At 44.5% G+C, this 49,795-nt stretch carries 46 protein-coding genes and 1 riboswitch; of the genes, 41 read left to right on the top strand and 5 right to left on the bottom strand.

What is annotated here, in order from left to right; all coding sequences use genetic code 11:
• Positions 1–313: 313 nt before the first annotated feature.
• The 11 genes from AAC978_RS14700 to AAC978_RS14650 all read left to right on the top strand — a co-directional run bounded on the left by AAC978_RS14700 (position 314) and on the right by AAC978_RS14650 (position 12,813).
• Entirely contained in the window at positions 314–1,147 is an 834-nt protein-coding gene (locus AAC978_RS14700; RefSeq protein WP_341548818.1) for an electron transfer flavoprotein subunit beta/FixA family protein, read from the top strand.
• Positions 1,147–2,451, top strand: coding sequence for an electron transfer flavoprotein subunit alpha (locus AAC978_RS14695; protein ID WP_341548817.1), 1,305 nt, complete (start codon positions 1,147–1,149; stop codon positions 2,449–2,451). The genes AAC978_RS14700 and AAC978_RS14695 overlap by 1 nt, the downstream gene beginning before the upstream one ends.
• A gap of 12 nt (positions 2,452–2,463) precedes the next feature.
• Positions 2,464–3,759 (top strand): FAD-dependent oxidoreductase, encoded by a 1,296-nt coding sequence (locus AAC978_RS14690; protein ID WP_341548816.1) that lies wholly within the window; start codon positions 2,464–2,466, stop codon positions 3,757–3,759.
• The gene (locus AAC978_RS14685; RefSeq protein WP_341548815.1) at positions 3,756–4,034 is read left to right on the top strand and encodes a ferredoxin family protein; all 279 of its coding nucleotides are present in this window, start codon (positions 3,756–3,758) and stop codon (positions 4,032–4,034) included. The genes AAC978_RS14690 and AAC978_RS14685 overlap by 4 nt, the downstream gene beginning before the upstream one ends.
• Positions 4,035–4,204: 170 nt before the next feature.
• Positions 4,205–5,209 (top strand): rhomboid family intramembrane serine protease, encoded by a 1,005-nt coding sequence (locus AAC978_RS14680; RefSeq protein ID WP_341548814.1) that lies wholly within the window; start codon positions 4,205–4,207, stop codon positions 5,207–5,209.
• Positions 5,210–5,404: 195 nt separating this feature from the next.
• Positions 5,405–7,417: a penicillin-binding protein gene (locus AAC978_RS14675; protein ID WP_341548813.1), complete on the top strand. Its 2,013-nt coding sequence runs from the start codon at positions 5,405–5,407 to the stop codon at positions 7,415–7,417.
• An 82-nt stretch (positions 7,418–7,499) separates the two neighbouring features.
• On the top strand, positions 7,500–8,900 hold the full coding sequence (gene pepV / locus AAC978_RS14670) for a dipeptidase PepV (RefSeq protein ID WP_341548812.1): 1,401 nt from the start codon (positions 7,500–7,502) through the stop codon (positions 8,898–8,900).
• Between the two features lie 35 nt (positions 8,901–8,935).
• On the top strand, positions 8,936–9,997 hold the full coding sequence (locus tag AAC978_RS14665) for a M42 family metallopeptidase (RefSeq protein ID WP_341548811.1): 1,062 nt from the start codon (positions 8,936–8,938) through the stop codon (positions 9,995–9,997).
• Positions 9,988–11,004, top strand: coding sequence for a M42 family metallopeptidase (locus AAC978_RS14660; RefSeq protein WP_341548810.1), 1,017 nt, complete (start codon positions 9,988–9,990; stop codon positions 11,002–11,004). The genes AAC978_RS14665 and AAC978_RS14660 overlap by 10 nt, the downstream gene beginning before the upstream one ends.
• Before the next feature lie 15 nt (positions 11,005–11,019).
• Positions 11,020–12,039: a M42 family metallopeptidase gene (locus tag AAC978_RS14655; protein WP_341548809.1), complete on the top strand. Its 1,020-nt coding sequence runs from the start codon at positions 11,020–11,022 to the stop codon at positions 12,037–12,039.
• A 180-nt stretch (positions 12,040–12,219) separates the two neighbouring features.
• Entirely contained in the window at positions 12,220–12,813 is a 594-nt protein-coding gene (locus AAC978_RS14650) for a 4Fe-4S dicluster domain-containing protein (RefSeq protein WP_341548808.1), read from the top strand.
• 4 nt (positions 12,814–12,817) lie between these two features.
• Here the strand turns inward: AAC978_RS14650 and AAC978_RS14645 are convergent, their stop codons facing one another.
• Entirely contained in the window at positions 12,818–13,522 is a 705-nt protein-coding gene (locus AAC978_RS14645; protein WP_341548807.1) for a Crp/Fnr family transcriptional regulator, read from the bottom strand.
• Between the two features lie 194 nt (positions 13,523–13,716).
• Positions 13,717–13,851, top strand: a riboswitch (molybdenum cofactor riboswitch).
• On the opposite strand from AAC978_RS14645, the gene AAC978_RS14640 reads away from it, so the two are divergent.
• The 6 genes from AAC978_RS14640 to pyk all read left to right on the top strand — a co-directional run bounded on the left by AAC978_RS14640 (position 13,845) and on the right by pyk (position 19,799).
• Positions 13,845–14,867 (top strand): molybdopterin-binding protein, encoded by a 1,023-nt coding sequence (locus AAC978_RS14640; RefSeq protein ID WP_341548806.1) that lies wholly within the window; start codon positions 13,845–13,847, stop codon positions 14,865–14,867. It overlaps the preceding riboswitch by 7 nt.
• A gap of 64 nt (positions 14,868–14,931) precedes the next feature.
• Positions 14,932–15,321, top strand: coding sequence for a NifB/NifX family molybdenum-iron cluster-binding protein (locus AAC978_RS14635; RefSeq protein WP_341548820.1), 390 nt, complete (start codon positions 14,932–14,934; stop codon positions 15,319–15,321).
• Between the two features lie 111 nt (positions 15,322–15,432).
• Complete coding sequence (locus AAC978_RS14630) at positions 15,433–15,558, top strand: hypothetical protein (protein ID WP_015262322.1); 126 nt, start codon at positions 15,433–15,435, stop codon at positions 15,556–15,558.
• 132 nt (positions 15,559–15,690) lie between these two features.
• Positions 15,691–16,791: a PRK06851 family protein gene (locus AAC978_RS14625; protein WP_341548805.1), complete on the top strand. Its 1,101-nt coding sequence runs from the start codon at positions 15,691–15,693 to the stop codon at positions 16,789–16,791.
• A gap of 135 nt (positions 16,792–16,926) precedes the next feature.
• Positions 16,927–17,937, top strand: a complete 1,011-nt coding sequence (gene gap / locus AAC978_RS14620) for a type I glyceraldehyde-3-phosphate dehydrogenase (RefSeq protein ID WP_341548804.1) — start codon at positions 16,927–16,929, stop codon at positions 17,935–17,937.
• A 128-nt stretch (positions 17,938–18,065) separates the two neighbouring features.
• On the top strand, positions 18,066–19,799 hold the full coding sequence (gene pyk, locus AAC978_RS14615) for a pyruvate kinase (protein WP_341548803.1): 1,734 nt from the start codon (positions 18,066–18,068) through the stop codon (positions 19,797–19,799).
• Between the two features lie 246 nt (positions 19,800–20,045).
• Here the strand turns inward: pyk and AAC978_RS14610 are convergent, their stop codons facing one another.
• Positions 20,046–20,297, bottom strand: a complete 252-nt coding sequence (locus AAC978_RS14610) for a hypothetical protein (RefSeq protein ID WP_341548802.1) — start codon at positions 20,295–20,297, stop codon at positions 20,046–20,048.
• A 180-nt stretch (positions 20,298–20,477) separates the two neighbouring features.
• The gene (locus AAC978_RS14605; RefSeq protein WP_341548801.1) at positions 20,478–20,645 is read right to left on the bottom strand and encodes a DUF896 domain-containing protein; all 168 of its coding nucleotides are present in this window, start codon (positions 20,643–20,645) and stop codon (positions 20,478–20,480) included.
• Between the two features lie 186 nt (positions 20,646–20,831).
• Between AAC978_RS14605 and AAC978_RS14600 the strand changes: the two genes are divergently transcribed.
• The 9 genes from AAC978_RS14600 to AAC978_RS14560 all read left to right on the top strand — a co-directional run bounded on the left by AAC978_RS14600 (position 20,832) and on the right by AAC978_RS14560 (position 29,442).
• Positions 20,832–22,211: a peptidoglycan DD-metalloendopeptidase family protein gene (locus AAC978_RS14600; RefSeq protein WP_341548800.1), complete on the top strand. Its 1,380-nt coding sequence runs from the start codon at positions 20,832–20,834 to the stop codon at positions 22,209–22,211.
• 159 nt (positions 22,212–22,370) lie between these two features.
• A complete protein-coding gene (locus AAC978_RS14595) occupies positions 22,371–22,793 on the top strand; it encodes an acyl-CoA thioesterase (RefSeq protein ID WP_341548799.1) in 423 nt (140 codons plus the stop codon).
• A 132-nt stretch (positions 22,794–22,925) separates the two neighbouring features.
• A complete protein-coding gene (locus AAC978_RS14590) occupies positions 22,926–23,081 on the top strand; it encodes a hypothetical protein (protein WP_341548798.1) in 156 nt (51 codons plus the stop codon).
• A 147-nt stretch (positions 23,082–23,228) separates the two neighbouring features.
• Entirely contained in the window at positions 23,229–24,074 is an 846-nt protein-coding gene (locus AAC978_RS14585) for a DegV family protein (protein ID WP_341548797.1), read from the top strand.
• Positions 24,075–24,088: 14 nt separating this feature from the next.
• Positions 24,089–25,333, top strand: coding sequence for a D-alanyl-D-alanine carboxypeptidase family protein (locus AAC978_RS14580; protein ID WP_341548796.1), 1,245 nt, complete (start codon positions 24,089–24,091; stop codon positions 25,331–25,333).
• Positions 25,334–25,557: 224 nt separating this feature from the next.
• Complete coding sequence (locus tag AAC978_RS14575) at positions 25,558–26,646, top strand: hydrogenase small subunit (RefSeq protein WP_341548795.1); 1,089 nt, start codon at positions 25,558–25,560, stop codon at positions 26,644–26,646.
• 3 nt (positions 26,647–26,649) lie between these two features.
• Positions 26,650–28,206, top strand: a complete 1,557-nt coding sequence (locus AAC978_RS14570) for a nickel-dependent hydrogenase large subunit (RefSeq protein ID WP_341548794.1) — start codon at positions 26,650–26,652, stop codon at positions 28,204–28,206.
• 39 nt (positions 28,207–28,245) lie between these two features.
• Positions 28,246–28,869: a Ni/Fe-hydrogenase, b-type cytochrome subunit gene (gene cybH, locus AAC978_RS14565; protein WP_341548793.1), complete on the top strand. Its 624-nt coding sequence runs from the start codon at positions 28,246–28,248 to the stop codon at positions 28,867–28,869.
• A 78-nt stretch (positions 28,870–28,947) separates the two neighbouring features.
• The gene (locus AAC978_RS14560) at positions 28,948–29,442 is read left to right on the top strand and encodes a HyaD/HybD family hydrogenase maturation endopeptidase (protein ID WP_341548792.1); all 495 of its coding nucleotides are present in this window, start codon (positions 28,948–28,950) and stop codon (positions 29,440–29,442) included.
• Positions 29,443–29,528: 86 nt separating this feature from the next.
• On the opposite strand, the gene AAC978_RS14555 is transcribed toward AAC978_RS14560, so the two are convergent.
• Positions 29,529–29,699 carry a DUF1540 domain-containing protein gene (locus tag AAC978_RS14555; protein WP_341548819.1) on the bottom strand — a complete coding sequence of 57 codons (171 nt, stop codon included), beginning with the start codon at positions 29,697–29,699 and terminating at the stop codon, positions 29,529–29,531.
• Positions 29,700–29,926: 227 nt separating this feature from the next.
• Between AAC978_RS14555 and miaB the strand changes: the two genes are divergently transcribed.
• From miaB to AAC978_RS14480, 15 genes are all read left to right on the top strand, one after another.
• Positions 29,927–31,258, top strand: a complete 1,332-nt coding sequence (gene miaB / locus AAC978_RS14550) for a tRNA (N6-isopentenyl adenosine(37)-C2)-methylthiotransferase MiaB (RefSeq protein WP_341548791.1) — start codon at positions 29,927–29,929, stop codon at positions 31,256–31,258.
• Between the two features lie 79 nt (positions 31,259–31,337).
• Positions 31,338–31,733: a YlbF family regulator gene (locus tag AAC978_RS14545; RefSeq protein WP_341548790.1), complete on the top strand. Its 396-nt coding sequence runs from the start codon at positions 31,338–31,340 to the stop codon at positions 31,731–31,733.
• A gap of 147 nt (positions 31,734–31,880) precedes the next feature.
• Complete coding sequence (gene mutS, locus AAC978_RS14540; RefSeq protein ID WP_341548789.1) at positions 31,881–34,433, top strand: DNA mismatch repair protein MutS; 2,553 nt, start codon at positions 31,881–31,883, stop codon at positions 34,431–34,433.
• A gap of 13 nt (positions 34,434–34,446) precedes the next feature.
• The gene (locus AAC978_RS14535; RefSeq protein ID WP_341548788.1) at positions 34,447–36,126 is read left to right on the top strand and encodes a hydantoinase/oxoprolinase family protein; all 1,680 of its coding nucleotides are present in this window, start codon (positions 34,447–34,449) and stop codon (positions 36,124–36,126) included.
• A complete protein-coding gene (locus tag AAC978_RS14530; RefSeq protein WP_341548787.1) occupies positions 36,123–37,448 on the top strand; it encodes a histone deacetylase family protein in 1,326 nt (441 codons plus the stop codon). Before AAC978_RS14535 ends, AAC978_RS14530 begins: the two co-directional genes overlap by 4 nt.
• On the top strand, positions 37,445–39,454 hold the full coding sequence (mutL, locus tag AAC978_RS14525) for a DNA mismatch repair endonuclease MutL (protein ID WP_341548786.1): 2,010 nt from the start codon (positions 37,445–37,447) through the stop codon (positions 39,452–39,454). Before AAC978_RS14530 ends, mutL begins: the two co-directional genes overlap by 4 nt.
• Before the next feature lie 129 nt (positions 39,455–39,583).
• Positions 39,584–40,420, top strand: coding sequence for a class I SAM-dependent methyltransferase (locus tag AAC978_RS14520; protein ID WP_341548785.1), 837 nt, complete (start codon positions 39,584–39,586; stop codon positions 40,418–40,420).
• On the top strand, positions 40,417–41,361 hold the full coding sequence (gene miaA, locus AAC978_RS14515) for a tRNA (adenosine(37)-N6)-dimethylallyltransferase MiaA (protein WP_341548784.1): 945 nt from the start codon (positions 40,417–40,419) through the stop codon (positions 41,359–41,361). The genes AAC978_RS14520 and miaA overlap by 4 nt, the downstream gene beginning before the upstream one ends.
• Positions 41,362–41,395: 34 nt before the next feature.
• Positions 41,396–41,647 carry an RNA chaperone Hfq gene (hfq, locus tag AAC978_RS14510; RefSeq protein WP_341548783.1) on the top strand — a complete coding sequence of 84 codons (252 nt, stop codon included), beginning with the start codon at positions 41,396–41,398 and terminating at the stop codon, positions 41,645–41,647.
• A gap of 205 nt (positions 41,648–41,852) precedes the next feature.
• On the top strand, positions 41,853–43,685 hold the full coding sequence (typA, locus tag AAC978_RS14505; protein WP_341548782.1) for a translational GTPase TypA: 1,833 nt from the start codon (positions 41,853–41,855) through the stop codon (positions 43,683–43,685).
• 69 nt (positions 43,686–43,754) lie between these two features.
• A complete protein-coding gene (locus AAC978_RS14500) occupies positions 43,755–44,720 on the top strand; it encodes an AAA family ATPase (protein WP_341548781.1) in 966 nt (321 codons plus the stop codon).
• Positions 44,721–44,754: 34 nt separating this feature from the next.
• A complete protein-coding gene (gene hflX / locus AAC978_RS14495) occupies positions 44,755–46,371 on the top strand; it encodes a GTPase HflX (RefSeq protein ID WP_341548780.1) in 1,617 nt (538 codons plus the stop codon).
• A gap of 12 nt (positions 46,372–46,383) precedes the next feature.
• Positions 46,384–47,646 carry a methionine gamma-lyase family protein gene (locus AAC978_RS14490; RefSeq protein ID WP_341548779.1) on the top strand — a complete coding sequence of 421 codons (1,263 nt, stop codon included), beginning with the start codon at positions 46,384–46,386 and terminating at the stop codon, positions 47,644–47,646.
• Between the two features lie 10 nt (positions 47,647–47,656).
• Positions 47,657–48,223: a signal peptidase I gene (gene lepB / locus AAC978_RS14485; RefSeq protein ID WP_341548778.1), complete on the top strand. Its 567-nt coding sequence runs from the start codon at positions 47,657–47,659 to the stop codon at positions 48,221–48,223.
• Positions 48,224–48,338: 115 nt separating this feature from the next.
• On the top strand, positions 48,339–49,424 hold the full coding sequence (locus tag AAC978_RS14480) for a D-alanine--D-alanine ligase (RefSeq protein WP_341548777.1): 1,086 nt from the start codon (positions 48,339–48,341) through the stop codon (positions 49,422–49,424).
• A 127-nt stretch (positions 49,425–49,551) separates the two neighbouring features.
• On the opposite strand, the gene AAC978_RS14475 is transcribed toward AAC978_RS14480, so the two are convergent.
• Positions 49,552–49,795, bottom strand: a 244-nt coding sequence (locus AAC978_RS14475) for a LexA family protein (protein ID WP_341548776.1), incomplete at its 5' end; no start/stop codon positions are given.

The following is a 49,795-nucleotide window of genomic DNA, read 5'->3' as shown; positions in this document are numbered from 1 at the left end:
GTAATAGGCGAAAAATTCGTCTCAATCCCATCCCTCCTTCGCATATGCTATTATTTGACATGTAACACTATTTTGCCCAATAACAAGAAAACCCAGAACTTATTCTTATAAATATATTAATGATTACAAAATATATATGAACATTATTAAATTTGTGATATAATTATTTTTGTTTTTAAGCTCGACTTACCATTAACAGAATATTTAATATATTTTGTTAATCTAAAAACTTGTCTTTTTTCTCCTATTGTACTATGCTGTACATGTGAGATTATGTTTCTTTATTATAAAAGGGATAGAGGAGGGAGTTTTTTTGCATTTTGTTGTCTGTCTAAAACAGGTACCGGACTCGTCAGAAGTTCGGATTGATCCCAAAACGAATACACTTATGCGTGAAGGGGTCCCATCAATCATTAACCCATATGATGCACATGCTCTTGAAGAGGCAATTCGCCTCAAAGAGAAAGTTGGCGGAAAAGTTACAATCGTAACAATGGGTCCACCTCAGGCTAAGGAAGCGCTACGCAAAGCCATGTCTTTCGGTGCAGATCGAGCTATTCTTTTAACTGATAGGGCATTTGGTGGCTCGGATTCTTTAGCAACAGCTTATATCATTACCCAAGCTATCTTAAAAATTCACGAAACCGATCCCGTAGATCTAGTTTTGGCTGGTAAAGAAGCAATTGACGGTGATACTGCTCAGACAGGGCCTGGAATTGCTACTCGTTTAGGCTTCCCACAACTTACTTATGTCATTAAAGTAACTGATATTACTAATGACACAATAACAGTTCATCGCAAACTTGAAACAGGGCGCGAAGTGGTACAAGCCAAATTACCTGCTCTGCTTACAGTAGAAAAGGAGCTCAATGAGTTGCGTTACGCTTCACTACCAAACATGATGAACGCTGCCGCTTATGAGCCTGAAATTATCACTGCTAATTCCTTTGAATTTGATGTTACTCAAATGGGACTCAAGGGTTCACCCACAAGTGTAAATAAAATTTTTGCGCCCCCGGCTCGTTCGGGCGGAGAAAAACTCGACGGGACAAAAGATCCAAAAGGAGTAGCTGCTCAGTTAGTTGAGAAAGTATTCCAAGAAAATATTATCATGGTTAGTCCCGATGGTAAGGGAGGTAAGCGCTAATGGCTGTTATCATCGGTCCTGGTTGTATCAGTTGTGGAATTTGTGTGGGTGAATGCCCATCAGAAGCCTTAGAATTAGGGGGTAGTGGCGTAGTCGTTGATGCCGCAAAATGTACAGAGTGTGGCGATTGCGTGGACGCTTGCCCGAGCAATATTCTCTCCTTACCGGAAGGCGCTGGCAAGAAAGCCGAAGCAAAAGTGGAGACTCCAGTGTCCGCTGATGCTGATGCTGCTCCTGCAGTAAGTGTTGCTAAACCCAAAACAGAGAAGAAATCAGCTCCTGTTGCTGGCGGAGATGTTTGGAGCGGAGTATGGGTCGTTATCGAATACAATCGTGGCGAAATTGCGCCTGTATCTTGGGAACTCTTAGGTGAAGGGCGCAAGCTTGCCAATGATATCGGTTGTGAATTGGCTGGTGTTCTTGTAGGCCACGATGTAGAGAAAGTTATTCCCGAGGCCTTTGCCTATGGAGCTGAGAAAGTCTATGTGGTGGATGATCCAGTTCTTAAAGATTATCGTTCCCAGCCTTATGCTCATGCAATTACGGATCTCATTCGTCAATATCAGCCTGAGATCATTCTCATGGGTGCTACCGCGATGGGTCGTGACGTTTTCCCGGTTATCGCTACCACGATGCAAACAGGATTAACTGCCGATTGCACAGTTTTGGGAATCGATCCGACATCCAAACACCTTCTACAAACACGTCCTGCCTTTGGCGGAAACATTATGGCTACCATTCTTTGTAAGACTCGTCGTCCCCAAATGGCTACGGTACGTCCCAGAGTTATGGCTATGCCTGAACGAGTGGAAGGTAGAACAGGTGAAATCATTCGCGAAGAGTTAGGTCTCGCTGAAGAAGAAGTTTTAACTAAAGTAGTGGACTTTATCAAAGGTGATGCCAAGAGCATTTTCTTGGATAAAGCTGAAGTCCTCGTGGCAGTTGGTCTTGGCCTTGGCTCTAAGAAAAACTTAGCCTTGGCAGAAGAATTAGCCGATGTGCTCGGCGCTACTATTGCTGGGACCCGTGGTGCTGTAGAGGCTGGTTGGATTACCCATGATCGTCAAGTCGGTCAAACGGGTATTACGGTTCGACCTAAGCTTTATATTTCGATTGGTATTTCCGGAGCAATCCAGCATCTCGTCGGTATGGAAACCTCTGATTTTATCATTGCTGTCAATAATGATCCCGATGCATCTATTTTCCGTGTCGCTAATTACGGAATTGTCGGGGATCTTAACGAAGTTGTACCGGCATTAACAGCTGAATTCAAAAAGCGCCTACAGCACGGCGTAGCAAAGTAAGGAGGGGCCAACATGGAAAATTTTGATGTAATCGTCGTTGGAGGCGGTCCAGCCGGCCTATCTGCCGCGATTAGTGCTGCTAAGGCTGGAATGAAAACTGCTGTCATTGAACGGGGAGATTATCCTGGTACTAAAAACGTCATGGGAGGGGTACTTTATACCCAAGCAACGAATGAAGTTGCCCCAGACTTTTGGAAGGAAGCTCCTTTGGAAAGACCCGTTATTGAGCAACGCTATGCTTTTCTGAGCAAAGATGAAATCCTGACTGCGGGTTATCGTGATCCGGCTTGGGGTCAAGCACCTAATTATAATGCCCACACAGTACTCCGGGTGAAATTTGACCGTTGGTTGGCTGATCAAGCTATTAAAGCCGGGGCAATGATTATAACCGAAACTCTTGTTGAAGATCTCCTCTATCATGGTGATGATGTAGTAGGTGTTCGCACCGGACGTAGTGAAGGAGACCTGGGAGCAAAGGTTGTTATCATCGCTGAAGGAGCTAATAATTTCTTAGCCTGTAAGGCTGGACTTGCTAAGCCTCTGCGCCCTGAGAATATGGCCGTCGTAGTTAAAGAAATTATTGAACTTCCTCCTGAGAAAATCGAAGATCGCTTTTGCTTAGAGCCCCATGAAGGAGCAACCATCGAACTCTTTGGCGATTCTACTGCTGGAATGATGGGAACATCCTTTATCTATACCAACAAAAACTCCATTTCCGTTGGGGTTGGGGCAATGGTTAACTCCATGTCTGAAAAGGGATGGTCACCTAATGATCTCTTGGAGCACTTAAAAGCTAAACCTTATGTTAAAAGATTGCTGCAAGGTGGAGAAACAAAGGAATACTTGGCTCACCTGATCCCAGAAGGCGGTTATAACACTATTCCGAAGCTTTATCGTCAAGGAGTTATGGTCGTTGGGGACACAGCGATGTTTGTCAACGGTTTGAACCGTGAAGGCTCCAACTTGGCTATGATCTCCGGGAAAATTGCCGGAAATGTAGCCGCTGAAGCTATTAAATCTGGGGATATCAGCGCCCAAGGTATGAGCGTCTATGAAACTCGACTCCGTGATTCTTTTGTCATCAAGGACCTTTACAAGTTTAGAAAGCTTATGCCTTTCATCGAGGCCAATCCTCATTTACTGGGCGAGTATCCTGAAATTCTTAACCAAGCAGCCCGTATGTACTTTACAGCAGATGGTACTCCAAAAGCAAAAGTCTTCAGTAATATTATGGATATGGCATTTAAGAAACGGACAAAGAGTGGACTTGTTAAAGATATGTTTAATGCATGGAGGGCACTAAAATGAAATTAGATGATAAATTGTATTTGGTGCGCTTTAATACAGACAAACTCAATCACATTAAAATTGCTAATGGGGAACTTTGTTTAAAGTGCAAGGATAAGGTATGTACTTTTATCTGTCCTGCTCATGTTTATGACTGGGATGAAGAAGAGAATCGTATCTCCGTTGGCTACGAAGGTTGTCTTGAATGTGGCACCTGTCGAGTTGCCTGCCCCTCCGGGAATATAAAATGGGACTACCCTCGAGGCGGTTTTGGAGTCTCCTGGAAGAACGGCTGAGCCATTCATTGTGTTCAGTGATGATTATGAGTTACTTAAAGGCAGTGGAGAATTCCACTGCCTTTTCTAACTCTAAGGATAGATTCTAGCTATGCTGTGATCACTTTTTTGACAATAACGGGCTTAACACTTTAGAATATATATGATGACAGTGATTATTAAGACCAGAGGTGTTAAAAAAAGGAGGGCTTACTATCCTCGAGCGTATTTTACGCGGGCTTCAAGAGGATCAATGGTCTATAGAAAAGGATTTGAATCAGTGGGTTTTAGCTCATAAAGAGGAAGAGGGCTTTCTTTTCTCCGTCTTAAAGAGGGGAGAACTTTTAGCTACACCACAAAATGTTTCCCAGATCGATTCTCCCGTAAGATATTGGGAAGCAATAATCTTTTGTCCTGAAGGACTCTCCTCTCAGGATTTAAAACAACCCGCTTTGCAAAAGATTCAAGCTTGGTTTATAGATTTACAAACAGGTTCTATATTTGCAGCCCCGGCGACGGAAAAAAGAGATCGCTTAAACCAAATTCTTTCCTATCTTGAACCAACTCCTTCTAGAGGGGCTACTCAAGGCAATTCGACAGATGTTCCGCTTAATTCAAGATTTGCTCCTGCTTCTAATGGGGTAATCTTCCGACCCTATCTTACCTATAGTCTTGTTTTCATCAACTTGTTTATATTTGCCCTGATGACTTTGGCTGGCGGTTCCACTAATACAGGTGTCCTTATCATGTTTGGGGCAAAGGTTAATGCCCTGATTATTCAAGGAGAGTATTGGCGCCTTTTCACAAGCATGTTCCTCCATATCGGAGTAATCCATTTAGCCTTTAACCTTTATGCTTTATGGATTTTAGGGCCGATTTTGGAAGAGCTGTTTGGTCGTATTCGCTATCTCTTCATCTATATCCTGAGCGGAGTTATGGGTTCTCTCGCCAGTTTTCTTAGCACGGAGGCAATTTCGGCAGGGGCATCGGGAGCAATTTTTGGAATTCTTGGGGCTTTAGTAGTTTACTCTCGCCGCAGACCCTCCCTTTGGAAATCCGGTTTTGGTAAAAATCTGGTGATTATTGTTCTGATTAACCTAAGCATCGGTTTTTTTCAACCGGGAATTGATGTTTACGCCCATATAGGCGGACTCCTTGGTGGCATGCTTCTTGCATCCATTCTTTCCATGAAATAACATTAATTTACTCGCATTCAATTTTCAATCCAGGACAAAATAATTACAAAGCTCATGGTTTCTTAGCAAGGTGGCCCAAAAGACCATCGATAGTTAAGAAAACATGGGCTTTTTCGGATTATTAATCTCACCGGAAAAAAAGAATGGTATAATACTATTATTCTAGATTATTTCTATAGACTGCGAGGAAAACATGTGAAACGAGGCTATTTTGTTCGAGAAAATGTTCTCTACGGTCTGCTCATCTTTATGGTGGTGGCGGTCGTGGGACGATTATTTATGCTTCAAGTGATTGATGCTTCCGAACTAAAAGCAAAAGGGATTGAGAGGAGAACCAGTAGTGCAAGCTTACTTCCTGAAAGAGGTAAAATTCTTGATGCTCAAGGCAGTGTTTTAGCCCAAAGCATACCTGTCAAAGAGATCTATGCGGATCCCCGTGCGATTAATGAGTTAATAGCTAAGAAGCAGACCTCTTGGACCAAAGAAGCTATGGCGGATAAGATCGGTGAACTCTTGGACTTAGATCGGGATAAGCTACTAGAAAAACTAAACAAAGATTTATCCTGGGTCAATATTGCTAATCAAGTAGATTTGGAAAAAGCAGAAGCAATCAAGGCCCTTAAGCTTCCTGGCATCGGTTATAGTGACCAACAAAGGCGCGTCTATCCTATGGATAATTTAGCTTCTGCTGTTCTTGGTATTGTTAATTTGGCAGGCCATGGTGCGGAAGGTATTGAATCTTACTATGATGAGGAGCTCTACGGTACCCCTGGTTATACTTCACAACAATTCATGCTCAAGGACTCAAAACTCAATGAACCGGCTTTAAAGGGATCAGATATTCAACTTACCTTGGATTCAACGATTCAATACCTTATTGAACAACAATTAGACCAACTCGTGGAGAGAACTCAAGGGAAGCGGATTGCTATTTTGGCCATGGATCCTATGACAGGTAAAATTCTTGGCATGGGCTCCCGACCTACCTTTAACCCCAATGATTACACATCCACAACCCCGGAAGAACGACGCAATTTGAATATCAGCATGTCCTATGAGCCGGGCTCCACCTTTAAAATCATTACTGGTGCAGCGGCCCTAGAGGAAGGCATCTTAAAGCCTGACGATGTTTTTGATGATCCAGGCTATATACGGATTGGACCGCGCTACATAACGAACTGGGATTCTGACTTTAGACCCCATGGAGAAATCACTTTTCAAGAAGGGATGATGATCTCTTCAAATGTGGTACTGGCCCAAGTAGGAATGGAATTGCGCAAAGAAGCCTTCTATACATATCTGAGAGCTTTTGGCTTCGGCGGAAGGACGGGTATCGATCTCACCGGGGAAGAAACCGGATTACTTATACCTCAAGATAAGGCCCGAGATATTGACATGGCAACCATGTCCTTTGGCCAAGCTAATCTAGTAACACCAGTTCAATTGCTTACGGCAATTTCCAGCATTGCTAATGGTGGGACCCTCTATAAGCCCTATATTCTTGAGAAAATCACCTATCCAGATGGTACCACGAAAACAATTAATCCAACCCCTGTCCGTCAAGTGGTCTCTAAATCAACATCCGAACAGATGACTGCCATCTTAGAGGCAGTAGTCAACGAAGGAACGGGTGCTGCCGCTCACATACCGGGAATTCGGGTAGCTGGAAAGACAGGGACAGCTCAAAAAGTGGACCCGGAAACTGGTGGCTATTCTTCAACCGATTTCGTGGCCTCCTTCGCCGCTTATGCTCCGGCGAATGATCCTAAGATTGCTCTCATCATTCTTATCGATACCCCCCAAGGCGAAAGCCACCAAGGGGGGACTTTAGCCGGGCCTGTTGCTAAAGCTATTATCGAAGGCGCCCTTCAATATTACGGAATTCCCGTAGCTCATGAGACTCCGAGTGAAGTAAGTAAGCTTCCTGAGACGAATTTTGAACGGCCAACCCCAGCTTCAGTAGCACCTGAACGGACACCGTTGAAGGGTGAAACAGTAGTTCCTGATCTTACAGGCTTAACAATGCGACAAGCCGGTGAAAAACTAGCTCAGGCGGAACTTCACGTGAATTTTTCCGGAACCGGACTCGTGAGTTCTCAAAGCATTCAGCCTGGAACGGTTGTCAACACGGGTACCATGATTGATGTACAATTTACTCCCCTTGAGGAAATATTAAAGCAAACGGAAGACCCACCACCGACGCCATAAGAGAATTGCAGATTTCTTACCAAAAAGGGTATCCTAGCAAAGGAATAGTCAATTGAATCAAACAGAATAGGGAGGAAACACAATGGATATTGAGAACCTTAACCAAAGAATTGATGGACTTAAAGATGAGATGATAAATGCTGTCCAAAGCTGTATCCAAATTAAGAGTGTCAGAGATATGGATTCTGCCTTGCCCGGAGCCCCTTTTGGACTGGGGATAAGAGAATGCCTAGAATGGACATTAAACTTAGGGCAAAGCCTGGGCTTTACGGTAAAGAATATTGATGGTTACGCCGGACAGATTGAGATGGGCACAGGGGAGCTCCTAGGGATCTTAGGACATTTAGATGTGGTCCCTGAAGGAGATGGATGGTCTTTTCCACCTTATAGTGGTGAGATAGCTGACGGAAAAATCTATGGCCGAGGGGCAGTGGACGATAAAGGCCCCACTTTAGCTGCCCTTTTTGCTATGAAAGCCATTAAAGATGCGGGAATACCTCTCCATAAGAAAGTGCGTCTGATTCTGGGTACCGATGAAGAGTCCGGCTGGGCAGATATGGATTATTACAAACAAAAAGAAGAAATTCCCGTGCAGGGATTTGCCCCGGATGCGGAATTTCCTCTAATTCATGCCGAAAAGGGCATTTTTCATCTCGAGCTGACTAAACAATTAAGTTTACCTCACCTTAAACAAATCCAAGGTGGGGATCGTGCCAATGTGGTTCCTGACACCTGTCGGGTCGTTCTCAATGGTCTGGCTCAGGACGTAGTTTCTCAAAAATTAACCGACTATTCCTTCCCTGAAGGGGTATCAGGTGACCTGGAAAATGAAGGTTCAGGTACAGGTGAGACTCTTATCCTTATCTTTAAAGGGGTGGGAGCTCATGGAAGCCTACCTCAGAATGGGAAAAATGCTGTCCTGCACGCCCTGCAGTTTCTTCAGACATTGGCGATCAACGAGGAGGAAGCCCAATTAATTCAATGGCTCACTACAAAAGTCGGTGGAGGGTTTTATGGAGAAGGCTTGAACATTGCCTTTGCTGATGAGCCTTCAGGAAGATTATCCTTGAATTTAGGCATTATGGATTGGTCTGAAGATCACCTTCGTTTCGTTTTAGATATACGTTACCCGGTTACTATTAATCAGGATCAGGTTTTAATCCCTTTGCAGGAACAAGCCGAAGCAATGGGTCTCCAGCTAAAAACCCTCAGTCATCAAAAGGCACACCATGTACCCAAAGACAGTCCTTTAGTTGGCGCTTTATTAAAAGCCTATGCCGACGTGACAGGCCTTGAGGCTTATGCCTTTGCTATTGGGGGCGGGACCTACGCAAAAGTTTTACCCCAAGGGGTTGCTTTTGGTCCGCTTCTTCCTGGTGAGCCTGAAGTCATCCATTGCGCCGACGAATACATAGCAATCGATAGTCTAGTCTTAGCCTGCAAGGTCTATGCTCAAGCTATTTTGAATCTAGCACGAGCTTAAAACAGAAAATATTTGTGATGAGGAGGCTGAATGTATTGAATAACGCGCAACAATCCAGCGCGAAGGATTTCTTAAAAAGGCTTTCTGAAAACTCAGGTGTATCTGGGTACGAAGAGAGCCTGACTCCTCTGGTGCAAGCTGAATTTCATCCCCTAGCTGACGCTGTTTATACAGATGCTTTAGGAAACATCTATGCACATAAAAAAGGTACCATTGGCCGCTATAAAATCATGCTTGCTGCTCACATGGATGAGATTGGCCTCATGGTTAAGGGCATTGAACAAAGCGGTTTTATTCGCTTTACCACCGTAGGAGGAGTAGATCAGCGAACTCTTCTTTCCCAGGAGGTTATTATTCATGGCCGAAAACCCGTCCTCGGCGTTATTGGCTCCATACCGCCCCATCTTCTATCGGACAATGGGGAAAAAGCTGTAAAGATTGATGAGATGGGGATTGATGTTGGGCTTCCCTATGACAAAATCCGCGAAGTTATTCAGGTTGGAGATATTATTACCTTACGACGTCAATGTATAGAAATGCTGAACCAGCTTGTGGCAGGCAAGTCCTTTGATGATCGTGCTGGTGTGGTTGTCATGAAAATATGCCTAGAAGAACTGCAAAAGATCCAGCATGCGCACGACGTAATCGCCGTAACTACAACCCAGGAAGAGCTCGGTTATCGGGGAGCAATCACAAGCTCCTATACCTTGAATCCGGATCTGGGAATTGCTATCGATGTAACGCATGCCTTGACACCCGATACGAAAGGGCAGGTGGATGTAGAATTAGGGAAGGGTCCAGCGGTCGCCATTGGCCCAAACTTTCATCCCTTGGTCTATGAAGAGCTACTTAAAAGTGCTCGCGAATGGCGTGTACCCTATCAGATTCATCCTGTACCGGGCCGAAGCGGCACAGATGCCTGGGCTATTCAAGTTACCCAAGCCGGTGTGCCCACGGGCTTAGTCTCGATTCCCTTACGCTACATGCATACTACTGTCGAAACCATAGATATGAGGGATATCGTCCATACCGGAAAACTATTGGCCTATTTTATAGCAGGACTTCCTGAGGACTTGGAGGGAAAAATATGCTATTAAAGACCTTAACCCAACTTAATGGCACCTCGGGGGCCGAACAGGAAATCCGCAAAATTCTCACGGAACAACTGAAACCTTATGTAAACTCCATACACACCGATAAGATCGGCAACCTCATTGTCCATAAGAATTCGTTAACAGTCGGCCCTAAAGTAATGATAGCCGCTCATATGGATGAGGTGGCGCTTATGATTACTGCGATTACCTCTGAGGGATTTCTTAAGTTTAAACCAGTTGGGGGCATTGATTCGAGAATCCTGGTCTCCAAGCCTGTGCAAATCAATGCTTTACTTGGTGTCATCGGAGCAAAGGCTATTCACCTTCAGAAACCCAAAGAACGTGAGCAGGCCTTAAAAATTGAACAGCTCTATATCGATATCGGTGCTACAGCTAAGGAAGAAGCTGAAAAGCATGTCAAAATCGGAGATTATGCTTACTTCTATACAGAAACCGAGCCACTCGGTGAAGGGTATTGGAAAGGTAAAGCGTTTGACGATCGGGTCGGCTGTACTCTTCTCACAGAGCTTTTAAAGAAAGATTATCCTCTTAACCTGATTGGTGCCTTCACAGTCCAAGAGGAGGTAGGGTTAAGAGGTGCTACGATAGCAGCCTACCATGTGCAACCGGATTTGGCCATCATTCTGGAAGGAACCGTTTCTGCTCATATGATGGAAGTAGAAGAGGGAGCCTGGGTTACGGAACCCGGAAAGGGCCCGGCACTTTCCATTATGGATAGGGCCACCTTATATCAGCCTAAGCTACTTCAACAAGTGATAGAACTCGCGGAGAAAAATGGCATTCCTTATCAATTTCGAAAAGGACATAGCGGTGGCAATGATGCCGGTTCTATTCATCTGAGCCGCGAGGGAATTCCCACGCTCGCCATCAGTGTTCCTTGCCGTTATATTCACTCTACCGCTTCGGTTATGGCTGAAGCAGATCTACAAAATGCCCTTGCCTTAGTAGATGCAATCCTGAAGTCTATTCCCAATGAATTTAAGTTTTAAAGGAGGACAAATCTTATGCCCTATGATCAGAATCCTCTGGATTATTCACTATTGGAACGGTTAACCCAAACCTTTGGGCCTTCAGGTATTGAAGATATAGTGACTACAGCTATTGCTGATGAGGTTCGGCCCTATTGTGATGAGATGAAGACAGATACTCTCGGCAATCTGATCGCCATCCGTCGAGGCACCGGCAAGAAGATCATGATTGCTGCCCATGTCGACGAAATCGGAGTTATGATAACCCACATCGATGAGAAAGGCTATTTGCGCTTCGCGCCTATAGGTGGTGTCTCCATACGAGAATTGCCCCATCGCCGAGTTCTCTTTCAGAACGGGATAATGGGAACCATTGGCGTCGAAAAATTAGAGAAGCCCATCGATCTTAAATTGGATAAGCTCTATCTTGATATCGGTGCTACTTCTCGGGAAGAAGCAAAAACTCGTGTTTCAATCGGGGAAAGTGCCGTTTTTGCCGGGAATTTCACTAAACAAGGAAAACGGATGACTTCCAAAGCTATGGATGATCGAGTAGGCTGTTTTGTTGCTATTGAAGTACTGAAACGTCTAAAGACAGATCATGAAGTATATTTTGTGTTTACTGTTCAAGAGGAGGTAGGGGTCCGCGGTGCCCAAACAGCTGCTTTTGCCCTCGAACCTGATTTAGCAATTGCCTTGGATGTTACGGGGACAGGGGATACCCCCAAAGCACACCCCATGGATGTGAAACTAGCTCATGGTGCGGCTATTAAAGTCTTTGACCGCTCGATGATTACCCATCCCAAAATCAAGGCTTGGATGGCTCATACAGCAGAGCAACATAATATCTCTTATCAGTGGGAGGTTCTCGAATATGGTGGTACTGATTCCGGAGCGATCCATTTGAGCAAGGGAGGGATTCCCTCCGGTGTAATATCTATCCCTACCCGTTATATCCATAGCCCCTCCGAGACCGTAGATCAAGGAGATATCGAAGGGGCTGTCCAGTTGCTTCTGGCTCTATTGGAAGGTCCTGCAGAGCTATCCATACTGTAAACAAAGGGCCTTTTTCAAACACCATACCTCATGAGAATGCCGGTTCTTGACCAAATTTATGGCAAAGAACCGGCATTCTCATGGTTTATTAAGAAGTGTGACTCAGGACACATCTAAATTAGGGTTGGATGGTAAAATGGATTAGAATGATTTAGTATATTGCAAGTGGGGGAAATAGTAATGACCGAAGAAGGTTTTGTACTCGAACACTGCCGTAAAAATTGCGTTAAATCTACGCAGGACTGGTCGTTGCTCTACGAGCAGCTCAATCAGCTTTTTCAGGATATGAATTTTTCAACACATTTAGCGACGAAATTTTCTTCGGTTCACTATCATCATCTGCCGAAAATCGGCTTAGCCGGTTGTCCTAATGCATGTTCGCAACCCCAGATTAAGGATATAGGTATTATCGGCTATCTATTACCGAAATTCACGGATGACCACTGTACCGGCTGTCAAGCCTGCATCCGTTCTTGTCAAGAAAAAGCCTTAACTTGGCAAGAGGGTTTAGTGTTTAATGAAGAGCTCTGTCTTGGTTGCGGGGATTGTATTCGCACTTGCAAGACAGGTAAGATAGTATCTGGAGAGTCTGGCTGGAATCTTTATTTGGGAGGTCGTCTCGGCAGGAAGCCTAAGTTAGCTCGCCTTTCTAAGGAGAAGTTTCGAAGCGATAAGGTTTATCAAAAAATTGGTTTACTACTAGAAGACTATCTGGAAAACTGCCTTCCCAACGAAAGGCTTACCCATTTTCTCGACCGTCGTACCGAGTTGTAAATGCTTAAAGGGAGTTTTGACGGTCATGAATCCATTCCTGTAGTTGCTCAAGACTAAGTACCGTGATGAGCTTTTTCTCAATCTTCAAGATTCCCAGGTCTTTAAGCTCACCCAGAATACGACTTACGGATTCTCGGGCTAAGCTACACATTCCCGCTAAATCTGTGGCAGAGAGGGGAATAGTAATATTTATTCCTTCGTCCGTCTCTTGTCCATGGACATGTGCCAAAGCAAATATTTTTGCACCTAAACGGGATCTGGCATCCCCAAGAGCTATATTCTTGATTTGACGATAGGCGCGGCGAAGATCCAAAGCCATATTTTGATAAAAAGGCCATAGGTCGGAAGGGTTTTCCTTAAGATACTGGAGAAGGATTCTCCGTTCTAACACAAATACCTCCGATGTTTCGGTAGTAATGACTGCATAAGGATATACCTTGCTATCAAATATGACCTCTGGGAAAAAGGCAGGGGCTTGAAGAATCCGAAAAATCTTCTCAGTAAATTCGCTCATCAATAAGATTTGCACTCGGCCTTTGAGCAAAAAGTAGACATAATTACCTTCCTCACCGGTGAAGAAAAGAAATTGCTTCGCAGCAAATTGCCTGATCCTTCCATGGGACGCACAGTATTCCCAGAATGATTCAGGTAGCTTTTCCCAAAGGGGATCCTTATGAAATATTTCGAATCCAGTTTTATTGACTGTCATGGGGAATGGGTCACCTCTTTTCAAGTAAATCAATGGCCTGATCGATTGTCTAATTAGTAAAAATTCGCTACGGACTTAAATAAACCCTCTTATGGATTACGATAATAACGGACACTAATAATATTTGATACGGATAATAACGGCAATATTATTAATGTCCTATTATTTTATTTCCCATAATGAAGTTTTAGTTTATAATAATAGTAACCCGAGCCTAATAGCCTAAGGGTTTTTCTATGGTGTTAGGCCGTTTCAGAATTCTGAAACCGGGGTGTGTTTAGAAATGAACATGCCTTCTGCATACGAAAAGGAGGAAAAATCAATGCAAAAGATCAAGATACAGGATGCCATTGGGGCTGTGCTTATGCACGATATGACTCAAATTATTCCCGGAAAGACCAAGGATGCTCGTTTCAGAAAGGGTCATGTAATCAAGGAAGAAGATATCCCGGTACTCCTTAGTATGGGAAAAGAACATATCTATGTATGGGACCAGAAACCGGGACTTATACACGAGGATGAAGCAGCAGAGCGTCTGGCGAAAGCCGTAGCTGGACCGGGGTTAAAATTTAGTGAGACAAAAGAGGGCAAGGTCAATTTGATTGCCGAACTAGATGGCTTAATCTATGCATCCGAGGAAGGTATTTACGCTTTAAATTCTATTGAACATATTATTCTTGCTACGTTGCACAATCATCGTCCGGTTAAAAAGGGCGATAAAATTGCCGGTACACGAGTTGTACCTTTAATGATTGACGAAAAAGTTATTCTGGAAGCAGAGGAAATTACTCGTCAGTTTAAAGAACCCATCCTCCAAATTCGCCCCCTCCAATCGAAAAAGGTTGGGGTGGTTACTACTGGAAGTGAAGTATACCACGGTAGAATTCAAGATAAATTTGGACCTGTGCTCCAAGGGAAGGTGGCCGAATGGGGTTCCGAGCTCTTGGGACAAACCTTTGCCGATGATAATGTGGAAATGATTCAAGAACGCATCCGTGAACATATTGCTCAGGGAGCAGAAATGGTCCTTGTAACGGGGGGAATGTCTGTAGATCCAGACGATTTGACGCCAACTGCTATCAAAGGACTAGGAGGGGAACTGGTGACTTATGGTACCCCTGTGCTTCCTGGGGCAATGCTTTTACTGGCTTATTTAGATGATATTCCCATCATGGGATTGCCGGGTTGTGTGATGTACTCTCGGAAAACGGTCTTTGACCTTGTCGCTACGCGGATTCTTGCTGGAGAGCGTCTGACCCGACTAGAAATCGCCAAATACGGGCATGGAGGATTGTGCTTAGAATGTCCCCAATGTACCTATCCTCATTGTTCCTTCGGAAAATAAACAAACACCCCAAACGTATTGCCAGGCAAGTATTTTATCCAGTTTCGAAAGGTAGGTTTATATGATGAACAGAAAAATTGCCATTCCGACAGAAGGGGAACTTGTGAACGCGCATTTTGGTCGCAGTCAAGCCTTTACTCTCTTTGAGATTCAAGAGGGAAAGGTTTCCGGCCAAGAACGCATCGATACAGCAAATTTTCAGCATCAACACGAAGGGATTGCCCAACTCTTAAAGTCTAAAGGAGTTGAGACCGTTATTTGTGGGGGAATTGGGCCGGGAGCTATCAGCGGCCTTGAAAATGCTGGACTAGAAATCCTTCGCGGAGCTAATGGACCGGCAAGCGCTGTCGCCCAATCCTATGCTGACGGAACCTTTGTTTCTTCTAATGCTGTTTGCAACCATAATCATGATCACGGACACAATCATGATCACGGGCATCACCATCACCATTGATTGATTTTTTCGCTCAAGGCAAAACTACATCAAAACTGCATATTGAAGTGAGAATATACTCAGAATAAGTATGGGTGCTCAAACTATGGCGTAGAAAGGGCGGATTTTGGCATGGGAAAACATAAAAAAGTATCGCGTCCCAAATCTCCTGTTACCGTGAGAGACCCGCATTATCAAGAATATGATATGCAGAAGGAACGGAACATCTACGACTATAAAGGGTACAGGCATCCTTAACTCATGGAGAGGGATCAGCGTAAGCTGGTCCTCTTTTTATATTTTGATGGGGAATCTTTTCTTGTCACCCATTAGCCTGCAGCTGAATACTATTATTGATGCAGGAACATTCCTTTGGAAAGGGGAGTCAATATGTCGAAAAATCCAGTGATTAGAAAAATGTTCCCCGGTGGTGTGACTTATCTTGGTTTTCATTCTTATTACAAGTACTTAGCTGATACTGATGCGACCCATATCTATATTATTAAAGGTGGACCCGGGGTAGGAAAGTCGACCTTTATGAAAAAAATCGGGGAAGAGATGCTTAAGGCTGGCTATGATCTAGAATATCATTGCTGCTCCTCTGACAATAATTCGATTGATGGGATTGTTGTGCCAGAATTAGGAATTGCCTTATTAGATGGTACTTCTCCCCATATCGTCGATCCGCAAACCCCAGGAGCTGTGGACGAAATCATTAATTTAGGAGAGTACTGGGACGATTCTTTAATTATCCCGCACAAAAAAGATATTATTGACTGCAACAAAGAGATTAGCCGTTGCTTTCAGAGTGCTTATTTTGCCTTAAAAGATGCCAAAAACGCCATGGATGAATGGGAGTTCTATATTCAACCGCATCAAAACTGGCAGGGAATCAATCAGCTTTACTTAAACCTTAGTCGTGAGCTTTATCAAGCTTCTTCCGGCCAAGGATCCGGGAAAATTCGTCGTTTATTTACTTGGGCGCACACTCCCCAAGGAAGAATTCAATATATTGACAGCCTTATCCTAGGCATGCAGACCCTCTATCTGTTGACTGGGCAAGCCGGGACAGGTAAATCCAGCTTCTTAACCCACATGGCAGAGGATGCCAAACTACTGAATTATGATGTGGAAATATATCACAATGCTCTCGAACCAGATAAGATAGATTTGCTCATTATTCCGGAGCTCAAAACAGCCTTAGCTGTATCTTCTGAACACTATCCCTATACCCCTGAGTTCTCCGGAGCTGTAGTTTCTCTTGATTTTGACCATTATCTCGATCGGTCGAGTCTAACGGTTTATGAAGAGTATATCGATGATTGTCGGAGTCGGGTAGAGCAAAGCATCCAGAGAGCCCAGACTCATTCCCAGAGAGCAAAGAAGCTACATGATGAACTAGAGAGATATTATATCCCGGCAATGAAGTTTGAAGCAATTGATAAAAAACTCTATTCCGTTCTCGAAAGGATTAGGAAAGCGATTCATTAAAAAGATCCGGATATAAAATTATCAATAATTACCATCAAGCAAAGCGAAATACTTTGCATTTTTTTTGCCTTATTGGTAAAATATAGATTAGTACTAATGAGTACAAATGACCAAAATTGAGGAGGGTTTTCCAGAATGAGCGTGCGAGTTGCAATTAATGGTTTCGGCCGAATTGGCCGCCTTTCCATGCGAGCTATCTTAGAAAGAAAAAGCCCTATCGAGCTTGTTGCTATCAATGATCTGGGGAGTCCAGACTTATTAGGTCATCTTTTTAAATACGATTCCATACACGGTATTTTGCCTTACGATGTAAACGTGACGGAAAACACCCTTGAAGCAATGAACCAGAAAGTACAGTTACTAGCTGAAAAAAATCCGGAGAACCTTCCGTGGAAAGACCTAGGGGTGGATCTAATTATCGAATCCACCGGACGTTTCACAAAGCGTGACCAAGCCGCTCTTCATCTTCAAGCAGGAGCTAAAAAAGTTGTTATCTCTGCTCCCGGAAAGAATGAAGATATTACAATCGTTATGGGAGTGAACGACCATCATTACAATCCTGCCGAGCACCATATCATTTCTAACGCTTCCTGTACTACCAACTGCTTAGCCCCCATAGCAAAGGTGCTCCTTGAGGAGTTTGGGATTGAACAAGGGATGATGACCACAACCCACTCAGTTACGAATGATCAACGTATTTTGGACTTAGAGCATAAAGACTGGCGCCGGGCGCGGGCAGCATATCAATCCATGATTCCCACGACCACGGGAGCGGCCAAAGCGGTAGAATTAGTCCTTCCTGAATTAAAAGGCAAGCTTAACGGCTTAGCCGTGCGAGTACCTACCCCCAATGTTTCCTTAATAGATTTTGTTGCGAACCTCACGAAAGCTACGACTAAAGAAGAAGTGAACGAGAAGCTTAAATCAGCAGCCGAAGGAAAGCTAAAAGGCTATTTAGCCTATACAGAACTGCCTTTAGTTTCCCATGACTATAACGGAAATCCCTATAGCTGCATTATTGATGGTCTGTCAACCATGATGCTAGGCGACCGTATGGTTAAAGTTCTCGCTTGGTATGATAATGAATGGGGCTATTCCAACCGACTCATTGATCTTATTGAGCTTATGGCAAGCAAAGGAATATAATACTCTATCTTTTTGCCCTAAAGAATAGTAAAATTTAGAAAGAATCCGAAAAGAAGCGGTGACCCGCTTCTTTATCGTATGTTTGGTCTTTACACAGCAAGGTCAAATCTTTTAGCGGAGGGAAATATATGCGCAGAACAAAAATAGTTTGTACGATCGGACCAGCCAGCGAATCCAAGGAAAATATCCATCAGCTGCTCAAGGCTGGAATGAATGTAGCTCGTTTAAATTTCTCTCATGGCACCCATGCTGAGCATGGCAAGCGGATTCGCACTTTACGGGAAGAGGCTCAAAAGCTCGATATCCATTTAGGAATTCTTCTTGATACCAAGGGTCCGGAAATCCGTACAGGTACGGTCCCTGATTCAGGGGTTCAATTAAATCGTGAGGCAATATTTATTCTTGATGGGGATCTTTCGACACTTGGTTCAGCAGAGAGAGTAGGCATCACCTATCCCGAACTTTGGCAAGAGGTCAGTCAAGGCACTCATATACTTCTTGATGATGGTCTCATTGATCTCGAAGTCATTTCTATAGCAGAAGAACAAATTACCACCAGAATCCAAAATGGTGGGCTTTTGAAATCGAAAAAAGGGGTTAATATCCCGGGAGTTTCCATTCAACTTCCTGCCATTACGGAAAAGGACCGAGAAGATATTCTTTTTGGACTACGGGAAGGAATTGATTTCATTGCGGCTTCTTTTGCTCGCAAGGCAGCCGACATCTTAGCCGTGCGGCGTATAGTAGAAGAAGAGGGGTCTAATGTAAAAATCATTGCTAAGATTGAAAGTCGTGAAGGCATTGATAATTTAGACGAAATATTAGAAGTCTCGGACGGGCTTATGGTTGCCCGGGGAGATCTAGGGGTCGAGGTCCCGGTGGAAGAGGTGCCCATCCACCAAAAGGATATGATTAATAAATGTCATAGCTTAGGCAAACCTGTTATCGTGGCCACCCAAATGTTGGATTCCATGATGCGTAATCCTCGGCCTACTCGAGCAGAAGCCAGTGATGTGGCCAATGCCATCTTAGATGGTACAGATGCAATTATGCTTTCCGGGGAAACTGCTGCCGGTCAGTATCCTATTGAAGCCGTTCAGATGATGAATAAAATTGCCCTCCAGACAGAAAAGCACTATCTTGATGGGCGTACCTTTTATGATCCACATATTAACATCGCTGAAGCGATCAGTCATGCCAGCTATACCATTGCTAGGGACTTAGAGGCTGCAGCCATACTTACCCCAACCCATTCGGGCTTAACAGCCCGCATGATCGCTAAATACCGACCCCAATCTCTGATCATTGCAGCTACTCCATTTGCACAGGTAGCACGTCAGCTCTCCTTATCATGGGGAATTAACCCTCTGCTCATACCGGAAAGCTCCGATACCGACCAACTCCTATCTGTTTCTGTTAATCAAGGGATTTCTCATCAACTCATAAAAACAGGGGATGTGGTCGTCATTACGGCAGGGGTTCCTGTTGGAAAAGTAGGAACCACTAATATCATTAAGGTTCAAGTGATTGGCGATGTGATTGCCAAGGGAACTGGGATTGGGCGCAAATCTTATTCTGGGTCAGCGCGAACATCTGATGCCGACCTTGATTCCTTCAAACAGGGAGATATACTTATCGCTCCTTATACCGATAAAGAAATGATAAGCTTAATCGCCAAAGCTGGAGCCCTCGTTGTCGAAGAAGGGGGACTTACTTCCCATGGTGCTCTCGCCGCTTTAAACTATGGAATTCCAGCCATCGTCGGGGCGAAAGATGTCATCAAGAAAATTAAGAACGGCCAAATATTGACTGTGGATGCCCTCGCCGGAGTCGTCTACGACGGGATAGTCAGCATTTTATAATTCTCGATCCAGACACAATTTTTTCATCTGGTGTGAGTAAAGCGGCTTGAAAGACTCATTAAAGTAAAACTACTCCCCTTGCTCGTTGGCTAAAAATAGCCAGCTAACACTAGGGGAGTAGTTTTTATTTCACTTTCAGAAAATATAACTTCGTTGCATACTTTCCTCCAGTATAAGGGCAACCAACGACTTCGCCTTTATGGAAGAGTGATGAAAGACTCGGCGAAGTCGGGTTTTCTTTAACATCTATAGTTTGCGATTTCCTAGGTTGACTTCTTCATTGTTCGGCTTCTGAAGATCCAAGGTATCCTTATCGATGGTGCTTTGGGTCCTGTCATTGAGTATTTCAATCATTCCTGCATCACTTAATTCGGTGGCGATTTCGAAGAGCGAATCTTTTTTATTCTGAGCAAGCTTATTGACAAAGCGATTAATTTTCACGGGAGGCACAAGGTTACGAAATTTTACTCCTCCATATTTCATGATGCGTTCAGGCAAGGCAATCCCTCCTCAAATATGTCGTCTAAAGTTAGTATGTATTCTTGAGAATTTAAAATACGTGGATTGCTTTGAAAAAATAATGGCCTGTCTACAAATACGACAGCGCTGACGTATTTGTAGGCAGGCTTTGGCTATTACAATTATTAATTTACTCTGTGATGTGAATCATTTCTAAGCTTAATCACCCTTGATTTGGCTGAGTGTATCATTGACCTGCCCGCGAATAAAACCTAGATATTCTTGGCGCAGGGCTTCTTGTTCAGCTTTTTCCCATTCCTCTAATCCAGTCGATCTTTGTTTCCGTGATAGTTCATTAATTCGCTCGATAAGGGTATTAATCTCCATCCATGCAACTCCTTTTCATAAAACAAACTGCCCACCGGGTAGCATAAATTTGCTTTTTTCTATGATTATTTCTCCGTGATTAACAGTGATTATATGATATAATAATATCTGTGGCTTGTCCAATGAGAAAGGAGGCTTATTAGTATTCTCCAAAGTATTAAAGGAAACATCACCAAGCTATTGGGTATGTTTTCCGACCCAAAAGCATCCCTTAGATCTCCCAAAATCGTCTTAGGGGTAATTGGACTGAGTGCAGTATTAGCCGGTAGCCTGTATTACGGAAGTACGACAACAGCATCCGTGTTATTCTTAAACGGCCAAAACATAGGTTATGTAGCTACCTCCGACGAAGGTGAACAACTCATTGAGCGTATCCTTGTTTCACGAGGGGAATCTTTAGGATTTGTTGCAAAGACTCATGACAAAATAGAGTTCCAAGATTTACGAGTCAGAAAAGGGGCTCTACAAGAGAACTATGTAACAGAAGGTAAGCTTGACAACTTAATACATACATATTTTGAAGGATATCAATTTTCCATCGAAGATAAACCTATTGCAGTCCTAGCTAGCAAAGAAGAGTTCGATAATATTCTTAAGTCCTATCAAGAAATCTATACAAAACCCAGTAAGAACAATCAGATTTCTTCCGTAGAATTTAGAGAAGCTATAACCACTCAACCCATCGAAGTCCAGTCAACTGAATTTAGCACACCGGAGAATGTCTTGGAATTATTAACAAAAGGACATGAGACTAAAAAGGAGTATATTGCCCAAGCCAATGATTCCTGGTGGCTCATCGCTCGTAAAAACAACATGCTGACCAAGGAAGTATTGGCTGGCAACCCAGGGACGGATGAAGACACCACCATCAAAGTTGGCGACAAAATCAATTTAGTCAAAGTAACACCTTACCTAACTGTAATAAGCAAAGGGATCTACACTGGTGAAGAAACAATTCCCTTTGATGTAATTTCTAAGACGGATTACAGCTTGCCTAGCGGTTCCTCGATGGTGCGCCAAGAGGGGAAGGATGGGAATAAAATAGTCACCTTCTCCTATGTACAGGAAAATGGCAAAAATATCGAAAAAGAAGTATTAGATGAAAAAATTACTCAAGAGCCAAAAACTCAAATCATTGCCAAAGGGCCAACCTATGCTTCTTCTTCCAAAGTTGCTCTTTCTCGTGGATCGGGAAAAGTATCCGGATTAAGTTGGCCTCTGCAGGGAGGACTTAACTCATATTACGGCTATCGTTGGGGTAGTTTCCATACCGGATTAGATATTGATGGTAACACAGGAGATCCATTCGTCGCCGCCGCAAGTGGAACTGTCACGGCTGCTGGATGGAGTGGAGGCTATGGCAATATGATCCTCATCGATCATGGTAATGGCGTCGCTACTCGTTATGCACATGCCTCTGAATTGTATGTTTCTAAAGGGCAGCAAGTGAGTGGAAATGAAACCATTGGCCTCGTAGGCTCTACCGGTCGTTCCACAGGAGCTCATCTTCATTTTGAAGTGCTTTCTAACGGTGATACCACAAACCCAATAACTTATTTACCCTGACCATTAAGGCGCCTTAGGGCGCTTTTCATTTTACTATCAGAATGTTATAAAATTATAGTGTAGCGAAGTCGGGTTCTTTATACTTATCGCCGGAAGAGATAGACAGGGTTAACTATAGCATGACTATAAGCTATTGATGGAATTTAAGGAGGGTATCTTATGTTTTTAACGAATCAGACACCAGTACGCGTCCGTTATGCAGAAACGGATCAAATGGGTATCGTCTATCACTCCAATTATCTCGTGTGGTTTGAAGTAGGACGCACTGAATTCTTGCGCAGCGCTGGCTTAGACTACACTACTTTTGAGAAGCAGGGGCTTGCTGTTGCAGTTGTCGAGGCAACATGCCGTTATCGTCGTCCCGCACTTTATGATGATCAACTCATCATTGAAACGAGCTTGGAAAGCTTTTCATCCCGAAAACTCACCTTTACCTATAAAGTCTTAAGAGATGATATACTGTTAGCCGAAGGAACTACGATTCATGTATTTGTGGATCGCACGGGAAGAAGCACCGATGCACGTAAACATCCTATTTGGCAAGAATTCGAAAAGATTGTCAATGAAAACAAAGATGAGTAGTATCTAAAAAAGATTCCTCGTAGATTAATTATTGAATAAATTCCTCTCGTTCAAAACGAAAGTATTGAAATACACAAACCGATATGGTATTATGTATACACAATACATTTTAGTTGATAGGGAGGAATCCTCATGTTTCTAGTCACGTGGATTGAGTCCGAAGAGGTCAATTATCGTTTGGTCATGAAACATGAGCTCACAAGCTTTATCGCTATTCATTGTATCAATAGTTTGGATAATCATTTAATGGTTCAAGAATTGAACTCGTACCAGAATTTCACTCATTGAATATGAGTATTTACACGCATCTTAACATAAACTAGTATAAGCCCATACCTATGGGCTTTTTTTTGTTTAGCGCTTTTACTATTTCGGCAGGAAAAATATGCGATTTTCACGAATATTAACCTACCAAGAATAAAGGAGCGTAATCGCATGAGTTTTGTTGTCCTTGTTGACAGTTCATCAGATCTTCCACTTGAACTATGCCGCATAGAAGGCATTGTCGTCGTTCCTATGCCTGTTAGTATAGATGGTAAAACATATAATGAAGGAATAGATATTTTCCCAAATGAGTTCTATCCTCGATTTACATCTTTCAAAGAGCTTCCTAAGACTTCACAACCCAACCCGGGAACACTGAAAGATGCTTATGAGGCAATCTTAGCTCAAGGCCATGAAGTTGTTGCGATTCATTTGTCCTCGGGATTGAGTTCGACCTACAACACCGCTCAAATCGTTCGAGACATGTGTTCACAACCGGATAAAATACATATTATTGATAGCTTAGGTGCTTCTTTAGGCTATGGACTCATCGCGTTACGGGCCAACGAGATCCTTAAGAAAGCTACCTCTTGGAAGGAAGCCGAGTCACAGATTTTGTTGGTTCGTCAGCAGATGAGATATGTGATTACCCTAGATACCCTGGAATATTTAGTAAAAGGAGGCCGCGTCAGTAAAACTGCCGGCTTTTTGGGTGGATTGCTTGATGTAAAGCCTATCTTACATATGACACCTGATGGTCGTCTCGAACCTATAGCCAAAGTACGCTCCCGTAAAGCTGCCTTAAAAAAATTGCTTGATTATTTACAGGCAGAAATTCGCAACCCGGAAAGCCAAGTGATTGGGATTTCTCACTCAGCATGTCCTGAAGAAGCTCAATCATTAGCAGAAGAGATAAAACTAACCGTATCCGTCAAAGATATTATCATCAGCGATATCGGGTGTGTCGTTGGCAGCCATACTGGACCCGGAACGATCGCTTTATTCTATCAACGCTAATAGGAGGAACACCATTGAAACGCGTCCTAGCTATCATCACATTACTGTTTTTACTTTTTCTTAACGTTCCGGTTATATTAGCCGATCCTAATGCTTCTCCACCAGAAATTAAAGGAGAAGCTGCCTATTTAATCGATGTTCAATCAGGGCAAACGCTTTTTAGCAAAAATGGGGACAAGCTCTTAGCTCCCGCGAGTACGACTAAAATCATGACAGGACTCCTTGCCATCGAATTGGGCAACCTTGAAGATACTGTTACAGCTAGTGAAACCATGCTAGATTATTCAATCGTCTATGGTACACGCATCTACCTAGAGCCTGGTGAGAAGCTCACCCTTGATGATATGCTTTATGCACTCTTACTTAACTCAGCAAATGATGCTGCTGTAGCTATTGCCGAACACATCGGTGGGGATTTACCAACTTTTGTCGGCTTAATGAATCAAAAGGCGGCGGAGCTTAATCTTAAAGGCACCCACTTTAAGAATCCTAGTGGGCTAACAGAAGAAGAACACTATACCACAGCACACGATCTAGCTCGAATCGCCCAAGCTGCCTATGCTAATCCAACCTTCCGCGATTATATCAAAACTAAATCTCATGTCATTCCACGGGAAACAGAGAATGTTCCGATTGAAATGTTCAATGAAAACAAACTTCTCTGGCAGGATGATTCTATAACCGGAATGAAAACCGGCTACACCGCGGTTGCCAAAAACTGCTTAGTGACTTCTTCCTCTCGGAATGGACGCGAACTAATTGCTGTAATTCTTAAATCCCCAGGTCGTGAAATATATACGGATATGCAAGCTTTACTGGATTATGGTTTTGCACAATTTGAAAATACCCTCTACAGTGAGATAGGAGAATCCCTAGGACAAATCGATGTCCAAGGGCAAACAATCCAACTCATAACAGATCAATCCCTCTGGGTTACTAAAAATAAGGATGGCACCCCGCTTGACCTACGTACAAATATTTTGCCCGTATCAGGAACTTTATCTGAGGTAACGGCAGGTCAAAGGATCACTCAATTGGAAATGTGGGAAGGGGAGGAGCGCATTACTGTCGTTCCTCTGACGGCAGATCGAACCGTGATGAAAGTTACCGAACAAAAGAAATCCTTTGCCTTATGGTTAGGATTAGGGTTTATGATCAGCGGTAGTACCCTCTTCGCAGTGATTCAACAAAAACAACATAACCAGCGTCGCAAAGAACGAGCGCGATTACGAAGAGAACGCTGTGAACATTTAAAGTGAGGGATATTTCTAAAAATGAGATAACCTCATTTTTTTTCGCTTTGATTTAGAATAAAAGTTCTAATAGTTCGTGAATTAACTTGCAAATTTAAGTGAATATTTGAACATAACGAAATATTGAAAATATTTAAAGGACTTTTTCGGAGAATACCGAATATAGTTTTTTATAGATTAGAATTCTTTTTTAAATTCTAGTATATTTGAGGACTATGGAGGTATTTTTGATGGGAAATTTTGATTTTCTTCAAGCCCGCGGAATCAATCGACGCGACTTCATGAAGCTGATGGCTGCTACGACCGCTGCCCTCGGACTGCCTGAAGTACTGACTCCACAGGCTGCGAAAGCAGTGGAGGCAGCATTACAGAAGCCCCCGGTAATCTGGTTGCATGGTATGGAATGTACTGGCTGTAGTGAGTCCTTACTGGCGACTCTTAATCCCAGTATTGAATCAATAATTCTTGACACTCTATCCATTCGATACCATGAGACTATTATGGCCGCCTCTGGACATGTGGCAGAACAGGCCTACCAAGATGCTCTTGACGAAAAGTTCGTCCTTGTTGTCGAGGGTTCCGTTCCGGCATCAAAAGAGACTGATTCCTACTGTATGGTAGGGGGTAAGCCCTTCCGCGAGACTGTCTTAGAAGCCGCTCAAAAGGCTCAAGCCATCATTGCCATTGGTAGCTGTGCTACAGATGGTGCAGGCATCCCCGGAGCATGTGAAATAAACCCTATTGGGGTAAGAGAATTGTTGCAAAAGAACAATATCTCCACTCCAGTCATCAATCTTCCCTGCTGCCCAGTCAAACCGAATACCCTTATCGGCACTATTGTCTATTATCTCACTTTCAACGCTGTGCCCGAGCTGGATGAACAGGCTCGCCCTCTCATATATTATGGAAAGCTCCTTCATGATAATTGTCCGCGTCGCGGCCAATTCGAAGCCGGCAATTTCTTAGCCGATTGGAATGATCCTTCCCAAAAGGATTATTGCCTAATTCTTAAAGGCTGTAAAGGTCCTAAAACCTATACAGACTGTGCTCAAGTTTGGTGGAATGACAATGCGAACTTCTGTATCAATGCCGGTTCTCCCTGCTCAGGATGTTCCGAATCGGATTTCTATGGTCAATTCAGCCCTCTTTATTCAAAACAAGAGAACTTCTCCTTGCCAGGTTTGGGTCAGATCAATGCTGATACGGTAGGAAAAGTTGTCGGTGGTGCTACAGTTCTTGGATTGGGTGCCCATCTTGTTGCCACAGTGGCCAGCGGAAGACTTAAAAATAATGACTCTGAGCATGAGAAGGAGGACTAAGCCATGGGTACAGTAATTATTGATCCCGTGACCCGAATTGAGGGTCACTTGAAAGTAGAAGTAGAAGTCACCAATGGTGTTATTACCGACGCCAAATCGATCGGTACCATGTATCGTGGGTTTGAACCCCTCTTAAGAGGTCGTGATCCTCGGGATGCTACCTATGTTACTGAGAGGACATGTGGGGTTTGTGCAGGCTCCCATGGCTGGGCTTCGTCCCTAGCTTTAGATCAAGCCTTTGGGGCAAAGGTTCCGGCAGGGGGAAGACTCATTCGCAATCTGATGATGGGTGCTATGTGGCTCCATGACCATCCCTTGCACTTCTATCACTTAAGTGCTTTAGACTACATAGATATCACCGCGGTTGCCAAATACCAGGGTCAAGATGCTGGTCTGCTTAAGGTTAAAGATAAAATTGGTAAGTTAATAGCTGCCGGTGATACGGCTCCTTTGACACCGCGTTATGAACCTGATGAATTCTGTGTCAATGATCCTGAACTTGTCACGCTTGCTGTTTCCCACTATTTGAAGGCTCTCGACATGCAAGCGCGGGCTAAGAAAATGTCGGCTCTCTTTGCCGGTAAACAACCACATCAATCCTCCATTGTTGTAGGTGGGGTGACCATCCTTCCCAACATTGAAGTTGTCGAACAGTTTCGTTCGATGTTGCTCGAGCAAATCGACTACCTTGAGAACATCTATTTGCAAGATGTTTTAACATTTGGAACTGGTCCCTTACTTCCTCTTGCCCAAGCTGGAGTAGGGGGTAGCTATGGTAACTACCTGTCTTATGGTGGCTTTGGTCAGGATGATGAAGGAAAAGACTTCCTCTTCAAATCCGGCATTGTCCTTGATGGCGATTTGAGCAAGGTTATGACTATTGATCAGAGCAAAATAACCGAAGGAGTAACACGGGCTTGGTATAAAGATAGCCCGAAGGGAGACCATCCTTTTGATTCGGACACCGTGCCTGATCTCTCCAGAACCGATGCGTATTCCTTTGTCAAGGCTCCGCGTTATGATGGGAAACCTGTTGAAGTAGGCCCCTTGGCTCGTATGCTTGTCCTTCAGCCCAAAGGATTGATGGATATTATTGCGAAATACAACATTAAGCCTGGTGCTGTTGCTCGCCATGCAGCACGTGCCTTTGAAACTGTTATATTGGCTAAAGAAATGATCAACTGGGTTAACCAATTAGAAGCAGAAATGGGCAAAGGCCTTAGAATCCATGATACGGACCATTGGAATGCCCCGGCAGTCGGTCAAGGAATAGGCTTAACTGAAGTTCCACGCGGTGCCTTGGGTCATTGGATTAAAATCAAGGACCATGTCACCGAAAATTATCAAATGGTTGTTCCTACCACCTGGAACTTCTCCCCTAAGGATGCCCAAGGGAATTACGGCCCCTTAGAAAAAGCCTTGATTGGTGTTCCTATTCCGGATGAAAATAACCCCATCAACATCGTCCGGGTTATCCGTTCGTATGATCCTTGCTTAGCTTGTGCTATTCACCTTATTGATCCGCAAACGAACGAAATCCGCAAATTTCGCATCGGTTAATAGGGTTAATAAGAACGAATAGGAAAGTGAGGGGAAAATATGGCTAATCCCGCAGAACATCCGTTATCTCATCGGATTACCCATTGGATTAACTTGATCAATTTCGTAGCCTTGATTACCACAGGCTTACTGATTCATTCTCCCTATGAGGGAATGCCTATGAATGCCATCCGCAACATTCATTTCTTCTTTATGTACAGCTTGATTTTCACAGGGATTGTTCGATTCTACATCTCCTTTTTTACTAAGGATAGAGATTTCAAGAAGTTTTTCCTCAACACACATGATGTCAAGGGTTTTATGCCTCAGATCAAGTATTATTTGTTTTTGCAAAAGAATCATCCAGATAACCCCAATGCCTATAATCCCATGCAAAAGCTAGCCTATATTGGTCTGCCCATTCTGGCTGTTCTGCAAATCATTACGGGAGCTTTGCTCTATTTACCGATGAAGTTTGCCTCCTTAGAGGCTACCCTAGGTGGATTGGCCGCTATTAGAGGATTCCACTTCGTCATCACCTGGCTGTTTATTGCGATTATTGCTGTCCATATCTATATGGTATTCACTGAAGCCATTGATCAATTATGGTATATGTTCTTTGGGATCGATCGCAAAAAGAAAAGAAGCGCCGCGACAGGAAAAACCTCTTCCGTGCAACGCTAATCAACACCGTTCCCTTGACGATGTGCTTTGGACAACGTAATATTCAAAGTAGATAAAGTCTTAGAAGGAGTCAATGGAATGCAGCAACATAAAATAATGGTTATGGGAGTCGGAAATGTACTTCTTTCAGATGAAGGACTGGGGGTTCAATTTCTCAATGTTTTAGCTCAAGAGCCGTTACCTGATTTCGTCGAGTTGCTTGAAGGTGGAACAGCTGGGCTTGAATTGGTCCATCTCATCAAAGAGGTAGACTATCTGATCATCGTTGACGCGATTAACGCGAAAGATGAACCCGGAGCAATTTTCAGATTTGAACCGGAGGATATTCGCGTGATGCCTTCTCAGTATGAGGTCTCCTTTCATCAGGTTGGCATTCTCGAAGTTTTAGCCATGGCCAACATCTTGGGAACCGCGCCTAAAACTCTCATCTTTGGTGTTCAACCCAAGAGCCTTGAGATGGGCTTAGAGTTAACTCCTGAGATTCGAGATGTATTGCCTAGAGTTAAGGATTTAGTTTTACAAGAGATCCAAAACATTGCCGAGAAAGGCGAGTTTCGCCGAATTAATCTTTAATAAATCCTAGTTGCTTCACAACATTCTTGACGATTATAGAATAAGGGAACCGGATGATCCGGTTCCCTTTGTACTGCTGTCTTAGCCTAAACTTTTTCCCGACCATTACCTAATTCGAATGTACCACAGTCAGTTGCTTCTGTTGAGCGTACTTCTCCATGATGCTTAGTTACTTGAATAGATCCGGCTGTACATTTCTTGGCAGCCTCGTTATACTTACACTCGACAACATTGCACAAAACTTTTGGACTATCCATCATGCATATCACCTCCATCATTAAGGATACCCAAACCAGATGGCTTCTACACATGCGAAAGTGCAGGTAAAATATAATTGAGTTTCAATTATTGCAGACTTGGCTACTATGTCTCTAAGTTAGAAATTTGTATTTTCGGTTAGAAATTCGGCTTGACTGGCGACAATAATTGAACTATGTTATCCTTTAAGAAGAACAATACTACTTTCAGGAGTGAATTGATCAACATGCCAACAGCGAAATCAGAGAAAAGGGTCGTCACTTTAGCATATGGCTGCCAAATGTCAGAGCGTGATGCAGATACCTTAACGGAGATCTCCAGCCAAAAAGGGTATACTCCTTCACAAGACCTGGAACATGCCGACCTTATCATAATCAATACCTGTTGTGTTCGCGAAAGTGCCGAAAATAAGATACTTGGTAAAATCGGCGAACTTAAACGTCTGAAAGCTATAAACCCCCAATTAAAAATCGCTATTTCGGGATGCATGGTTCAACAACCGGGAGCCTTAGAACGTCTAAAAAAGAGAGCACCCCATGTGGATATTTGGGCAGGCACCCATAATATCCATGAGTTTCAACGTCTCCTCGATGAATCTGACGAAGGAAAAGTGGCTGAAGTCTGGGAAAAACCGAAAGAAACCCTGGAGTCGGTGCCCCTCGCTGAAAAGGGGAAGCTGAAGGCTTTTGTGAATATCAGCTATGGCTGCGATAATTTTTGCACTTATTGTATCGTTCCCCATGTCCGTGGACGGGAGCGTAGCCGTCATCCCCAGGAGATCATCGCAGAAATAAATGCCCTAGTTAAATCCGGTTGCCGAGAAGTTACTTTGCTAGGCCAAAATGTCAACTCCTACGGCCAAGATTTGCAACCCCCTTATGATTTTGCTGATTTGCTGAAGGATGTGGACGCTATTCCGGGGTTATGGCGCGTACGCTTTATGACCTCCCATCCCAAAGATCTTTCAGACAAATTGATTGAAGTTATTGCTACCGGTCAACATCTCTGCGAACACATCCATCTACCATGCCAAGCCGGAAGCAATGATATTCTTCAACGTATGAATCGTAAATACACAAGGGAATACTATCTAAGTCGAATTGACGAAATCAAAAAACGGATCCCCCAAGCCAGTATAACAACAGATATAATCGTGGGTTTTCCCAGTGAGACAGAAGAGGATTTTGCACAGACCTTGGACTTGATCAGTGAAGTAACCTATAGTCAAGCCTTTACCTTTATGTATTCTAAACGTTCCGGCACAGCGGCTGCTCGGATGGAAGAACAGCTTCCGCTGGATATTAAGAAACATCGCTTGCAACGACTGATTAATCTTCAAAATGCCCAAAGTCTTGCTTGGCGGCAAAAAATGATTGGGCATACTTACGAAGTTCTAGTTGAGGGCCCAAGTAAAGCAAACCCTGACCGTCTAACAGGGCGTACCCGGGGCAATGAACTGGTGGTCTTCTCGGGAGAACCTAGGCAGATCGGCACCCTCGTTCAGGTTATTATTCAAGATGCAAGCGCCTGGACTCTCTACGGTGAGTTAACTGAGTAATTCCAATATAATTAATTTAAAAGTCGAAAGCAGGAATCAAAGAAAAAGTGTAGAATCAAACGAACATGGAGGTGTTGTAATGACGGCAGATATTATGGAAAAAGCCGAAGTCCTAGCTGCAGCGATCGCACAAAGTGTCGAACTTCAAAACTTACGCAGCACAGAAGGAGCAATGATGGCTGACGAACAAGCTCAACAAATCATTGCCGAATTTCAAAATGAACAACAGCGAGTATATGAGCTCCAAGCCGGAGGTCAAGAGTTAACTGAGGAAATTCAACAAGCTATTGAAGCTATGGAAGCTAAAGTAGAAGGGTATCCTCCTATCGCTGCTTATCTACAAGCTCAAGAGCAATTCACAAAAATGCTCGATACCATCAATGGTGTTTTGGCCCAAGCAATTGCCAATGATCCTAATGGTGGAGGCTGCTCTTGCGACTCTGGATGTTCCGGTTGCGGAGGAAGCTGTTCATAAACTCGCTATGATAATAGAAACCGTGGAAACATTTTCACCTATTAGGATTTAGCGAAAACGAGGGAAGAGTAAATACTCTTCCCTTTAGAATATTCACGATTGTTCATTGCACCCTCAGTTAGTCTGTTTTCTAAGGAGTCGTTGATTATGAGCACACCCATGATGCAGCAATATAAGTCCATAAAATCTCAAGTACCTGACGCCATTCTTTTCTTTCGTCTAGGAGATTTTTACGAAATGTTTGGCGAAGATGCTCAGACCGCTGCCCCTGTTTTGGAAATTGCCTTAACAGGCCGAGATTCGGGGGGAGGGCAGAGAACTCCTATGTGCGGTGTTCCTCACCATTCTGTCGAAGGCTATCTCGTGAAGCTGGTGAATGCCGGCTATAAAGTTGCCTTGTGTGAGCAAGTAGAAGATCCTCAAACAGCCAAAGGCATCGTGAAGAGAGAGATCACCCGCATTATTTCACCAGGTACTTTAACAGATTCCTTGGTAGAACAAAGGAATAACTTTTTAGCTTCTGTCTTCCATGAACAAGAGTGGGGTTTAGCTTTTGTGGATATTTCCACAGGCGAGTTCACCATTTTTCAAACCCCATCCCTTGATAACCTAATCACTGAGCTAGCGAGGATTCATCCTTCGGAATTACTGCTACCTTCGGAACTCATGAAATCAAAGCATTGGCGCGATTATTATCTTACGCAACGAGAGAAGAAAAGCTTTCAGCAGGCCGCTCTCGCGAAACGTTTTACCGAGCAAGTTGAAACCTTTCAGGAATTCCCAATAGCTATGAAGGCTGCTAATGGCCTGTGGCAATATATCTTAGAAACTTCACCGGAGATTGAACCCTCCCATATCTTAAGGATTAAAACTTATCGCCCCGAGCATTGGATGCTCCTCGACCCATGGACACGCAGAAATCTAGAACTGACTGAAGCCATTCGCGGTCAAGGAAAAAAGGGAACCTTGCTATCTGTTCTTGACTTTACTAAGACTGCTTTCGGCGGACGGTTGCTCAGGCGCTGGATTGAACAACCCCTGCTCTTACATAAGGAAATCGAAAAGCGCTTAGACAATGTGGAATCTTTGGTGGAGGATAGCTTTCTGCGCGGCGACCTTATTCAACACTTTAGCAAGGTATTTGATTTAGAGCGCCTCATCGGGAAGGTGTCTTATGGTACGGCTAATGCCCGAGACTTATTGTCCTTGTCTCAAACCCTCGGCTTGCTTCCCCAACTGCGGTTTTTACTGACGGAAAGTAGAGCCACTACCTTAAAACAATTTGTTCCTGCCTTGGAAGGGCTGGATTCATTAGCCGCAACTCTTGAACAAGCCATCAACCCGGAAGCGCCCATCTCACTTCGGGAGGGTAATCTGCTAAAGGTTGGGTACTCTCAGGAAATCGATGAATTACGCAGTATTTCCTCCGGCGGTAAAGCTTGGGTAGCAAAGCTAGAGAACACCGAGAAAGAACGTACCGGTATTCGCTCTTTGAAAGTTGGCTATAATAGAGTATTTGGGTATTATATAGAGGTAACCCATACGAATTCCCATCTTATCCCACCCGAATATATTCGTAAACAAACCTTAGCCAACGCCGAACGCTATATCACCCCCGAGCTTAAAGAATATGAGCAAAAAATCTTGGGAGCTGAGGAGAAGGTTATGCAGTTGGAATACCAGCTGTTTCTCGAACTCCGCGAAAAAGTCCGTCAATTGACCCCCAAGATTTTAGAAGCTGCTCAGGCCCTCGCTGAAATTGATGTCTACACAAGCCTAGCGGAAGCGGCGGTACGCCACCATTATAATCGCCCTGAAATGACCCTCGGCGGCGACCTTAAGATTATTGAGGGGCGGCATCCGGTGGTAGAATCCATGCTTCTGGATAGTTCCTTTGTCCCGAATGATACTATACTCAACCCTGAGAAACATCTCGCGTTAATCACCGGTCCCAATATGGCCGGAAAATCCACCTATATGCGACAGGTAGCTCTCATTGTCTTAATGGCTCAAATAGGTAGCTTTGTTCCGGCTCAACAGGCCATCATCCCTATCGCTGATCATATTTTTACCCGGGTTGGCGCTTCCGATGATTTGGCCTCGGGACAAAGCACATTTATGGTAGAAATGCACGAAGTCGCCCATATCCTTCGCCATGTGACCCCTAATAGTCTCATTATCCTGGACGAAGTAGGCAGAGGTACTGCTACCTATGACGGTCTCAGTATTGCCTGGGCTGTGGCTGAATATTTAGCCAGTCAGGAAATCCAACCTAAAACCTTGTTTGCCACCCATTATCATGAGCTAACAGATTTAGAAGAAACTCATTCCGGAATCTTTAACCTGCATGTAGGGGTTAGGGAACACGGAGAGGAAATCGTTTTCCTGCATAAGATAATTCCTGGGCGTGCAGACCGCAGCTATGGTATTCAAGTGGCAAAGCTGGCTGGACTTCCATCCCAGCTGCTGCAAAGAGCAAAAATCATCCTGCATGAACTGGAATCGTCTGCTCACGAGAGTCGCAAAGAGAAACTATATAATGGGGATAAAATATCCCAACTCTCTTTGTTTGAGGTCCAACCTTTAGATCCCTTATTACAGGAGCTCGTTGAGCTTTCTGTGGACGATTTAACGCCAAGACAGGCATTAGACTATCTTTTTGACCTTAAAGAACGGATAAAAACTTCTGAGTCACGGTAATAGGAGGGTAACTATGGCATACCAAGTGGGCATTGACGTCGGTGGGACGTTTACTGATGGGGTTCTTATTCATGAGAATCGACTTATCAATAAAACTAAAGTTCCAACGCAAGCTGATAATCTGTTGGGCACCTTGCTCCAGGCTCTGGATCACCTGGGTGTCTTTAACCAACCCGTCGAACAGATTACTGTCAGTACCACCTTGGTGACCAACGCTATCCTAGAGAACAAATTACCCCCTGTCCAATTATTCCTATTTCCTGGCTCCGGCATGAAGCTCGATGCACTGCCTTGGCCAGTTTCCTATCATTCCTTAAAGGGAGAGATTGACTATCGAGGGAGAGAAGTAACTCCTCCCGATGAGCTGGAATGGCGCCGAATCTGTCATCAGCTGGAGTTAGATTCAGAAACTCAAGTCGCTGTGGTCAGCAAATTCTCCCATCGCAATAAAATTCTTGAAGAGAGCCTAGCTCAGTTTTTAAGCAAGCGTTACCCCGAACTAGATATTGCCCTTGGTTATGAATGGGGACATGCGAATTTTTACCGGCGTAGTCTTACAACCTATCTCAACACTGCTTGCAAAAATCTCTATACGAATTTCTCTGCCCAGTTGCATCAAGCGGTAGAACAGCATGGATCACAAGCGAAAATTACTGTCTTAAAAGCGGATGGAGGGATCTTGCCTAGCACCCAGCTTCGGCCTGTCGAATCCATTAACTCCGGTCCTGCAGCCAGTATTATTGGCGCACTTGCCCAGTCTGACCCTCAGCAATCCTATGCGGTGGTAGATATTGGAGGAACAACGACAGATATCGGTCTTGTTCTTTCAGGGGAACCTTTATTGAGCACCCATGGGGCTCAGATCGGTCCCTACCTGACCCTGATTCGCTCCCTGTCCACGCGCTCGATACCTATCGGAGGGGATTCTGCCATCCTTTCCTCAGCTGATACTCCTGAGGGCTTCATTATTGCTCCTTATCGTCTAGGACCGGCCTATTGCTTATCCGGCAATTGCCCCACCCCCACGGATGCTATGCGCTACCTCAAGCGGATCGATTACGGCGATTGGGAACGTGCGGCACAAGGGTTAGCTACCTTATTGCCACCGGAAGCACGCCATCCGCAATCCCTGCACGATTTAGCTCTCAAGATCTTAGATCAGTTTGCGGCAAAGGTAACTGAGACCTACGCGAGTTTATACAAGGAGTGGCGAGAAGAACCAGCCTATAAGGTCTGGGAGGTTCTGCACCCTCATAGCTCAAGAGATTTTTATATCTGGGTCAGCGGGGGAAGTGCTCAGGGGATTGCGCCATCTTTAGAGGATAAAGTAGGTCTGCCCGTTCGCTTTAGTGAACATGCTGATGTTTCCAATGCCATCGGTGCAGCCCTTGCTCGACCGACCTTTTCTTGCACCCTTCATCTGGACACCACCATGCGCTCTTATCGGATTGAGGAATACGGGGAGCAGGGTGAATGGTTTGGTGCAAAGCGTCCTCATAAAGAAGTACAAGAATTTCTGATGGGGATCGCTCGAGAAAAGGCCACAAACATCGGCTTAAACCTCAATGAGCTCGAACTCAAAACCCAAGCCTTCGATTTCTTTCCTGTGGTTAAAGGCTATGAGACAGTTGGACAAATAATCCGGGGTTCCGTGGTTGTTCCCCCGGGTGTCGTCGGGAGGCTTAAGGTATGAAACATACAGGATTATTGTTTTTTCCGGCTTTTGACTGGTCCTTAGGTGCTACCCATCCTGAACGAGAGGAAAGGCTCCTCTACACTCAAGAGCAGCTGCTTGAAGAGGGGATTATGGATTTACCCCATGTCAAGCAATACTCACCTGGAGTCGCCTCTCTAAAGGATGTTCTGCGCACTCAAGGAATATTTCCTTCGCCTGAAAGCCATGATTTAGCTGCCCATCTCATTGCCGCAGGGAGTTCGTTGGTGTTAGGAGAGGCTTGGGCCAAAAAGGAGATTGACAATGGCTTCGCCTTAGTAAGACCTCCGGGACATCATGCCGGTGCTACGGTTCAAGGCAATCGAGGCTTCTGTACTCTTAACAACGAAGCCATTCTTATCAATTACCTGCGTACTTTTTATGGTATTAAAAAGGTAGCTATTGTTGATACGGATGTTCATCATGGGGACGGGACTCAGGATATCTTTTATCATGATCCTAACGTGCTCTTTATTTCCCTTCATCAAGATGGCCGGACACTTTACCCAGGAAGCGGCTATATCTATGAAAAGGGGGGACCTAATGCTTGGGAGACGACCTTGGACATTCCCCTTAATCCCGGAACCGGGGATGAGGATCTGCATTATGTTCTGGAAAATTGGGTTTTACCTCGGCTTTACGAGTTTCAACCGGATTTGATTATCAACTCAGCAGGCCAAGACAATCATTTCACCGATCCCTTAGCCTCGATGAATGTTACTGCCCGCGGTTATGGCCGTATTACCGAGCTACTTAAACCGGATTTAGCTGTCTTGGAAGGTGGATACTCCATAGAAGGGGCCTTGCCCTATGTGAACTTAGCTATTGTTCTTGTTTTAGCAGGAGAAGACTATAGTGGAGTTATCGAGCCCCAAAAACCTCGTCACCCCCAAACGGGTACCCATGCCTTCAAAGGCTTTATCAAAGAGCTGAAGGAACAGTATCGTCGGACCAAGCCAGACTGGATGATTCGCACGGAGAGCTTTCTTCCTCTCGGCCGATGGATTTACTATCCTCATTCAGTGTATTACGATACAGAAGGCTTCCAAGAGGTTCGCAAGGACTGGATTCGCCAATGTAATCACTGTGGTGGGACGGTCCTGATCGAAAGTCAAAACACCTTAACCGGCAAGGAGTCGGCCTTGGTGCGGATTCCTTTTGAAGCATGTAACCAATGTACTCAAGCCGGATATGATTTATGGGAACAGCTTAAGGGACGGAACATCCCGGTATTACTTCAAGATCAGCTGAATAATAAAGTGGACTTTTGGTCTAAGGAGAAGGGGGTAGCGAGCTATTGACCGCCAAAATCAAGATACTTGACACACAAGCTTCCAATCAAATCGCTGCCGGTGAAGTGGTGGAGCGTCCCGTATCTGTGGTAAAGGAACTCATCGAAAACGCTCTAGACGCTGGTGCCACACAGATTGAGATCACAATTGAGGGCAGCGGAATAGAAAGAATTCGTGTGCAAGATAATGGTCAAGGTATACCCGCCGAAGAATTGCCTCTGGCGGTATTGCGCCATGCTACCAGTAAGATACGCACCATCGATGACCTTATGCAACTACAAACCCTTGGCTTTCGCGGGGAAGCCTTGCCGAGTATAGCTTCTGTCTCAAAATTAGAGATTATCAGTCGTCCTCCTACCGAAATCTCCGGGCGTGTTCTGAGAATTGAAGGAGGGGAGCAGCTTGAGTTCGACCATATCGGCAGCCCTCCGGGAACCACGATCACCGTCGATGATTTGTTCTACAATACACCCGCTCGACGAAAATTCCTCAAATCCAAGAACACCGAATTTGGTCAAATCTCAGATGTCATTGGACGACTTTCCTTAGCTCGGCCTGATGTCTCCTTTATCCTCAAGCATCCCAAGGTGCTTGTTCTCCAAACTCCCGGCAGGGGACAGCTACTTGACAGCATCGGCGCCGTACTGGGGCAAGCAACTGCCCGTCGTCTTCTGCCCATATCCTGTGCTTCCGGGGATTGGCAACTTAAGGGCTATATCAGCCCACCCGATCTCGTGCGTTCTACCAAGCAAGGGGAGGCACTTATCGTGAATCAGCGGATTATCCGCTCTAATAGCATTAGTCGAGCCATTTTAGAGGGGTATCATACTCTGATTCCGGCTAAGGTTTATCCCATTGTGGTTTTAGATTTGCAAATTCCCCCCCATGAATATGATGTGAACGTGCATCCGACAAAAATGGAGATTCGCTTTCATAAAGAAAAAGAACTTATGGAATTCATCGCCGAATGCGTGCGAAGGACCCTGCTCGAAGCCCATCCTGTGACCCCCTTTGAGAAATACTCAGCGGATAAACGCTTTACGGGAATAAACTCTAACTCGAGTGCACAGAATGATTTTAGACAAGGCCAGGATAGTAAAGAATTAACTTCTCGAGAAGCAAAGTCTGCACAGTATACTTTTGGTTTCTCCCCTAAAGACCCTCAAAAATTGCCTCAGTTGAATCTGACCCCAACTCCCGAGGGATCCGCTGCAAAGCCCCCTGCAAACTTTCTCAAGGAAAACAGAGCTCATTGGGAGCCGTTCCTAAACCCCTCGCCAAGAGTAACCGCTGAACACACAAAGGGTATTCTTGAACCAGTGGATACCCAAGTAGCACCTCCTGAAACACAATCAGAATTAGCTTGCGAAAAAGAACCCTATTTCCTCGAAAAAGAGTCCAATTTCCCAAATCAAGCAAGCACACAACAAAGTCCTCTGCTTGCTTTAAGACCGATTGGTCAGGTCTTTGACACGTATATTCTGGCCAGTAATGGTGAGCAGCTGGTGATTTTTGACCAGCATGCGGCTCATGAACGCATTAATTATGAGCGATTATTAAAAGAGCATCAAAAGAATTCCGGAGATTGCCAGATGTTATTGATTCCTCTTCCCATGGAGTTTACCCCCGGAGAGGAAGAGGCCCTTCTTGAACATTTCCTATTACTTAATGATATGGGTTTTATTCTAGAGCAATTCGGCACACGAACTTACCTCCTACGCGGGATTCCGGCCTATAGCGGACCCTATCAAGGAGAAAATCTACTTCGGGATTTCCTTGAGCAGGTTATGTTGCGTCAAATTCCACCCTCCATGGATCAACTACTCGAAGAATGGATCTATATGCTGGCCTGCAAGGAATCCATTAAGGCTAAAGCAAACCTGAACCATATGGAGATGGAGCAGCTTATTGTTCAACTGAGTAAAACAGCTAGTCCATATACTTGCCCCCACGGACGTCCTACTATGGTCCAGCTTTCTCAAGAAGAGCTTGAGCGACGCTTTTACCGTAGCTAAAGCTGGGGTTGCCGTAGATACCTAGTTAAAAGTTCTTAAGACACAAAGTGCTAGAGGTGCAAGCACTGGAGAGACGAAGTACTCATCGATAAAATAGTTAATAAATAGAAATAGCTCGGAGTGGCGTTAATGATAGGCTCAACAGTAATTCTTAACCTTACCCATCCCAAGGATCCCCATTTACTTAAGCAGTCAGCTTGGTTTTCAGAACAACCTGGCATCACAATTTTACCTTCCGAAAAAAGGTATAGTCGACCTAGGGATAGAGAGCTCTACCCAACTCTCCACATTACCCGCAAAGGGACATTTTTGGAAGCCGGGGAGCATCGTATCATGTTTCACCCTAGTATGGCTCTATTGAGAGTTATCCAGATTCTCAGAGGTGAACCCGATCGATTCCTGAAGGCAGTCAATCTCCAGGAAGGGGATACCTTTTTAGATGCCACTTTAGGCCTCGGAACGGATGCCTTGGTAGCTGCTTTTCGAGTCGGAGCGCGGGGCCAGGTTATCGGCATCGAACACTCAGCCATCTTATCCGCTTTAGTTCAGGATGGCTTAACTTCTTTAGCTCAAGGAAATTACCCTCAAGCAGATAATCCAGATAAAAATCGAGCGTGGCTGGCTTTGTCTGAAGCGGCCCAACATATTCAGGTCCAATGGGGTGACCACCAAGAATTACTGACCCAATTCCTCTCATCCTCGGTGGATGTTGTCTATTTTGACCCTATGTTCCGTCATACTCGAGACAAAAGTGATTCCATCCGCCCCTTGCACCAGGTTTCCAATCCCCAAGCCTTAAGTCAAGAAGCGGTTGCTGAGGCCTACCGTGTAGCAAGAAAGCGCGTTATTCTAAAAGAGCGCAAAGAGAGCCCGGAGTTTGCACGTTTGGGTTTTTCTGTTGATGAGGGTGGGAAATATAGCCATGTGGACTATGGAATGATCAGAAAGGAGGGAGCGGGGGATTGAAGCCCTTGGTTATCATTGTGGGACCGACCGCTGTGGGAAAGACTGCACTTAGTGTTGCCCTTGCCCAAGCCCTCCAAGGTGAAATTATCTCTGGGGACTCGGTGCAAATCTATCGAAAGCTGGACATCGGATCCGCTAAACCAAGCCAAGAGGAGCAGGGTAATGTTCCGCATTATTTGCTGGATGCCCTCGATCCAAGGCAGCCGTTTACAGTAGCTCAATTTCAAGCCTTAGCCCAAAAAACTATCCAAGATATTAGAAGCAGGGACAAAGTTCCGATTGTCGTGGGAGGCACAGGACTTTATATCCGTTCCTTGCTTGATCCTTTTGGTTTTGCCGAACACGGCTCGGAATCCATTCGCAAGGGTTGGTACGACTTCCTTGCTCAACAGGGAAAAGAAGCCCTGCACCGCGAATTAGAGACAAGGGACCCACTCAGTGCCCAACGTCTTCATCCTAACGATACAGTGCGAGTTATCCGGGCGCTGGAGATGTGCCAACTAACTGGCAAGCCATTTTCTGAGATCCGCGGCGATCAAGACACCCACTACTCCAACTTAGATCCTTCCACACTCTATGTGGGGCTCACCGCTCCCCGAGAAATTATTTATGAGCGGATCAACCTCCGTTGTGAACAAATGTTAGCCTCAGGGCTCATCGAAGAGACGCATAGCTTACTCAAAGAAGGGTATTCCCCTCGTCTTAAGCCCCTGCAGAGTATCGGATATCGGCATGCCTTGCTTTATCTCTATGGTAAGGTGACCCAACAAGAAATGCTCCGCATCTTTCAAAGAGATACCCGGCACTTTGCCAAACGGCAGCTTACCTGGTTTCGTAGAGACCCGCGTATTATTTGGCATGACACTTACAACGAGAAAATGTCAAATATTATTGAATCTTTGATTGACACTTGCAGTGCGATTGAAAGTCGTGTAAAATAGGAAAATAGAAATAGATGGTGGTGGAGGTAAAAAAATGAACAAATCGCCCATCAATTTGCAGGATACCTTTTTAAACCAAGTCCGAAAAGAAAATATGCCAGTCACGATTTATCTAGTGAATGGCTTTCAATTAAAAGGCTTAGTCCGCGGATTTGATAATTTTACAGTCGTCCTTGAATTTGAAGGTAAACAGCAAATGGTTTACAAACACGCTATTTCAACAGTTATGCCGATTCGTCCGATTAATTTAGTAGCCGCATCACAATCCTCTGCCGAGGACCGTTAAGAATAAGGTCAATACTTAAAAGCCTGATTCATTCAGGCTTTTTTTTGTGTGTGAAGGATATAAGTGGTTTCAAGTTTTGTCAATATAGGATTTGGTCTAACCAATAGTAAATTTAATTTTATTACTAATTTTACTTATTGTAGAGATAATAATGGCATGGTATATTTAAGTTTGTGGTAATTTTGAGTCGAGAAAGGGAAGTTTTATGAAATCGATAAATATTCGCAATATCGCAATCATTGCACACGTTGATCATGGCAAAACAACACTAGTTGATGCCATGCTTAGACAAAGCGGAACCTTCCGCGCTAACCAAAACGTTGTGGAACGTGTCATGGATTCGAATGATTTAGAGCGGGAGAGAGGGATTACCATTCTCTCCAAAAATACTGCCGTTACTTGGCAGGGCACAAAGATCAATATCGTTGATACCCCAGGTCACGCCGACTTTGGTGGTGAGGTGGAACGTGTTTTAAAAATGGTCAACGGGGTGCTCCTGGTTGTCGACTCTTTTGAAGGGCCGATGCCCCAAACTCGTTTTGTTTTAAAGAAAGCTTTAGAATTAAAACTAGTACCCATCGTTGTCATTAACAAAATTGACCGTCCCGACGCCCGCCCGGCTGAAGTCGTCGATGAAGTTCTTGATTTATTTATCGAGTTAGGGGCTGACGAAGACCAATTAGATTTTCCGGTGGTATATGCCTCAGCTCGTGATGGTATTGCCGGCAACGAACCTGATCAACTTACAGATAATTTAGAACCTGTCTTTAAGGTTGTACTTGATCATATTCCTGCCCCCTATGTGGATCTTGATGCACCCTTGCAGCTCTTAGTTACAACTCTTGACTATGATGACTATGTAGGCAAGATCGTCATTGGTCGAATTGTGCGCGGCAAGGTCAGTCAAGGAGAAAACATTACCTTAATTAAGCGTGACGGAACCTTTGAGCGGGCTAAAATCGGTAAAGTCTATACCTACGAAGGGTTGAAACGGAGCGATGTACCCGAAGCCGGTGCAGGGGAGATTGTCGCCTTAACCGGTTTAACCACTGCGAATATCGGTGAGACAGTGGCCGATGCCAGCAATCCGGAGGCTCTACCGGTTATTGAGGTTGATGAACCAACTCTAACTATGAATTTTATTGTTAATAATAGTCCTTTTGCCGGTCTGGAAGGAGAATTCGTTACCTCCCGCAAGCTCAGAGAACGTTTGTTTAAAGAGGTTGAGACCAATGTCAGCCTGCGTGTTGAAGAAACGGATTCTGCAGATTCCTTTAAGGTGTCCGGACGTGGTGAGCTTCACTTATCCATTCTCATTGAAAACATGAGACGGGAAGGTTATGAGCTTCAAGTCTCTAAACCTGAGGTCATCTATAGAATGATTGATGGCCAGAAATGTGAACCCATCGAATATTTGAACTGTGATATTCCCGAAACTGCCATGGGTACAGTTATCGATCTGTTAGGTAAGCGGAAGGCTGAGATGGTCAATATGTCCCACATATCGCAAACCCAAATGCGTGTGGAATTCAAAGTTCCCGCTCGGGGCCTTATTGGTTTCCGAGGAGATTTCCTAACCGAAACCCGCGGCGAAGGAATTATGAGTCATATCTTTAATGGCTACGAGCCTTATAAAGGTGACATCCCCGGTAGAAGTCGCGGAGTCTTAATTGCCTTTGAAACGGGTGAAGCTACAACTTATGGACTTCATTCCGCTCAGGAACGTGGCATGACCTTCATTGAGCCGGGAACCAAGATTTATGAAGGAATGATTGTTGGCGAAAGCAATCGTGAACAAGACATTGAAGTGAATGTAGCTAGGAAAAAGCACGTGACGAATATGCGCGCCAGTAATTCCGAAGAAGCTTTGCGTTTAGAAAAAGCTAAGATCTTTACTTTGGAACAGGCTTTGGAATATATTGATGATGACGAATTGGTGGAGGTAACTCCCAAAAGTATTCGGTTACGCAAAAAGCATCTCGATAAAAACGCTCGGGTACGCTATGCTAAATCCTTATCTTCTAACAGCGCAAAATGAGTCTATAATTTTAGGACACCTTTCCCATCTTGCTGCGTATAGTAGTAAAGATGGGAGGTGTCGCATCTTATGGCAATTCGTATTACCTTTCGACCGGAAAAGAACCAACCTCCGATCGTTCAAACTTCGCAGGTTCAACCCCTTACCTCGGGAGCAGATTCAATTCAAGAGCCCCAGCGTGGGCGAAAGGTAATACATAATGTAGCTGAAAATAAAGATATTGCCGAAATCCTTGCCGAACTGGATGCTTTGGTAGGCTTAACTACAGTTAAACGACTTATCAATGAGATCCAAGCGTATATAGAAATTCAAAAACGGCGAACACGTGAAAAACTAACCGCCGAGCCCCTGGTCCTCCACATGATTTTTCGAGGAAATCCTGGAACAGGGAAAACCACGGTAGCCCGACTTATTGGCAAGCTTTTCAAGGAGATGGAAGTCCTCCAAAAGGGGCATATTATTGAATGTGAGCGAGCCGATTTGGTGGGAGAATACATAGGTCATACGGCGCAAAAAACCCGGGATCAGGTCAAGAAAGCTTTGGGTGGCGTTCTATTTATTGATGAAGCCTACTCTTTAGCTCGTGGTGGCGAAAAGGATTTTGGCAAAGAGGCCATCGACGCTCTGGTCAAAGCCATGGAAGATCATAAAAATGAACTCATTTTGATTTTAGCTGGCTATAAACACGAGATGGAATGGTTTTTACAGACGAATCCCGGTCTCAGGTCACGCTTTCCAATCCATATTGATTTTCCGGATTACTCAATCGATGAACTTTTAAGGATTGGCGATTCCATGTTGAAAGCTCGTCAATACGAATTTACACTCGAAGCTCGGGACGCCTTTCGCTTTATGCTGCAAGGGGTTCTAAACTCTCATCCTTATGCGGGAAACGCCCGCTTGGTCCGCAACATGGTGGAAAAAACTATTCGCAAGCAGGCTGTACGACTCTATCAAAAATCCTCCTCATCCCGTGAAGAGTTGATTCGAATTTTACCTTGTGACTTAAGTCTGGATGAAGAGGACTTAAAATAACAAGATGAACTTAAATCATCATTTGGAGGTTCAAATGGATATTCTCGGTGATATCGCTGGAATCCGTGGAACCCAGCTTAAGGCTCTTAAAGAGTTGACTGCGCTCCGGACAGAACGTCCGGGGCTTATCCATTTTAATTTATTAGAAGGTATTTGCACGCTCACCAGTCAATGGAATAAAGAAATTGCGCTTTATATAAACCGTTCGGGGATCGTCAGTGCGGTAGCTATCGGCCAACACGCTACTGTTAAGCTACCTCCGCTACCCGCCCGTCAGGCGGGTCGTTTGCGTTGTATCCACACTCATCCCGGCGGGAACGCGACTCTAAGCCCTATGGACTTAAGTGCTTTAAGCTCCGCGGGTTTAGAAAGCATGAGTAGTATAGGGGTTAAAAACGGTCAGATCACTGGGATAGAAATTGCCTTCCCAGGAGATTCAGGGCATGAAATCCTTAACTTAACTCCGAAGGAATTTGAGGATTTCTCCTACGATACCGCCGTCAACGACTTTCGTGCCCGTCCGGCTGGCCAAGTCTCGAAAGTTAGCGATCAAGAGAAAGCCTTCTTAGTAGCCCTAGAAGATGAAGATCCCGGTTATGAACTTCTTTCTGAGCTTGCCGAGCTGGCCTTATCTGCCGGTGTTGAAGTGGTAGGACAGCTTCTTCAGCCCAAGCGCTTTGGTAGTCCTGTCAGCTACATAGGCAAAGGAAAATTACAGGAATTAACACAGCATCTTCAAAACAGTGGCGCGAACGTTCTCATTTGTGACGATGAGCTTTTACCTGTTCAGCAACGCACTTTAGAACAGGCGACGGGTATCAAGGTCCTGGATCGAACCACCCTAATCCTAGATATCTTTGCTCTACGTGCCAAATCAAGAGAAGGGAAGCTCCAGGTTGAATTAGCTCAGCTCAAGCATCTTTTACCACGTCTTTCCGGTCAGGGTATCAATCTTTCTCGATTGGGAGGAGGAGTTGGGACCCGTGGTCCTGGGGAATCCAAGCTGGAAATGGATAAACGCAGGGTGCGCAAAAAGATCAATCTTCTCGAGACTGAACTGATCGAAATCCGCAAAGTCCGCACTACGCAAAGACGCCAGAGAGAAAAAAGCGGCATCCCATTGATTGCCTTAGTGGGATACACGAATGCAGGAAAAACTACCTTTTTGCAAAAAGCTATGGAACAAACCCGTTCTAAAGGTGAGGTTATTCAGGGTGAGGACAAGCTCTTTGCGACCCTCGATCCGATCGTGCGGGGGATAAAACTCAACCAAAATACCCATATCTTACTTAGTGATACGGTTGGCTTTATTCAAAAGCTACCCCATCAATTACTTCACGCTTTTCTTGCTACCCTTGAAGAAGTTCAAAATGCCGACATTTTGATCCACGTCTTGGATGCCAGCCATCCTCGAGCCTTAGAACGCGCCGATACGGTACACAGCATCTTAACGCAGCTGGAATCCAGCAATAAGCCGCGTATTACCCTGCTTAATAAAACCGATAAAATCAGTCATCCTTCGGATTTAAATCGTTTAGCTCAAGAATTATCCCATCCAATTCCCATGTCCTTAACTCAAGATAGCACACTGGCTCCTGTATGGAATAAGGTTCTTGAGCTCCTTTCAATAGATAAGGATGAAACGAACTAGGAGGTCTCACCATTGTTTTTGGATCATTTACCGAGTCAAATACAAAAAGCCAAGGTTATGGCCGAACAGCTTTTGCAGCAGCAGGAGCACTCTATTCTGAAAATTGCTGAGTATAATCACGCCAAAGTTCTCGAAGCCTTTCAGGAGGAAAGAGTATCTACCTATCATTTACAAGGCACCACGGGCTACGGCCTCGGCGATAGCGGCAGGGAAACCTTGGATCGGGTTATGGCTCGCATCCTCGGGACAGAATCAGCGCTGGTACGGGGACAATTCGTCTCCGGTACTCATGCTATAGCAGCTGCTTTGTTCGGTGTACTCAGACCTGGAGATCATTTTATTTCCGTCACAGGCGATCCTTATGATACACTAGAAGAGGTCATCGGCATCCGCGGAACAGGGCAGGGGAGCCTGAAGGATTTCGGGATATCCTATGACTCGATTCCCCTTGATGAATCGGGAAATATCCAGAATGACTTATTAGGGCAAGCCCTTAAGCCAAATACAAAGATGTTAATTATGCAGCGCTCACGGGGCTATGCATGGCGCAACTCTCTCAATATGGAGCAGATTGCTGAATTCGTAGGTTTTGTTCGCCAACATCATCCTCATCTCATTATCTTTGTAGATAATTGCTATGGCGAGCTTGTGGAGAAACGAGAGCCCGGGGATGTCGGGGTCGATCTTTTTGCCGGTTCCCTGATTAAAAATCTGGGCGGAAGCTTAGCACCTACCGGAGGATATATCGCCGGTAAAAAGGAATTAGTCGAACAAGCCGCTTGCCGCTTAACAGCTCCGGGGATTGGCGGAGAAGTAGGAGCCACCCTCCAGTGGCAGTTGCTGTTTTTCCAAGGACTATTCTTTAGCCCGCTGACGATCAGCGAATCCATTCGTGGCGCCGTTTTTTCTGCGGCCTTTTGGCAGGCTTTAGGCTTCGAGGTCAACCCGTTGCCGGAAGTTCCACGTACCGATCTTATTCAGGCAGTTAAACTTAATTCGCGCGAACGCATGGTTGCTTTTTGCCAGGGTTTCCAAAAAGGATCTCCCGTTGATAGTCATGTACTACCCATTCCCTCGGGAATGCCGGGCTATGAGGATGAGGTCATCATGGCCGGAGGGACCTTTATTCAAGGAGCTACCAGCGAATTCTCTGCTGATGGACCCATGCGCGAACCCTATATTGTTTACCAACAAGGAGGGGTTTCCTTGTACTACGTCAAATTCGGAAATATCTTAGCGGCACATAGACTTTGGGAACAGGGATTACTAAAGTGAGGTGTACAGTGTGGAAGATGAACGCTATATTAATAAAACCGAGAGTAAACCTGAGAAAAGTACCCTGAAATTTATACTAGAGATTGTAGAAATTGTCATTATTGCCTTTGCCTTATCTTGGCTGATTCGCACCTATGTTTTAGAGGCCAGAATTATTCCTACCGGCTCCATGCTCTCTACTATCCAGTTACAAGATCGCGTCATCGTCGATAAGTTATTCTTCAAGTATTTTGGGGAATTTGAACGAGGCGATATTATCGTTTTCCATCCACCTTCAAGCGCACACTCTTCCGATGATTTTATTAAACGTATCGTGGCGTTACCGGGGGATACTATTGAAATCAGCAAACACAAAACTTATATCAATGGGCAGCCTATCGAAGAGCCCTATGTCATGGAACCTCAAATCAAAACGCTTGAGTCCCTCGTCGTTCCGGAAGGCTCAGTATTTGTCATGGGGGATAACAGGAACAATAGTGCTGATTCTCGGGAATGGGGCTTTCTGCCCATTGAAAATATCTCAGGTATGACGTTATTTCGTTATTGGCCCTTGAATCGTTTCGGTGCAATTGATTAAGGAATGAGTCGATAATTACTTAAGTGATATTGATTATAGATTTAGTAGCTTTTTTATGGATTTGCATATAGTATAGAGTAATTAAAAATCTGAGCAGAGAGGATGGGTACATATAATGACAAGGCAAAGAATAGTTCTTCTCTTTGGAGGCCAATCCGGAGAGCACGAGGTCTCTCTGAATTCTGCCACTTCTGTACTCAAAGCAATAGATTCCGAAAAATACGAAGTTCAAACCATCGGAATAACCAAATCCGGTCAATGGCATTGGGGAGTAAACCCCGTAGATTGGCAACGCGATTCCTCTATTCAGGGTATTCAAGTCAATCTCATTCACGACCCCTCGAACCCGCACTTTATAGCCCTCGATGGCAGTCCGCTTCCTCATCAGGGGAAGTTTGATTTCATTTTTCCCGTCCTGCACGGACCGTTCGGCGAAGATGGTACCATCCAAGGATTATTTGAAATGGCCAATGTACCTTACGCTGGCTCAGGAGTCTTAGGCTCAGCTTTAGGTATGGATAAAGACCGCATGAAGGCAGTTTTCAGCGAAGCCGGCCTGCCACAAGCTCCGTATCTCACCATCCTTAGAGAGACATTGCATAACAACATGGAAAAAGCACTTGAAAATATTGAAGAATCTCTTGGCTATCCCTGCTTTGTTAAGCCAGCTAATCTGGGCTCCAGTGTCGGCATATCTAAGGCAAATAATCCTGAAGAGCTAGTAACGGCACTTAAACTAGCGGCTGAATACGACCGAAAAATTGTGGTTGAGAAAAATATCGTCGGGCGAGAAATTGAACTCAGTGTACTTGGCAATGATGAGGCTCAAGCCAGTGTTCCCGGAGAGATTCTTCCTTCTAAGGATTTTTATGACTATGAAGCCAAATACATCGACACCGGCTCACGCTTAGTGATACCTGCAGAGCTTGATCCTCTAGTGGTCAGCAGTCTGCAAGAGAAAGCTGTGCAAGCCTTCCATGCCGTTGAGGCCTGTGGATTAAGTCGGGTGGATTTTTTTGTTACCAAAGACAATCAGATCTATATCAATGAAATCAATACCATGCCTGGCTTCACCCAAATTTCTATGTATCCCAAGCTTTGGGAAGCGAGTGGAATCCCGTACTCGGACTTGATCACTCGTTTAATCGAACTAGGCTTTGAGCGCTTTAAAGATAGCCGTTCCCGCAAAATATCGGTTTAAGGTGGTCTCCATAGGTAGAGAATATAGTCCTGATGACAAATGGACACAAAGAAGAGGGGTTTAGGCCCCTCAATTTTTGTGTCCATTTGCTATTAAACAAGAAATAGGCGATACAAAATGTGTGATATCAATGCAAAAGACGAAATACGCCAATCACTTTACCTAAAATCACGACGTCTTGAGAATAAATAGGCTCCATGTATTGGTTTTCGGGTTGTAGACGGATCAAAGTTTTTTCTTTATAGAAGCGCTTAACCGTAGCTTCTTCACCAATCATCGCAACAACTATCTCACCATTGCGGGCAACTTGTTGTTGGCGGACTAAAATAAGATCCCCATCCATGATTCCGGCATCAATCATGCTTTCACCT

This window comes from Desulfitobacterium sp. THU1, from assembly GCF_038181555.1.
Classification (GTDB): domain Bacteria; phylum Bacillota; class Desulfitobacteriia; order Desulfitobacteriales; family Desulfitobacteriaceae; genus Desulfitobacterium.
Note: the sequence above shows the minus strand (reverse complement) of the source record. Positions and strands in the feature narration are given on the sequence as shown.

Excerpts from the sequence above, each read along its gene's own strand:
- AAC978_RS14695 (WP_341548817.1), top strand. The coding sequence starts at position 1,147 with ATGGCTGTTATCATCGGTCCTGGTTGTATCAGTTGTGGAATTTGTGTG.
- AAC978_RS14690 (WP_341548816.1), top strand. The coding sequence starts at position 2,464 with ATGGAAAATTTTGATGTAATCGTCGTTGGAGGCGGTCCAGCCGGCCTA.
- AAC978_RS14685 (WP_341548815.1), top strand. The coding sequence starts at position 3,756 with ATGAAATTAGATGATAAATTGTATTTGGTGCGCTTTAATACAGACAAA.
- pepV (WP_341548812.1), top strand. The coding sequence starts at position 7,500 with ATGGATATTGAGAACCTTAACCAAAGAATTGATGGACTTAAAGATGAG.
- AAC978_RS14660 (WP_341548810.1), top strand. The coding sequence starts at position 9,988 with ATGCTATTAAAGACCTTAACCCAACTTAATGGCACCTCGGGGGCCGAA.
- AAC978_RS14655 (WP_341548809.1), top strand. The coding sequence starts at position 11,020 with ATGCCCTATGATCAGAATCCTCTGGATTATTCACTATTGGAACGGTTA.
- AAC978_RS14650 (WP_341548808.1), top strand. The coding sequence starts at position 12,220 with ATGACCGAAGAAGGTTTTGTACTCGAACACTGCCGTAAAAATTGCGTT.
- AAC978_RS14645 (WP_341548807.1), bottom strand. The coding sequence starts at position 13,522 with ATGACAGTCAATAAAACTGGATTCGAAATATTTCATAAGGATCCCCTT.
- AAC978_RS14640 (WP_341548806.1), top strand. The coding sequence starts at position 13,845 with ATGCAAAAGATCAAGATACAGGATGCCATTGGGGCTGTGCTTATGCAC.
- AAC978_RS14635 (WP_341548820.1), top strand. The coding sequence starts at position 14,932 with ATGAACAGAAAAATTGCCATTCCGACAGAAGGGGAACTTGTGAACGCG.
- AAC978_RS14630 (WP_015262322.1), top strand. The coding sequence starts at position 15,433 with ATGGGAAAACATAAAAAAGTATCGCGTCCCAAATCTCCTGTTACCGTG.
- AAC978_RS14625 (WP_341548805.1), top strand. The coding sequence starts at position 15,691 with ATGTCGAAAAATCCAGTGATTAGAAAAATGTTCCCCGGTGGTGTGACT.
- gap (WP_341548804.1), top strand. The coding sequence starts at position 16,927 with ATGAGCGTGCGAGTTGCAATTAATGGTTTCGGCCGAATTGGCCGCCTT.
- pyk (WP_341548803.1), top strand. The coding sequence starts at position 18,066 with ATGCGCAGAACAAAAATAGTTTGTACGATCGGACCAGCCAGCGAATCC.
- AAC978_RS14605 (WP_341548801.1), bottom strand. The coding sequence starts at position 20,645 with ATGGAGATTAATACCCTTATCGAGCGAATTAATGAACTATCACGGAAA.
- AAC978_RS14600 (WP_341548800.1), top strand. The coding sequence starts at position 20,832 with ATGTTTTCCGACCCAAAAGCATCCCTTAGATCTCCCAAAATCGTCTTA.
- AAC978_RS14595 (WP_341548799.1), top strand. The coding sequence starts at position 22,371 with ATGTTTTTAACGAATCAGACACCAGTACGCGTCCGTTATGCAGAAACG.
- AAC978_RS14590 (WP_341548798.1), top strand. The coding sequence starts at position 22,926 with ATGTTTCTAGTCACGTGGATTGAGTCCGAAGAGGTCAATTATCGTTTG.
- AAC978_RS14585 (WP_341548797.1), top strand. The coding sequence starts at position 23,229 with ATGAGTTTTGTTGTCCTTGTTGACAGTTCATCAGATCTTCCACTTGAA.
- AAC978_RS14575 (WP_341548795.1), top strand. The coding sequence starts at position 25,558 with ATGGGAAATTTTGATTTTCTTCAAGCCCGCGGAATCAATCGACGCGAC.
- AAC978_RS14570 (WP_341548794.1), top strand. The coding sequence starts at position 26,650 with ATGGGTACAGTAATTATTGATCCCGTGACCCGAATTGAGGGTCACTTG.
- cybH (WP_341548793.1), top strand. The coding sequence starts at position 28,246 with ATGGCTAATCCCGCAGAACATCCGTTATCTCATCGGATTACCCATTGG.
- AAC978_RS14560 (WP_341548792.1), top strand. The coding sequence starts at position 28,948 with ATGCAGCAACATAAAATAATGGTTATGGGAGTCGGAAATGTACTTCTT.
- AAC978_RS14555 (WP_341548819.1), bottom strand. The coding sequence starts at position 29,699 with ATGGATAGTCCAAAAGTTTTGTGCAATGTTGTCGAGTGTAAGTATAAC.
- miaB (WP_341548791.1), top strand. The coding sequence starts at position 29,927 with ATGCCAACAGCGAAATCAGAGAAAAGGGTCGTCACTTTAGCATATGGC.
- AAC978_RS14545 (WP_341548790.1), top strand. The coding sequence starts at position 31,338 with ATGACGGCAGATATTATGGAAAAAGCCGAAGTCCTAGCTGCAGCGATC.
- mutS (WP_341548789.1), top strand. The coding sequence starts at position 31,881 with ATGAGCACACCCATGATGCAGCAATATAAGTCCATAAAATCTCAAGTA.
- AAC978_RS14535 (WP_341548788.1), top strand. The coding sequence starts at position 34,447 with ATGGCATACCAAGTGGGCATTGACGTCGGTGGGACGTTTACTGATGGG.
- AAC978_RS14530 (WP_341548787.1), top strand. The coding sequence starts at position 36,123 with ATGAAACATACAGGATTATTGTTTTTTCCGGCTTTTGACTGGTCCTTA.
- AAC978_RS14520 (WP_341548785.1), top strand. The coding sequence starts at position 39,584 with ATGATAGGCTCAACAGTAATTCTTAACCTTACCCATCCCAAGGATCCC.
- hfq (WP_341548783.1), top strand. The coding sequence starts at position 41,396 with ATGAACAAATCGCCCATCAATTTGCAGGATACCTTTTTAAACCAAGTC.
- typA (WP_341548782.1), top strand. The coding sequence starts at position 41,853 with ATGAAATCGATAAATATTCGCAATATCGCAATCATTGCACACGTTGAT.
- AAC978_RS14500 (WP_341548781.1), top strand. The coding sequence starts at position 43,755 with ATGGCAATTCGTATTACCTTTCGACCGGAAAAGAACCAACCTCCGATC.
- hflX (WP_341548780.1), top strand. The coding sequence starts at position 44,755 with ATGGATATTCTCGGTGATATCGCTGGAATCCGTGGAACCCAGCTTAAG.
- AAC978_RS14480 (WP_341548777.1), top strand. The coding sequence starts at position 48,339 with ATGACAAGGCAAAGAATAGTTCTTCTCTTTGGAGGCCAATCCGGAGAG.